The organism is Arthrobacter sp. NPDC097144 (assembly GCF_044762205.1).
Lineage (GTDB): Bacteria > Actinomycetota > Actinomycetes > Actinomycetales > Micrococcaceae > Arthrobacter_B.
Window position 1 is genome coordinate 1 of sequence record NZ_JBIWDW010000003.1, and the last position, 53,123, is coordinate 53,123.

Genomic DNA, 53,123 nt, shown 5'->3' on the forward strand with positions numbered 1-53,123 from the left:
TTTTTCTTTTCTCTTCGCTGCAGTGTTTCTTTATTCTATTTCATCCGGACCGTGTTTGGCAATTCGGGATAATTCCCGAAGACTGCTTCATTTTGTCCGGACGAACCCGCGCAAAAGCCCCGGCTTTCCGTGTCGGTGCACTCGGCACAGGCAGGATCACCAGGATGTTTTTGGTGGGGTTTGGCCGCCATGCTCAGGATGTTTTGCAACTCCCGGCCGCGGCGACTTAGAAGACTCTACACGGGGTTCGGCACCCGCGCAAATCGGCTCCCGGCGGGCCGTAAGTCCGCCGTCAGGCAGCCGATATACCCGCCTCACGGCGCCGGGAAAAGCACCGGCATTCTGTCCGGCCACCAGGGTAAATCCACAGCATCGGCCCCGGTGGCCAATTCAGTATCCGAGGGGATAAGAAGGTAGGGAAGGTGCAGCACAAAGCAGGATCCCCGATCAGGACGACGTACTGCAGAGAAGAGGAGCGCCATGGCCCCGGCCGGCAGGCAGGTTCGCCCGCTCCCCCTGGAGCTCCCTGTCCTTACAGGGCCCCTACAAAGAGGTCGGGTAAAAACAAGTCCCGCACGACCAGATTCCGCGCTCACGGGACCTTCCCCTGTAACCAGCGGGGCGCCGATTCCCCGGGTGACGCTCCGCGCCTTCACAGCTGACGACGTCGCCCTCATCCAGTCCGCCTCCATGGATCCGCTGATTCCCCTGATCACCTCGGTTCCCGCCGCTTCGGAATCTGACGGCAGTACGCAGGCTCCGGCAGGGGAGACCGAGGCTCTGGCCTTCATCGAGCGCCAGCACCACCGTCTGCGCAGCGGAGCGGGCTGGTCCTTTGCCATTGCGGATGCCTCCACCGGTGAAGCCGTGGGACAGATCGGGCTGTGGCCGGGCCAGTCGTCCCGCCGTACCAGCAACCCGAACACCATCGGGTATTGGATTGGTCCTGCCCACCGCAAACAGGGGTACGCCCGTGCGGCACTGGAGCTGCTGACCGAGTGGGCGCTGACAGGGGTACAGCTGCCGCGGATTGAACTGTATATAGAGCCGTGGAATGAAGGCTCCTGGCGCACCGCCGAAGCGGCCGGCTATACAAGGGAGGTTTTGCTGCCGTCCTGGCAAAGGGTGGGAGGGCATTGGCGTGACATGTACCGCTACGCGAGGACTGCTGAAGTCCATCCCCTATAAGGGCTGCAGATAGAGGACGTATAGAGAGACGCAGAGAAGCACCGGGTCGGGCGCCCGAACCGCGGCGGAAGCACCCTGAAACCGGGTGCCGCAAAAGCACTCCAAAAATCGGGTAGACTGGTTCGCGGCCCCTCATGTGGTGTCATCCTGTGAACTCCCCCAGGACCGGAAGGTAGCAAGGGTAAGCGGGCTCTGGCAGGTGCATGAGGGGTCTTTAATTTTTTCAGGACCAACAGGTTTTCCCCGCCCTCAATGCCGGGATGCAAACCGTCAGTGCCAACCGATAGGGTTCTATCTGTGAGTACAGCTCTTTACCGCCGCTACCGTCCCGAGAGCTTTGCGGATGTGATCGGGCAGGAGCACGTCACGGAGCCGCTGATGGCGGCGCTCTCCAAGAACCGCGTCAATCACGCCTATCTCTTCTCCGGCCCCCGCGGCTGCGGCAAGACAACTTCCGCCCGCATCCTCGCGCGCTGCCTGAACTGCGCCGAAGGCCCCACGCCGGTCCCCTGCGGCAAGTGCGACAGCTGCATTGAACTGGCCCGCAACGGCTCCGGCAGCCTGGACGTCATCGAGATTGACGCGGCCAGCCACGGCGGTGTCGACGACGCCCGCGACCTGCGCGAACGCGCCACCTTTGCCCCGGTCCGGGACCGCTACAAGATCTTCATCATTGACGAGGCCCACATGGTCACGTCCGCCGGCTTCAATGCGCTGCTGAAGATCGTGGAAGAGCCGCCGGAGCACATCAAGTTCATCTTCGCCACCACGGAGCCGGACAAGGTGATTGGCACCATCCGCTCCCGCACCCACCACTATCCGTTCCGCCTGGTTCCGCCCGAACCGCTGCTGGCGTACCTGGACAAGCTCTGTGCGCAGGAGAACGTGCCGGTGGCCCCCGGCGTCCTTTCCCTGGTGATCCGCGCCGGAGGTGGGTCCGTCCGTGACTCGCTGTCCGTGCTGGACCAGCTGATGGCCGGCGCCGGGGAGTCCGGCCTGGACTATGAACTGGCCGTCAACCTCCTGGGCTACACGCCCATCTCACTGCTCGACGACGTCGTCGACGCCTTTGCCGCCGGCGATGCCGCCACCGTCTTCCGTGCCGTGGACCGCGTCATCCAGACCGGGCAGGACCCGCGACGGTTTGTCGAGGACCTGCTGGAACGCTTCCGGGACCTGATCATTGTCCACGCCATGCCGGAGAGCGCCGCCGCAGTGCTGCGCGGCATGCCGGAAGACCAGATCAGCCGGATGAGCACGCAGGCCACCCAGCTTGGCGGTGCCGAACTGTCCCGCGCGGCGGATATCACCAACACCGCCCTGACCGAGATGACGGGTGCCACCTCCCCGCGCCTGCATCTGGAACTGCTCTGCGCCCGGATCCTGCTGCCCGCCTCAGACCAGACCGAGCGCGGCACAGCTGCCCGGGTGGACCGGATTGAACGCCGGCTCAGCTACGCCGGTGACAGCACCGAGGCCGTTGGCCGTGCCGCCGCAGCAGCATCGCCGGTGGAATCCATTCCGGCAGCACCGACGACGGCGGATGAGCCAGCGGTTGTAGCGGACGCACCCGCGGCGCCGGCTGATGTGCCCTCGAACGGTTCGGCAGACGGTACGCAGCCGCGGGTATCCCGGCCGGAGGCAGCGGCCGCTGCATCGTCGGAGAGTTCGCCCCTGGATTGGGGCGGCACCTGGGCAACCGCCCCCGAACCACAGGCAGCTGCCAACGGAACCGCTGGAACAGGGCAGTCCGCACCTGCCGCGGACCGGGTTGCAGCACCTGTCGGTTCCTCTGCAGCTGCTCCCGGCCGCGACCGCCAGGCGGCGGCTTCCTCGCCTGCGGCCTCGCCGGCCTGGCAGTCCGCACCGGGGCAGTCCGCATCAGGGAATTCCGCGGCACCGGCCTCCACCTCCGCGCCTGCTACTTCCGGCCAGCCTGCACCTTCCGGCCAGCCTGCTGCTGAGTCAGGCGATGCCGGCGGGCAGATTGAGATGATCCGCCGTGCCTGGCCGGAAATCATGGATGCCCTGACGGGAATCCGCCGTGCCACCTGGCTCAACGTCAGCAAGAACGCCAGCCCCAAGTCCTTCAACGGACGAATCCTGGAACTGGCCTTCAGCAACCAGGGCGCCGCCACCAACTTCAACCGCCCCGACCACCTGGAGAACCTCCGCAAGGCCGTCAACCAGGTCCTTGGCGTGGATTGCCAGGTCAACGTGGTGCATGACAGTTCGGCGGGTGAGTCGGGCCCAAAAGCAGGTAGCCGGTTAACCCCGGCGCCGGCTTCCGCGAAGGTCCAGGCTCCGTCCCAGCAACAACACGCCGTTCGGCAGGAAACGGCTCCGGCATCACCGGTTTCTTCTTCGCCCGCTTCTGCGGCCCCTGAAGCAGCCGCCGGAACAGCCACTGAAGCTCCGGTGCGGCCAAAGGCAGCCGTTGGCCCTGCAGTGTCACAGGCAGGGCCGGCCCACGGTTCCTCGGCCGTTGCATCCGGACCCGCGGCCGCTGCCGCGCTGAATCGGCGGCGCACCCAGAACCCCCAGCAGGGTGCCGATGCCCGGCAGCCGCAGCAATCCCGCCAATCCCAGCAGGGCGGTCCTTCCGCGGCGGATCAGCCGTCGACGTCGCCGCGCCAGGCGCCGTCCTCGCCGTCCCCGGCCCGCTCCGCTGGAAGCAGTGCCAAGAACACGCCTGTTGCCGCGCCCGGCCCACTGCCCGAAGACTGGCAGCAGGAACCGCCCGAAGACCCCTACGCCGGAGGACCCGAAAGCAACGCCTGGGAACAGGCCGAGCCGCCGGTGGACGTGTATTCGGCGGGCAACCTGTCGGACAGCGAATGGGCCGCCACCAACTGGGCAGGTACCGGATCTTCGCCGGCCAGGGCTGCCGGCAGCGGACGCAGCAGCAGCACCGCCCCCGGCAACACCGACAACTCAGGGCGGCAGACTGGTCCTGCGTCCGGGAGCGGGCCGTCCAAGCCGTCCCCGTCCGCACCGGCGTCGGCTGCTCCGGCGTCGGCTGCTCCGGCGTCGGCTGCTCCGGGGGCCGCGGCGTCGTCGTCCGTTGCAGCACCGGCCCGCCCGCAGGCGCAGCCGGCAGCACCGCACGCATCCGCCCCGGGAGCCGGCAACAATGACGGCCGGCCGTTGAGCCGCTATCAAAAACTGCTCAATGAAGCCGCAGCACGCGGCGGTTCACCCAACCCCTCCGCCGGTCGCAGCAACGTAAACTTGGTGGAGGACATCCCCAGTGCGGATGACATCCGGCTGGAAGACTCCGGGCTGGTGGGCAGGAAAGCCATCGAGCGGATTCTGGGTGGCCGGCTGATCGAAGAACGCAGCGTGGACGGCCGCTAGCCCTCCCGTTTTTGCGGGCCCGCCGCCCCAATTCCGCGGCTGGCCCGCAGAGACAACCCGCAGCAGCGGTGCCGCCTGAGCGGCGGCGCACATCCATCCAGCAGAGAAGGTCACGTGTACGAAGGCGCAGTTCAGGAACTGATCGATGAGCTGGGCCGGCTTCCGGGGATTGGCCCCAAGTCTGCCCAGCGCATTGCCTTCCACATTCTGGAAGCTGATCCGGAGGACATGCGGAAGCTGGCATCCTCCATCATCACGGTGAAGGACAAGGTGAAGTTCTGCACGATCTGCGGCAACGTCACCGAGCAGGAAACGTGCGCCATCTGCCGTGACACGCGCCGGGATCCCACCATGATCTGCGTGGTGGAAGAGTCCAAGGACGTCATTGCGGTGGAACGCACGCGGTCCTTCCGCGGCCGGTACCACGTCCTTGGCGGCGCCATTAATCCCATTGCGGGGATCGGGCCGGACCAGCTGCGCATCCGCGAACTGCTCAGCCGGCTCTCGGACGAACAAATCTCGGAAATCATCATCGCCACGGATCCCAACCTTGAGGGCGAAGCCACGGCCACCTACCTCTCCCGGATGCTCAAGACCCTGGGCATCAACGTGACCCGGCTGGCGTCGGGGCTGCCGGTGGGCGGCGATCTGGAATACGCCGACGAGATCACGCTGGGCCGGGCATTTGAAGGCCGGCGGAGCATGTCCTAGCTCCTGGCGAACGTGACATTAAGTGCATGTGTCCCTTCTATTTCGGCGCGTTCGGGGCGCAACGATAGACTTTTGCTGGTTGGCCGCAGCTTCTGCGGCCCCGGCTTCCCGGGACTGCCCGGGATGACATCGACTGCACCGCGCCAAGGACGTCGCCGGGCACCAAACCGGAAGTGATTCAGAGAGCGTGTACGCATGAGCCTGGTTGTTCAGAAATTCGGCGGTTCCTCCGTGTCCGACGCCGAAGGCATCAAGCGCGTCGCCAAACGCGTGATGGACACACACACCGCCGGCAACGAGGTGGTGGTGGTGGTCTCCGCCATGGGTGACAGCACCGATGAGCTGCTGGATTTGGCGGGCCAGATCACCACCGGCGGAAACGCCCGCGAGATGGACATGCTCCTCAGTGCCGGCGAACGCATTTCCATGGCCCTGCTGGCCATGGCGATCAATGAACGCGGCGGCTCTGCCCAGTCCTTCACGGGCAGCCAGGCCGGAATGATCACCGATGCCATTCACGGCAAGGCTCGCATCATCGACGTCTCGCCGCACCGGATCAAGACAGCCATCGAAAAGGGCGACGTCGCGATCGTCGCCGGGTTCCAGGGCATGAGCCGGGACAGCCATGACATCACCACGCTGGGCCGCGGCGGTTCGGACACCACCGCCGTCGCGCTGGCCGCAGCGCTCGGTGCAGACGTCTGCGAGATCTACACCGACGTTGACGGCATCTACACCGCCGATCCCCGCGTGGTGTCCTCCGCGCAGAAGATCGACAGGATCTCCAGCGAGGAAATGCTGGAAATGGCCGCCTCCGGCGCCAAGATCCTGCACCTGCGCTGCGTGGAATATGCCCGCCGCTTCGGTGTGCCCCTGCACGTCCGCTCATCCTTCAGCTCGCACGAGGGAACCTGGGTCCTGCCCAGCCCCGATGACAAGATCAAGATTCAAGAGGGAGAACCCTTGGAACAGCCCATCATCTCCGGCGTCGCCCATGACCGCTCCGAAGCCAAGGTCACCGTGGTGGGCGTTCCCGACATCCCCGGCAAGGCCGCGGAGATCTTCGGGATTGTGGCCGGCGCGAACACCAACATCGACATGATTGTCCAGAACATCTCCACCAAGGGTTCGGGACGCACGGACATCTCCTTCACGCTGCCGATCATCGACGGCAAGGAGGCCATTGACGCGCTAAACGCGGCCAAGGACGAGGTCGGTTTCGACGCGATCCAGTACAACGAGCAGATCGGCAAGCTTTCACTGATCGGCGCCGGCATGCGCTCCAACCCGGGAGTTTCACACCGGTTCTTCGAGGCACTGCACCACGCCGGAGTGAACATCGACATGATTTCCACCTCGGAGATCCGCATCTCCGTGGTCACCAGCGCCAAGCTGCTGGACACGGCCGTGCGTGCGGTTCACGGGGCGTTCGGGCTCGACGGCGAGGACGCTGCAACGGTTTACGGCGGAACCGGGCGCTAGGTTCGGATTTTCGCCTCAGCCCGCAGGCCCGAAGAGATCCGGTTCAGGCCGGTTCACTTGTAAGGTCCCCGGCGGCACCGGGGACCGTTTGGCGTACGAAGGGTACGAGAGCAGATACCCTTCCGGCTGAGGCTCGGGCGGAGGAACAATCCGGACGCCGTAATGCCGGCCCCAGCCGTCGGTCTCCACCCGGATTGATCCGATCTGGTCGTCGATCTCGTCTTCAAACTCGTCATGCAAATGCCGAACCGGTTCAGTCACGCGGTCACGTTCAGCGTCCCCGTAGAAGGTGGATACCAGGCGGCCGAGCTTGCCCAGGGGTCCGGGGCCGTGGGATACAGGCGCGGGCCGGGCAGGGATTTCATCGCTCATGGAAGATTCCTTGTGCGGTTGAGGCCGGACGTCCATTCAGGCTTGGGGCCTGAACTCCGGGTTTATCAACCGTACGCGGAATACGCCGAGCTGCGGGCGGAATACTCAAACTTTCGTGCCGGGTACCCGCAGGGGCTGCTACTCCGGCTTGCGGGTAACGATGTAACTGCTGCCGTCCGCACGCGTGACGGTTTCCCACTGCGCTTTCTCCTGCGCCTGCTGCTCCTTGAGCAGCTGCTGGTTTTCATCAGTCATGGGATGGTCCAGGGCACTGGTCTGGGCAGGACCGAAAATCAGCCGCACCTTGCCGGTGGCCCGCATGAATTTCGAGGTGAAGCTTTCCTTGTCAGCCATCTCCAGAACCTTTCCGCAACGTTGTAGCCTGTTGCCCATAGTACGCTAATCATTAGTGCACTAACGGTTTGGGAAGAGGGCTGGATCATGAAACAGGCAGACGACGACCTCCTGCTGGAGCATCAGCTCTGCTTTGCCCTGTCGGTGGCATCCCGCAGCGTGGTCGGTGCCTACAAGCCGGTGCTGGAAAAGCTGGGCCTCACCCACCCGCAGTACCTCGTCATGCTTGCCCTGTGGGAACAGAGCCCGCGCACTGTTCGCAGCCTGGGCGAGGCGCTGGCCATGGAACCGGCCACCCTCTCCCCCATGCTCAAGCGCCTCGAATCTGCAGGATTCGTTTCCCGCAACCGCTCTCCGCAGGATGACCGCTCCCTGGCGGTGGATCTGACTGATGCCGGACGGGCGCTGCGCCGGGACGCCACTGAAGTTCCGGGCATCATGATGGGCAAGCTGGATCTGAGCCGGGAACAGGTCCGGGAGCTCAATGAGGCCATGCGCCGCCTGATCAGCGCAGCCCAGGCCGTGCCGGAGCAACAGGCAGGATAATGGTGCAGTGACTTCTTCCGCCTTTGCCTCCGTCCTGACCGAGGAACAGTGGCTGCCGCTGAGCCGGCAGCACGTTGAACGCGTCCAGCCGTTCGTTCAGGGTTTCCTCACCCGCAGGTCGGCGGGGCGGAAGCATCCGGTGGAGGATTTCCTCTTTACCTACTATTCCCAGAAGCCCGGGCAGCTGCTGCGCTGGCACCCGGGGGCCGGCGTCGTCCTAACCGGCCCCGCAGCCGGCGAGCGCGCGGACTGGAAGTTCTACCGCAGCCTCAGCGAGGCAGAACTGAAAGCGGCAGGCCTCAGCAGTACGACGACGGCCGTCACCGTTGATCTGCCGGCCTTTGCGGCAGCGCGCGGGGACGCAGCAGCGTTCACCCGCATGCTGCTTTCCCGCACCGCAGCCCGGAAGCCAACCCTGGGCTGCTTCGGCATGCATGAATGGGCCATGGCCTATAAATCGGCGACGAACGGCATCCGGCATGAATACCTCCAGCTGCGCCTGGGAGCGGAAGGAACCGATGACCTGGTGGAGCGCAGCAAGATCCGCTGCACCCACTTTGACGCGTTCCGCTTCTACGCACCGCAGGCCGCGCCCCTGAACGAGCTGGTTCCCACCCGGGAGAACCAGCCCGAGCTGGAGCAGCCCGGGTGCCTGCACGCCAACATGGATCTGTACAAGTGGGCTTACAAGCTCGTCCCCCTGCTGCCCAGCGAACTGGTGATGGATTGCTTTGAACTCTCCTGGCGGATCCGGACCATGGACATGCGGGCCTCCCCCTATGATCTGCAGGATTGGGGCTATTCTCCGATTCCGGTAGAGACCCCGGCGGGCCGCAGTGAGTATGCTTCTGCCCAGCGGCAGTTCAGCGAAGAGTCGCAGCAGCTGCGGGCCCGCATCCTCGGCCTGCTGGAACCCCAACAGGAGCGGCTATGCAGCCAGAACCCACCGGCAGGGTCCACCGCACCGGACCGGACTCTTATCACCTGACCCTTGACCGCACGTTTCCCGATCCTCCCTCATCCGTGTGGTCCAGCTTTACTGACTCCTCCCTCGCCGCCCCGTGGTTTGGCCGCTGGGAAGGCTCCCCGCACCAGGGCGACAGCGTGTCTGTGCAGATGCTGTACGAAGAAGGGCTGCCGTGGAGCCGGTTTCGGATTTCCGAGTGTTCGGCCCCGGAGCTGCTCCGGGTGCTGGTTGAGGATGAGTACGGCAGCTGGGACCTGGAGATCCGGCTTCGGGACGCCCCGGGCGGTGCCGGACTGGAGTTTATCCATCATCTGGATGACCCGCTGGCAGCGGAAAGCGTGGGACCCGGCTGGGAATACTATCTGGACCGGCTCACGGCGGTCCGAACCGGCGGAACCGTTCCGGAATTCGAGGAATATTACCCCGGCCAGGGCCCCTACTTCCTGGCCCAGGCACGGGCAGCAGCCGATGCTGACGAAACCGGGCGCTGAAGCTCGCTAAGCTGGGGCCACCCTACCCGGAGGTCCCGCCATGTTCCGCCCGCTTCGAGGACTGCTGGTCCTGACACTTGCCACCCTTGCCCTTTCTGCGTGCGCAGACTCTGCCGGCGGACCCGCGGGAGGTTCGGCATCACCGTCCCCGTCGCCGTCAGCGTCCACACCGCCGGTGGCCCCCACCGGATCCCCCGCTGCGGGCGGAACTTCGCTGACCGTTGAATTCCTTGCTGACGGAGACACACCGAGCGAAACCTGGATGCTGCAGTGCAACGGCGCAGAGCCCGCGGAAACCTCCGACGCTCCCGATCCTGCTGCCGCCTGCGCGGTGCTGGCCGTCTCCGGCGCCTCACTTTTTGCAGCACCGGATCCGGACCTGATGTGCACCCAAAACGTCTTGGGGATGCAGCGGGCCAAGGTCACCGGCACTGTGAACGGCGAATCGGTGGACCGGACCTTCTCACTGCGGGACGGCTGCGAGATCGGCCGGTGGGAAAGCCTCACCGCACTCCTGGGCCCGGCAGAGGCAACGCTCTAAGGAATCCGCAACCCGGAATCAGGTCATCGGCAGCGCAGGCTTCTCCCGCTTGCGCCGGACATAGACCTGCTTTTTCACCCGCGCCACCACCTCGCCGTCGGCGTCCACCGCGTCCACCGAGAACCACTCCAGCACTTTCCCGCCGTCCGCAGCCAGTTTCCTGAGGCGCTCCACATCGGCCGGCGCCAGGACAAAACGGGCCGTGACATCGCCGCGCCCGGGCTTGATGAAGTCGATTTCAGCTGCCCGGTCCCACACCACATGGTCCCCGCCCAGCTGTCGCAGCAGGAGCACCATCCAAAACGGATCCGTCATGGCGAAGAGCGAGCCGCCAAAATGCACGCCGGCCACATTGCGGTTCCACCAGTGCAGCCGCAGCCTCACCTCAGCGGACATGAAATCCTCGCCCAGATCAGTGATGTGGATGCCGGAAAAGGCAAACGGGGGCCAACAGTTCATGTAGCGGCGCACGATGGCCGGCTTGGCGGTAAGGGCTTTCACGCGTCCACTGTAGCGGCAGTGAAGGCGGTCACAGGATCAGCACTCCTGCAGTGCGGGACGACTTGTTGCACGGCCCCGCTGTACGTAAACTAGCTAAGCAAGCTTAGTATTTGCTCGGCAATGAAGCCTTTTCCGGCTGCATCTACAGTGGAGGCACGAAATGTCAACGCAAGCGAAACCCGAAGGCGCAGCAGATCCTGCACCGGAACCCTACGTCCCGTGGTGCACCCACTGCGGGACGGATGAATACCTGATCATCGAATCCGTGGAACCGGCCGTTGGCAAAGATGCCGCGGAATTCCTCGAAATCAGCTACAGCTGCTCTGAATGCAACCGTTTCTACGGCCATCCGGTCCGGCATTCTGCTGTCCGGGCGCGCAGCGTGAACGCAGACAGCTCGGAGGACGCCGAGTACCTGCACTGCGGCGAGCCCATGCAGCCCCGGGACACGGAAACGGTGTCCATCTTCGAACCCCTCTTTACGGACCCGGATGGCGCTGCTGTTCCCAAAGTCCAGCTGGACACCACGCTGCTGCGGTGCCGCTGCGGCTTCCAGATCAGCGTTCCTGCGTAAGCCTGTCACCCGCCGGTCTACACACGGCGTAACAAACACCGTGTGCAGACCGGCGAAGGTGCGTATCGTGACAGGCAAACTCTAGGAGAAACATGCGCATCCATAAGACCCTCGCGGCGCTCGCACTGGCCACCGGCACCCTGACCCTGGCTGCCTGCGGATCAGGCGGAGCCGACGACACCGCCCAGACGGGACTCGCGGCCATCCAGGACGAGGGCACCATCGTGGTCGGCACGGAAGGCACGTACCGCCCGTTCAGCTTCCACGCTGACGGCGCCGGCGACCTGACCGGCTACGACGTCGAAATCACAGAAGCTGTTGCCGACAAACTCGGCGTGGACGTGAAGTTCGAAGAGACGCAGTGGGACGCCATCTTCGCCGGACTGGATGCCAACCGCTTTGCCATGATTGCCAACCAGGTATCCATCAACCCGGACCGCGAGAAGGCCTACGACTTCTCCGAGCCGTACACCGTGAGCCCCGGCGTCATTGTGGTGCCCGAAGGCGAAACATCCATCAGTTCCTTTGCAGATCTTGCCGGCAAGACGACGGCCCAGTCACTGACGAGCAACTGGTACACGCTTGCCCAGGAGAACGGTGCCAAGGTTGAGGCCGTGGAGGGATGGGCCCAGGCCGTATCCCTGCTCGAGCAGGGACGCGTGGACGCAACCGTCAATGACAAGCTGACCTACCTCGACTACATGCAGCAGACGCCGGATGCCCCGCTTCAGATTGCGGCCGAAACCGACGACCCCGCGCTCTCAGCCTTCGCTTTTGCCAAGGGCAACACCGAGCTGCGCGACGCCGTCAACGAGGCACTGGCCGAACTGCGTGCTGACGGAACGCTCGCCGAGATTTCCGAGAAGTACTTCGGCGAGAACGTTACGGAGTAAGCGCATCCATGGATGAGTCGACGTGGGACCTCGTCCTTCGTTCCTTCCTGCCCCTTGTTGAAGGCGCGGTCAGAGGCACGATTCCACTCGCCCTGGTGTCCTTCGCCCTGGGGCTGGCCATTGCCCTGGGCATAGCCCTCCTCCGCCTGTCGAAGGTGCGGATCCTCTCCGGCATTGCCCGCGCCTATGTGTCGGTTGTCCGCGGAACCCCGCTGCTGGTGCAGCTCTTTGTCATCTTCTACGGCCTGCCCTCCATCGGCGTGCTGGTTCCCCCGTGGCCCAGCGCCGTCATCGCGTTTTCCCTCAATGTGGGCGGCTACGCGGCCGAGGTCATCAGGGCTGCGATCCTTTCCGTTCCGCGCGGCCAGTGGGAAGCCGCGTACACCATCCGCATGTCTCCCGCGCAGACCCTCATCCGCGTCATCCTGCCGCAGGCTGCCCGAGTTTCGGTGCCGCCGCTGTCCAACACGTTCATCAGCCTGGTGAAGGACACCTCTCTCGCCTCCCTCATCCTCGTTACCGAGTTGTTCCGGCAGGCGCAGGAGATTGCAGCATTCAGCCAGGAGTTCATGGCCGTCTACATTGAGGCCGCGTTCATTTACTGGATCATCTGCCTGGTCCTGTCCACGGGACAATCTGCCCTTGAAAGGAGGCTGGACCGCCATGTCGCTAAATGAGGCTCCGGCGAACTCCGGCTCCGATGTCCTGTCCGTCCGCGGCCTGCATAAGCGCTTCGGCGCCGTGGAGGTGCTCAAGGGAATCGACTTGGACATCCGCCGCGGCCAGGTCGTTGCGCTTATCGGGCCCAGCGGATCCGGCAAGACCACTGTCCTGCGCTGCCTCAACGGCCTTGAGGTGCCGGACTCCGGCATCGTGCACTTTGCCGACAGCACCCCGGTGGACTTTGGCGCCAAACCGCCGCGCTGGGCAGTCTCGGGGCTGCGCGAGCACAGCGCCATGGTGTTCCAGCACTACAACCTGTTTCCGCACCGCACGGTGCTGGAGAACGTGGTCGAGGGGCCGGTCCGGGTTCAGCGGAGGTCCAAAAAGGACGCCGCCGCGGACGCTCTTGCCCTGCTCGCACGTGTTGGGCTTGCCGATAAGAGCGATGCCTATCCGTATGAGCTCTCCGGCGGCCAGCAGCAGCGGGTGGGCATTGTCCGCGCCCTCGCCCTCAAGCCGCGGCTGCTGCTCTTCGATGAGCCCACGTCGGCCCTGGATCCGGAACTCGTGGGGGAAGTGCTGGAGGCCATCCGCGAACTGGCGGCAGAGGGCTGGACGATGCTGCTGGTCACGCACGAGCTTCGCTTCGCCCGGGACGTAGCGGACCGCGTCATCTTCATGGACGGGGGCGTCGTCGTCGAGGAGGGCACGCCCGCCGAGGTTCTCGCTGCGCCGCGCCAGGAACGCACGCGGCAGTTTGTACAGCGGCTGCTGGACCACTGAGCGGAGCCGGGGACCGCGTCTTTGCAGCCGGATGACATGTTCATACGCGCGCGGAAAACGCCGCTAGACTGAACAGTGCAAGCTCGCGGAGCGCTGAATCAGCGTGAGACGGCAGGGTCCGCGGCCACCCATTTCTCTTACAGGAGTTGCCCGGATGCCCCGGATCGTTGTTGACGTCATGCCCAAACCTGAAATTCTCGATCCGCAGGGAAAGGCCATCGCCGGCGCCCTTCCGCGGCTGGGCCTCACCGGGTTCACCGGTGTCCGCCAGGGCAAGCGCTTTGAGCTGACCGTGGACGGAGACGTCACGGAAGAGGTCCTGGAACAGGCCCGCACGGCAGCCGCCACACTGCTGTCCAACCCGGTCATCGAGGACGTCACCCGCGTTGAAGTAATCTCGGAGGCCTGATTTTGAGCACTCCCCTGATCGGCGATTTCTCCGTTGCGCCAGACAACGAACAGCTGCGGGCCGTCCGGATCGGCATCATCACCTTTCCCGGCACCCTGGATGACCGCGACGCCGCCCGTGCAGTCACGCTGGCCGGCGGCACCGCCGTCGGCCTCTGGCACAACGAGGCCAACCTGCAGTCCGTGGACGCCGTCATCATTCCCGGCGGTTTCTCCTACGGCGACTACCTGCGCGCGGGCGCCATTGCCCGCTTTGCCCCGCTGATGGACAAGGTCGTGGATGCATCCAGGGGCGGCATGCCCGTGCTGGGCATCTGCAACGGCTTCCAGATCCTCACCGAAGCGCACCTGCTGCCCGGCTCCATGATCAAGAACAACCATCTGAAGTTCTCCTGCGCGGACCAGCTGCTGCGCGTGGAAAACAACACCACGGCCTGGACCGGCGCCTATGCCAAGGACTCCGGCATGGTCATTCCGCTGAAGAACCAGGACGGCCAGTACGTCGCCGACGAGAAGACGCTGGACGAGCTGGAGGGTGAAGGCCGCGTGGTGTTCCGCTACGACGGCGTCAACCCCAACGGCTCGCGCCGCAACATTGCCGGCATCACCAACGCCGCAGGCAACGTCGTCGGGCTCATGCCGCACCCCGAGCACGCTGTGGAAGCAGGCTTCGGCCCGGATTCCTCCGCCTACGGCGAGGTTGGGCTGGGCTACGGCACCGACGGCCTGGGCATCTTCACATCAGTACTCACTTCGCTCGTTGCCGGAGGCAAATAATGACAGTGTCCGCAGACTCCACCGCCGGGACGAAGAAATTCCGCATCGACACGGTTGAGCACGCCGCCGCCACTCCGGAAACCGACCTCCCCTGGGCCGAACTGGGCCTGAAGGAAGACGAGTTTAACCGCGTGGTGGAGATTCTGGGCCGCCGGCCCACCGCCGCTGAACTGGCCATGTACTCGGTCATGTGGTCCGAGCACTGCTCCTACAAGTCCTCCAAGGTGCACCTCTCGCAGTTCGGCGAAAAGGTCACCGAGAAAATGAAGGAACACCTGCTGGTGGGCATCGGCGAAAACGCCGGCGTGGTGGACATCGGCGACGGCTGGGCCGTGACCTTCAAGGTGGAATCCCACAACCACCCCTCCTTCGTGGAGCCCTACCAGGGCGCAGCGACCGGCGTCGGCGGCATTGTCCGCGACATCATCTCCATGGGTGCCCGCCCCGTTGCCGTGATGGATCCGCTGCGCTTCGGCGCCATTGACCACCCGGACACCGCCCGGCTGGTGCACGGCATCGTCTCCGGCATCGGCGGCTACGGCAACTCCCTGGGCCTGCCGAACATTGGCGGGGAACTGGTCTTTGACTCCGTCTACCAGGGCAACCCGCTGGTCAACGCCCTGGCCGTGGGCGTCATGCGCCACGAAGACATCCGCCTGGCCAACGCCTCCGGCACCGGCAACAAGGTGGTCCTCTTCGGTGCGCGCACCGGCGGCGACGGCATTGGCGGCGCCTCGGTGCTGGCCTCGGAATCCTTCGACGCGGACAAGCCGTCCAAGCGCCCCGCCGTCCAGGTGGGCGATCCGTTCGCCGAAAAGGTCCTCATCGAGTGCTGCCTGGAACTGTTCAAGTCCTCCGTGGTGGAGGGCATCCAGGACCTGGGTGCGGCCGGCATCTCCTGCGCGACGTCGGAGCTCGCCTCCAACGGCGACGGCGGCATGCACGTGGAACTGACCAAGGTGCTGCTGCGCGATCCCACCCTGACCCCGGGCGAAATCCTGATGTCAGAGTCCCAGGAACGCATGATGGCCGTGGTGACGCCGGAGAACGTTGAGGCGTTCGAAGCCATTATGGACAAGTGGAACGTGGAGTACTCCTGGCTTGGCGAGGTCACCGGCAGCGGCCGGCTGATCATCGACTGGGACGGCGAGACCATTGTGGACGTGGACCCGAAGACCGTGGCGCACGAAGGCCCCGTCTACCACCGTCCGTTCCACCGCCCCGAATGGCAGGACAAGGTGCAGGCGGATACGTTCGCCGAGACCCGCCCGTTCGGCAGCGAAGCCATCAAGTCCTCCATCCTGGAGCTCATGGCGTCCCCGAACATGTGTGACAAGTCCTGGGTCACCAACCAGTTTGACCGCTATGTGCAGGGCAACACCGCGCTGGCCATGCCCGACGACGCCGGCGTCATCCGCGTGGATGAAACCACCGGCCTGGGCGTGGCGGTCTCCACCGATGCAAACGGCCGCTACGCCTACCTCAACCCGTACGAGGGCGCGAAGCTGGCCCTGGCCGAGTCCTACCGCAACGTCTCCACCTCCGGAGCCATCCCCCTGGCCGTCACCGACTGCCTGAACTTCGGCTCCCCCGAGGACCCCGAGGTCATGTGGCAGTTTGCCGAGGCCGTACGCGGCCTGGCTGACGGCTGCAAGGAACTGGGCATCCCGGTCACCGGCGGCAACGTGTCGCTCTACAACCAGACCGGCGGCGTTGCCATCCATCCCACTCCCGTGGTGGGCGTGCTGGGCGTGTTCGACGACGTTGCCCGGCGCACGCCGTCGGGCTGGCGTGAGGACGGACAGGCGATCTACCTGATGGGTGTCACGAAGGACGAGCTGGACGGCTCCGAATTCGCCAACCTGAAGGGCCACCTGGGCGGACAGCCGCCCGTGGTGGACCTGCAGCGCGAGAAGCTGCTGGGCGAGCTGCTGGTCAACGCCTCGCGCGACGGCATGATCGACGCAGCCCATGACCTCTCCGAGGGCGGACTGGCTGCTGCACTGTCCGAGATGGCGCTGCGCTTTGGCGTGGGTGCACGCATCGGGCTGGACGAGGTCTGCGAGCGCGACGGAGTGGACCTGTTCACGATGCTGTTCTCCGAATCCCAGTCCCGTGCCCTGGTGTCCGTGGCCCGCAGCGAGGAGGTCCGCTTCAAGGACATGTGCTCCGCCCGCGGTTACGCGCACATGCGCATTGGCGTAGTGGACACCGAGATTGAGGCGCTGGATTTCCAGGGCCAGTTCTCCCTGCCGCTCGCCGAGCTGAAGGAAGCCTACGAGGGGACCCTGCCGAAGCACTTCGGCTAAGCCTTCCTTCTTCCCCTTCCCTCCTTCCCTCCCATCGATATACCAGTAGGTGTACGTCTCAGGCCCGAGACGTACACCTACTGTCATCTCGCGGAGGGTTTACGGGGCAGCAGGGCCTGCCCGCCATCCGGCAGCGACCAGTGCCGCCCGAACTTTGTTGACCGCGTCCCGGGCATCCCCGCGCATGTGCTGGCGAGAAATACGGACCTCGTACCAGCCCAGGGCACGGATACGTTCCTCCCGGAGAATGTCCCGCTCAACCTGATCGGTTTGGCTGTGGCCTGCCCCTTCATATTCCACTGCCACTTTGTACAGCGGATAGGTGAGGTCCGGCTGGTGGTGGGCACCGCCGTCGTCGTCGTGAATCGGCTCATTCACCAGCGGCTCCGGCAGGCCCGCTTCAATCAATGCCAGGCGAAGGCGGGTTTCCGGCGGAGAGTCCGCTCCGATCCTGCTCAATTCCAGCGCCGCCCGGGCCTTACGGATTCCCCGCTTGCCGCCGTGCCGGCTGATCACCGCCAGCAGTGACGCCTGGGTGGCATACGGCGTCGTCCTGTCTTCGTACTCGGGCCGGGGCATCCGGATCAGAAAATCAGCAATCACCGTCAGATCGGTGATGCTTAGCCGGTGCGCCAGATCCAGCCACGTCTTTTCCCTGGAGGTGAGCGTAAGCCCCTCCACCACGCAGACCTCCCCCGCAAACAAGCGGCCGGTGTGGCCGCAGACTCCCTTTCGCCGCTGGGGCGCCATCCCGGCCGGTCGCAGGATGTGCAGCAGCCCGCCGTCGTCCGGAGGCGGCAGCGGAAATCCCCATACTTCGGCGGCCGTGCGGTGGGAGGCCACCGAATACAGGGTCACCCGGGTATACGCGCGGTAGCGGCGGTGCGGCGGAAGCCAGTGCTGCTCCGCAAGGTCCATGGCATCGACGCATTTGATGGACCGGCTTAGCTGAACAATCCGGCGGTGCCGCAGACGGCCGCGGCTGACACCGTACGCGTCGGCTTCCTCAACGGTAAACGGCTCGGCTCGCAGGGAATCAGGCAACGGCTCAGGAATTCGCATGCGGCAAGAATGACCCTTTTGTGCTGCCGCCGCCGAGGATATCCACAGCCCCGCCGAGATGGCAGTAGGTGTCCTTCCCAGCGCTGGGAAGGACACCTACTGCCAGTTCGCGGGGGAAGGAGGATCACCTCACCCGATATCAGGAAATGTCAGCTAGGGGTGCACAATTATGCTGTGACTGTTACCCCTGAACGTTCGGCCCCGTCAACCGGAATCATTACCGAACGGCTGCAGCTGGACCCCATTTCCGCCCCCGAGGTGGACGCCCTCATCATCCAGACCCGGCTGCCGGACTGGGCCGCAGACTTTCCGCAGCCCACCGACCACGACGCCGCCCGCCAGTTTTTTGAACAGGGCCTGACCAGGGTCGCTGACCCGTTGACCACACGCTTCATTCGCGAACGCGACACAGCCGAGGTTGTGGGCACCATCGGTTTCCTCATCCTCCCCGAAGAGGGTGACGTAGAGGTCAGCTACAGTGTGGTTCCTTCCCGGCGCGGCCGCGGCTATGCCACGGAAGCGCTGATCGCCCTGGCCCGGCAGGCGCTGGAACAGCCCGCTGTGTCACGGGTTATTGCCCATACTGAGGAAGAAAACACCGCATCCCAGGCGCTCCTGCTCACCGCCGGATTCCTCCCCGTTGAGGTGCCCGGCCTGGGACTGGGCTTCGTCCTGAGACGTGCTCAGCTGCCGGACGCGAGCCGGTAGGCTGCGGCCAGGTACCGCCGGGTGATGAAGGCCTGCACGCCCCGGTTGGCGAAATCCCCGGCCGCGATCACCCGGTTCGCCGGGCGGCTGTACGCGGCAACCCGGAAGATCAGCTTTCCGTCCCGGTCCAACTCCGCATAAAAGCCTTCCTCGCCCTGTTCCGGGTGGCCCTTCAGCGTGCCGTAGCCAAAGCCGGCGCGCTGACCCGGCACGGGAACGCCGTCGTCCCCGACTGCAGGTTCCTCGGCCCACAGGACACGGCACGGGGCGTAATAGCGCAGCGGACCCACGCCTACCCCCGAGGCCATTTCCACCCCCGGGGCTGCACGCGGCGTACTCGCCGCCACCCGCAGCCCGGCTTTGCGGTGCAGATCCCAGTCCAGGATGCCCTTGGCCAGCCGCAGGAAACCGGCGGCGGGATCCGTCACATCGAGCTGTTCGCGGCGCAGCACCAGCCGGTAGCCATCCGGCCAGTGATCGGTGAGCGGCTGCGGATACGGCCGGCGGGTGCAGCCGGCATCCGGATAGCTCAGTTCCCGGCTCATCCGCCTGCCAGGCCTTTCCACGCCAGAGATTCGCGGTCGCGGGCCGGAAGCGAGGCCACCACCAGATCGTAGGAGTCCTCCACCAGATCGCGCACCAGGGAATCATCCATGCCTTCGTCCAGCAGGACCGAATTCCAGTGCTTCTTGTTCATGTGCCACGCGCCGTTGATCTGCGGGTGCGCAGCCCGCAGCTGCTCGGCCAGAGCCGGTTCGCATTTCAGGCTGATGAGTACCGGGGACACGGAGGGGGAATACATCGCGAACATCTTGGCCCTGCCGCCTGCGGCCCGAACCTTGAACACAGCGGTATCAGGTCCAAACGGATAGTCCTCAAAAGCGCCCGGGAACCGCAGGCACACCTGTTTTACCTCTGCCGCATCCATCATCCGAGCCTAGTCCGCCGCCGCAGACCTGCGCCACAGATGACAGGATGGAATCCAGACCGGTATTTCATCCGGCGCACGCCCCGGGCTGTGCGCCCGCATTTGGAGGACAGTTTTGGTTCAGGCAGGTCACGGAGACAGACTCACTTCCGCCGCGGAAAAGGCAGCCGATTCGAAAGGTTTCGAGCGCGCCGCCCGCTTGGGCTACGTGGCCAGCGGGCTCCTGCACCTGCTGATCGGCGTCATTGCGCTGCGGATCGCGACCGGCGGCAGCGGGGATGCGGACTCCTCCGGCGCCCTGGCAGCCCTGGCCGGGCAGCCCGGCGGCTTGGTCCTGCTGTGGATCTGTTTCCTGGGCTGCCTCACGCTGGCGCTGTTCCAGCTTTCCCGCGTCTGGCTCGACGGGCGCGCCAGCGAAGGCCGCGAGGCGTGGAAGGTTCGCGCTTCGGCCGCAGGCCAGGCCGTCACCTACGCTGCCATTGGAGTGTCCTTCGGAACCTTCGCCATGGGCGGCGGCAAGGACAGCGGACAGAGTTCGGCCGGCTGGAGTGCCCGGCTGATGGAACAGCCGGCCGGCGCAGTGCTGCTGGGCTTGGTGGGACTCGGGATCGTCGTCGTCGGCGGCTACTTTGTCTACAACGGTGCAACCCAGGGCTTCCGCAAGAAGCTGAAGGCAGTGCGGGCGGGCACCTGGGCCCGCGCCGTCACTGTCACCGGCACGCTGGGCTATGTCGCCAAGGGCATTTCCCTGGTGATCCTGGGCATTCTCGTAACGGTTGCCGCCTTCACCTCCGATCCCGGGAAATCCACGGGGCTCGACGGCGCCCTCCACGCCCTGCGCGGGCAGCCTTTCGGCGGACTGGCGCTGGGAGCGGTGGGCGTAGGGCTGATGTGTTACGGGCTGTACACCGGCATCCTGCGCGCCCGGTTCGCCAAGTTGTAGGACCCGTGGCAGCCGGGAAACCGACAGGCGCAAACCGCCGGGCCCCGGCTGGCGCAGCTATGAAGCGCCCGCCCCCGGTGCATCCCCGATGCTCCCAAGTCCCTGCGGCACCGTGCCGTTGATCTCCCAGTCCCCCACCCCGCGTGCCTTGAAAACCGCGGGGTTGTGAGTGGCCACCGTTCGGGCATTTCGCCAGTGCCGGTCCAGGGCCTTGTCCCTTGACACCGCTGACGCGCCCGTGACGTCAAACAGGCCCTGTGCCACATCCAGGACCAGCTCCGGAACAATGATCTGTGCCCGGTCCACTGCCAGCTCGCCGCGCAGATAGGCCTGCCCCGGGTCAAGGTTCAGGGCCGGGTCGGAGGCGGCGTCAAGTTCCGCGGCGGCGGCCAGCACGGTTGCCTCCGCCGCTGCGGCTTTGGCCGAGAGCCGCCCCACCAGCTGCTGGATCAGGGGATCATGCCGGAAGAGGGTTCCACTTCCGGTGTTGAAGGTGCGTTTGCGGCCGCGGACCAGGGCAGCAGCGTCCCGGACGGCCGCCCGCCCGATGCCGGCAAGAACGGCAAGGAGCACCAGCTGGAAGAACGCCGCCTCCAGCGTGCTCTCCGCAGCACCGCGTGGAATGACGTCCCGGGCGGGCACCTGAACATCCGTGAAACAGGTGGTGCCGGTGCCGGTGTGCTGCTGGCCGAAGCCGTCCCAGTCGTCCAAGATCCGCACTCCCTTGCTGGTCACCGGCACCACGGCATACTGCCGGCCGGAAACGCCGTCGGTAGTGGCCATGACGGCAATCCAGTCAGCAAAGATGCTGCCCGTCGTGTAGTACTTTTCGCCGTTCAGCACCCATCCCTGCGGGCCCGGGCGCAGTTTGGTGTTGGTGGTGCCCAAGGCATTGCCGGAACGTTCGGTGGCAGCATTTCCGAAGATCTTCCCGGCCGCGACCCGCGGATACCAGTGCTCGCGGAATCCGGCGTCTTCGCGGCCGATGGTTTCCACGAATGCGAAATGGGAACGCAGCAGATGCGCCACATTCGAATCCGCTTCGGCCAGCTCCACCAGCAGCCGGAAGAACTCCGCATGGCTGGCGCCGCTGCCGCCGGCTTCAGCCGGCAGCCGGACGGCACCAAAACCGGACTCCTTGAGCCAGCGCACCTGCTCAAAAGGCAGCGTCCGGGTCAGTTCACGGTCCAGGGATCCTTCGGCTATCCGTGCAAACACGGGCCGGAACCGGGCCGCGAGCAGCTGGTACCGGGACTCCGCGCCAACTTCCGTCCCGGCGGGAATTCCGGCGCTCATGCCTGCCACCACTTCGACAGCTCATCAAGCGGGTCAGCGTCCCATGGAGTGGGCAGCACGCCGCCCATATAGTCCGCAAACCATCCGCGGACTTCTTCCGACTGGTACGCCTCCTGCAGCACTCGGGCTTTTTCGGTGGCCGCGAAAACCGCGGTGCCGGCAACCACACAGCGGAACGGCAGCTGGTCCGCTTCCGCTTCAAAGGCCAGCGCCCCGTCAACCTTCAGGCCAATTTCTGCTGCCAGCCGGACGAACAGAAACCCGGCGTCAACGTCCGGCAGGGTTTTCGACAGTGATTGCTGGTCCACCTCCACGAACTCCAGGTTCCGCGGATTCGCAGTGATGGATTCCTGCGAGACCTTGATGACACCCACACCGTCCTGCAGTTCCAGCAGCCCCGCGTCCCGCAGCAGAACCAGCGCGCGGCCGTTGTTTGCCGGGTCCACCGGCAGGGCGATCCGCGCGCCGTCGGGCAGTTCCTGAAGGGATTTCCAACGTTCGGACCAGATGCCGCCCGGTGACCCGTAGACGTAGAACAACGGTTCCAGCTGCAGGTTCTTGTCCGCGTTGAACTGCTGGAGATAGGCACCGTGCTGGAAATAGTTGGCGTCAAACTCACCGTTGGAGACGGCCAGGTTGGGCTGGATGATGTCGGTAACGTAGGTGGCGTCCAGCGTCCAGCCCTGTTCTTTCAGGAGCCGCTGGGCAATTTTGGTTGGCTCCTGGTACGGGGCGGACTCCGTGACGACAATCCGGATCCGCCGGTCATCGGCGGCAGAGGAGGCTGAAGAGCTGAAGCCGCAGCCGGTGGCAGCCGCCAGCGCGGCGGCGCTGCTGCCGGCCAGGGCCAGGCGGAGGAAATGTCTGCGCTGCACAATCAGTCCTTTCGGGCCGCGGCGGCTGCGGCGGCCGGGATTCGTTGGGGTTCTCCGAGCAAGCCGGACGAGGCGGCAGGTTGAACGGCCCGGCCGGGAGCGCCGAACGCCCCGCGGCAGCGGGCCGCCGGATGACGGTCATTCAGCAGCTGACCGGGGTATTCCGCACTGCGGCCAAAGACCTTTTCCCGGAAGGTGCCCCGGGCGTATTCGGTTTGCGCCAGTCCGCGGCTGCGCAGTTCGGGCAGCACCCCGTCAATGAAATCGGTGTAGGAGCCGGGCAGCACGGCGTTGATGATGTTGATGCCGTCCACGCCGGCGTCCTGCCAGCGTTCCAGTGCATCGGCGATCTGTTCAGGGGTTCCCACCACCTGCTGCGCCTCTGTGCGGTACCGGGCAACGTCCGCCAGGGTGGGGTTGCGACCCGGGGTGGAGGCGATGATGGCGTCCAGCACGCCCCGCCCGCCCTCGGTTTCAATGCTTCCCACCGGGGTATCCAGCGGCAGTCCGCCAAAGTCCACGCCAAGCCCGCCGCCGATGTGGGCGACGACGGCGTCCAGATCCAGGTATTCGTCCAGCTCAGCCCTCTTCCGGCGGGCTTCCGCCTCGGTTCCGCCCACGACGAAGGACAACCCGGTGAAAACCTTGATGTCCCCGGGCAGCCGGCCGGCGGCGGCGGCATGCCGGCGCACCCCGGCCGCCACCTTTCCCGCGTGCTCGGGACCCGGAGCGAAAATAAACGTTGCTTCGGCGTTGGCTGCAGCGAACTGCTGGCCGCGCCCGGAACTGCCCGCCTGGAACAGGAAGGGAGTGCGCTGTGGTGACGGCGCGCTCAGATGCGGGCCCTCAATCGAATACCGCTCTCCCCGGTGATGGATCTTGTGCACCTTCTGCGGATCCGCATAAACGCCCGATGCCTTGTCCCGAAGCAGGGCGCCCTCATCCCAGGAACCCTCCCAGAGCTTGAAGACGGCTTCCACGTACTCATCCGCCCAGTCGTAGCGGCGGTCGTGGGCGGTCAGCCCGTCCGAACCAAAGTTGCGGTGCGCATTCTCCAGCACCGACGTCACGATATTCCAGCCGGCACGGCCGTTGCTGAGGTGGTCCAGCGTGGACATCTGGCGTGCAAACTGGAAGGGATGGGACTGGATTACCGACGACGTCGCAGCCAGGCCAATTTCGCTCGTCGCCCCGGCGAGGGCAGCCAGCAGCAGCACCGGATCGTTGGCCGGCACCTGCAGGCCCCGGCGCACATGGGACGCCCACCCGCCGCCGTGGTCTCCGTACAGGCCTGCGACGTCGGCGAAAAAGAGGGCGTCAAATTTGGCCTCTTCCAGCTGCCGCGCCAGCCCGGTCCAGAGGGAAAGTTCGTTGAAGCGGTGCTGTTCGGCATCGGGGTGGCGCCACTGTCCACCCCGGATGTGGCTGGCGGTGTTCATCAGGAACGCGTTGAGCAGCAGCCGCGGACGGCCCTGCGGATAGCGGGAACTGGGGGTGCTCATGGTGTCCTCTCGCTCAGGCTCAGCTGAGCTGTTCGAAGGCGGGCAACGGATCCTCGTCCCAGGGAAGCTGGAAGAACCCGTCCTGGTATCCGGCAAAGAACTCCCGGACCTCGGGGCTTTGGACTGCGGCGCGCAGTTCCCGGGCGCCCTCGCTTGCGGCAAATTCCCGGGTGCCGGCAAAGACCGAGCGGTAAGGGACCTCGTCCGCCTCCTGTTCCTCGGCCACCACCGTGGCCTCCTTGTCGATGCCGGCGTCGATCGCGGTGGACTGGAACATGAAACCGGCGTCCACGTCCGCCAGGGTCTGGCTCAGCGACAGCTGGTCCACCTCCACGAACACCAGGTTCCGCGGGTTTGCGGTGATGTCCTGCTGCGAGGCGTTGACTACAGTGACGCCGTCGGTCAGTTCCAGGAGGCCGTGGGCGCGGAGCATGAACAGGGCGCGGCCGTTGTTGGCGGGATCCACCGGGATGCTGATGGTCGCGCCGTCGGGCAGGTCGGCCAGCGCCGCGTGCCGGCGGGAGTACAGCACTGCCGGCGAGTTGCGGATATAGAACAGGGGCACCAGATCCAAGCCCTTGTCCCGGTTGAACTGCGCCAGGTAAGCCATGTGCTGGAAGCAGTTGGCATCCGCCTCACCGTTGGCCACCGCAATGTTGGGCTGGTTGATGTCATTGACAAAGGTTGGCTGCAGCTTCCAGCCCTTTTCGGAAAGCAGCCGGCCGGCGATGCCCACCGGTTCCTCGTAAACCTTGACCTGCGAGGAAATGAGACGGATGGTCCGTTCGTCGGTGCCGGCACTGGCGGAACGGGACCCGCAGCCGCCCAGGATTGGCGCGGCAGCCCCGGCAGCCGCGAGGTAGGCAAGCAAGGTCCTGCGGCTGAGTGCGGGCGGAGCTGAACTGTTTTTGGGTGAGATGGAGTGCAAAGTGTCCTCGTCGAAAGTTGGAGTGCGGGCGCTGGAAGGGATCAGCGGCGGGTCAGACGCGCTTGTCGGCGCGGCGGGAGATCCAGGAACCGCTCAGCTGCACGGCCTGCACCAGCAGGACCATGAGCACAATGGCGGTGACCATCAGCCCGGTTTCGTAGCGGTAGTAGCCGTAGCGGATCGCAAAGTCGCCGATCCCGCCGCCGCCAACCAGCCCGGCCATGGCCGAGTAGGAGATGAAGCTGACGGTCATGATGGTGACCGAACTGATCAGGCCCGGGCGGGCCTCCACGAGCAGCACGTCGCGGACGATCTGCAGCCGGCCGGCTCCCATTGAACGCGCCGCTTCCACCACGCCGCCTCCCAGCGAGGTGATGTTCTGTTCAACGAAGCGGGCAAAGTAGGGCACCGCATTGATGGTCAGCGGCACGATGACGGCCGCCGTGCCGATGGTGGTTCCCACCAGGAGCCGAGTGAACGGGATGATGGCGATCAGCAGGATAAGGAATGGGAAGGAGCGCACCAGGTTCACCAGCGTGTCCAGGATCCGGTGCAGCTTGGGCCGGGGTGACAGTCCTTGGGGTCCGACGGCGTACAGCAGCACCCCCAGCGGGGTACCCAGCAGCACCGCCAGCGGAATGGCAATGATCAACATGGTGCCGGTCTCACCCAGCGCGGCCAGCAGTTCGGGCCAAACCTCAAGGACGCGGTCAAACATGGAGGGCCCCCTTGCGGTGGGCTTCGGGCCGCTCAAGCCGGATCTCGTCCGACACCAGATAACGTCCAATCGACGTGGCGGGGCTGAACCCGGGACGCTTCAGCTCACTCAGGTCGAACTGCTCCACCACCCGGCCCGCTTCCATGACGGCAACGTTCTCAGCGATGGCCTTAATAACGTTCATTTCATGGGTGACCACCACAATGGTGATGCCAAAGCGGGCGTTGACATCCGCCAGGTACTGCAGCACCGAGGCCGTGGTCCGGGGGTCGACGGCGGAGGTGGGTTCGTCGCAGAGCAGCACCTTGGGCTTGGTGGCAAGGGCGCGGGCGATGGCGACGCGCTGCTTCTGCCCGCCGGAAAGCTTGGCCGGATACGTTCCGGCCTTCTCCTGCAGGTCAACAATTTCCAGTGCTTCCAGCGCCCTTTTGCGACGCTGGGCCGAGTTGCCGATACCCGCGAACTTCAGCGACAGTTCCACGTTCTGGGCTGCAGTGAGATTGCTGAGCAGGTTGAAGTGCTGGAAGATCATGCCGATGCCGTGGCGGCGTTTGCGCAGCTCCAGGGGCGTAAGGCCCACAAGGTCTACTCCGTCCACCAACACCCGGCCGGATGCTGGCCGCTCCAGCAGGTTGATGTTGCGCAGGAGGGTTGATTTGCCGGCACCGGAGAACCCGATGATGCCCTGGATGCTTCCGCGGCCAATGTTCAGTGAGACGTTGTCGACGGCAGTCAGTTGCTGCCCGCCGGTGTCAAAAACGGTTGAGACGTTCTCAATCCGGATCATGTGTTCCTCCTGGGTCCAAGCCCGAGAAGAGGTGCCGCCGCAGGCCGGACCGCCGGCGGGTGCGCCGGAGCGCACTGCAGGGGACCGGGCGAAAGCGGGTGCTTCTCCATCGGTCCTGGCGGTAGCACCCTTGCTCCGCAGGATCGCGGAAGGGTTGCTGCGGCGTCACGGAGCCAGGTCTCTCAGCCGCTCTGGATGGTTACAGGTTCCATGGTCGCCGGGGCAGTGCAGATGCGCAATCAAATGTCCTGATGCGGCGAAGCATTGCGAATCATGACCTGTCCCGCGTCATCCGGGAGTTCCACAGCGAATGCGGGCATCCCGCAGGATGGCAGGTAAAAGACCAGAGGGAAGAAAGAGCGCGCGGGCGCCAGCGGGCTAAAGGCCGAAGTGCGGTGCTTCAATGACCGGGCAGGTGTTCATGACGACATCCAGCCCGGCGTCGGCCGCCCGCTGCGCCGCGGCCTCGTCAATGACGCCCAGCTGCAGCCACACGGCTTTGGCCCCCACCTCGATGGCCTGGTCAACAATTGCGCCCACGCGGGATGAGTTCACGAAACAGTCCACGACGTCGATGCGGCCCGGAACCTCGTGGAGGCTTCGGTAGCCCTTGTTGCCGTGCACGTCGTCGCCCTTGAGACTCACCGGAATGATTTCCATGCCCAAATGGTCCTGGATATAGCGGGACACACCGACGGCGGTGCGCAGGGGGTTGTTGGACAGGCCCACCACGGCCCAGCGGCCCTTGTTCTTCAGCAGGGATTCGATAACTGCGGGGTCATTGACGTGCGGCATCTGCTGTCCTTCGGTGGAGTCCTGGAATCGGGGCTCCAGCTTACCCGGCCGGCCTGATCAGCCCAGGAAAGATTCGATGGCCTCGGCCAGGGCAGCGTCCGGCACCCGGGAGACGTCACCCTCCACCAGCTGGAACTCTCCCTCGTCCAGGGCAGCCGCTGCCCGGCGGGCGAGGTCTTGGGTCTCATCCCCGCTGGTGCTTCCGGCAAGGACCAGCACGGGGACCTGGACGCCGCCGAGTCCTTCCAGCTCCGTCTGCAGCACCAGCAGCTCGTCCTCGCCTTCATCCAGGGCCAGGGCCGGTTCCAGCGCCACAACGCGGGTGATGACGGCGGATTCCTCGGCGGCCCGCAGCGCGAGGAACGCCCCCGACGCAAAGCCGTAGAGGTCTGCTGTGCCGCCGGCCACCTGCACCACGGCCAGCAGGTCATCGACGTCGGACTCGGCGGTGTACTCCTCGCCGAGTCCGCTCTCGCCCAGCCCGCGGCGGTCATACGTGTACACCGTGTGGTTCCCGGACAACAGATTCGCCAGTGCACGGGTGCCGGAACTGTTCCGGTCCGAGGTCAGCGGATCCACGATCACCAGCGGCGGGCCGTCGCCCTGCCGGGACCAGGCGATCTGGGTGCCGTCGGCGGAAAGGGCCATTCCGGAGGCACTGGGGGAAAGTTCCATGACAGACTCCTGCTCGCGGGAGGGGCACTGCGGACCCTTCAAACGTAAGGAGACGCTCCGGCCCCGGTCAATGCCCCCGCCCGGAACCCGGCCCCGGAAGCGGCCCCCGGGTGTCCGACCCCGGGGGTGTCCCCCGGCTGCCCGGCCCGCAGCTTACCGGCTGGCGGCTTACCGGTCGGCGGCTTACCGGCTGGCGGCTTACCGTTCCGCGGCCGCCGGCTGCCGGCGGAAGGAGGCGCCGCGGTGTTCGGCAGGCAGCTTGTCTCCGGCTCCGAACAACTTGTGGCGCAGCGTACCCGGCGTGTATCCGGTCCGGTATGCGCCGCGTTTCTGCAGTTCGGGCACCACGAATTCCACGATGTCCTCGAAGGTTCCCGGCGTGATGGCATAGGCCAGATTGAAGCCGTCGACGTCGGTCTCCTCCTGCCAGCGGATCAGTTCTTCCGCGATTTCGGCTCCGGAGCCAACCATCCGCGGACCAAGGCCGCCGATCCCGGCGGATTCGGCGATGTCGCGCACCGTCCAGGGTTCGCCGTCGTCCTTGGCCTTCTGGAAGTTCGCCGCCGCGGACTGGATGGCGTTGGACTGCACGTTGCCCAGCGGTTCGTCCAGGTTGTAGGTGGACAGGTCCACCCCCATCCAGCCGGACATCAGGGCCAGGGCACCCTCGTCACTGGCATACCGCTGGTATTCCTCATGCTTCGCGGCGGCCTCCGCGGAAGTGGCCGCAGTGATCACGGTGAGGAGCGTATAGATGCGGATGGAGTGCCGGTCCCGGCCGGCTGCTTCAGCGGCGTCCCGGATACGGCTGACGGTTGCCTTCAGCTTTTCCACTGTCGGAGCGCCCACAAAAACGGCCTCAGCGTTGCCGGCGGCAAAGGCGATCCCGCGGGGCGAGGCGCCGGCCTGGTAGATCACCGGGGTGCGCTGCGGGGACGGTTCGCTGATGTGGATGCCGGGCACCTTGAAGTACTTGCCCTCGTGGTTGATGTCGTGGACCTTCGCCGGGTCAGTGAAGATGCCACGTTCCCTGTCGCGGACGACGGCGTCGTCCTCCCAGGAGCCTTCCAGCAGTTTGTAGATCACCTCGAGGTATTCGTCCGCGTGGTTGTAGCGCTCGTCATGTTCCAGCTGGTCTTCGGCGCCCAGGTTCCGGGCGGCGGAGGGAAGATAGCCGGTCACCACATTCCAACCGACCCGCCCGTTGGTGATGTGGTCCAGGGTGGAGAGGCGGCGGGCGAAGGGGTAGGGATGCTCATAGGCGGTGCCAGCGGTGACTCCGAAGCCAAGGTGCTCGGTCACCAGGGCCATGGCGGAAACCAGCAGGAGCGGGTCGTTCACCGGAACCTGGGTGCCCTGCCGGAGGGTGGCCTCGTTGGAGTTCCCGTACACGTCATAGGTGCCCAGCACATCGGCGATGAAGATGCCGTCGAACAGCCCGCGCTCGCAGGTTTGGGCGAGGTTGGCCCAGTACCGGATGTCCGTGTAGTTCGCGGACTGGTCCTGCGGATGACGCCACAGGCCGGGGGACTGGTGGCCCACGCAGTTCATGTCAAAGGCGTTGAACCGGATCTGGCGGCGGCTGTTCGAGCCCGGCGCGGACTGATCTGACGGGGAGGACTGGTGAGGCACGGGAAACCCTTCGACGGGACGCACCGCTGGGGAGCGCCGTACTTGCCGTTCGCGGACGCGACACGGCCGGATCCTCATCTGGGGCACCCCGCTACGGAAAGAGGGTTGCCGCCCAACCAGCCAGAGCTTCACGTTGGGACTCATGATCCTGCGTCACCAGTATCTGCATGACGGGACCTGCAAGGGAAGTAGATGACACTCTGTTAACCCGCGACCGGCACGCCTTGCCGTTGTCCACAGCCGAGAAACCACTCTTACCGCCGCCGTCGGTCAACGCTAGAGTCAGCGCATGAAGAAGCACTCCGGCTGGCTGGTGCCATTGGTTGCAATGGCAGCCGTCTGTTTTTTTGTCCCCCTGATACTGAATTCAATTGCTCTCTCCGGGCTGGGCGTTATCCCGAAGGGTCTGATCCTGCTCGGCCTCATCGGAGCAGCGATATTCTTGACCATTTATTTGCTGATTAAAGTGACTGAAAATGGATACCGGGCCTTCCGCGCCCACCGCCGCTCCGGCGGACACCTTAATAAATCCGAACGGGTAGAGGCGGACCTCCGGCGAAGCTATGAGATCTCCTGGGCTGCGGCACGGGTGCTGACCACGGAGCTTGGAAGGGGCCGGAAGCCTGCAGCGCTGGAAGTATGGGGAATTGTGTTGGACCCGGGAGAATCTATCCGGCTTTTGATAAACGCAGATTATGCGCGTTTTTATGGTCTCAACGGAAATTATGTCCATACCTCAGGTTTCTTTTGGGGAAGCCCAGCCTTTGTCCTGGCGGGTTCCGGGATAACCGCCCTCACCAACCGTTCCCGGCGACGGGCTGCTGAGGCTGCCTCACGGCAGCAATGGCGTGAGAACCAGCGAACACAAATGTTCCTGACAGACCACCGGATTATCTGCCAGGCGAACGGAAGATGGCTCAGTTTCCCGTATGCCCACGTATCGGCCTGCTACCCCGAGCCCGAGAACAACAGCATGGTCCTGGAATTCCATTCCGGTGAGCCGCTGCTGATCGGCGGGCCGGAAGCTCCCCTCGCCATCACATATCTGGTGTGGGCCCTCTACGGAGAACACGGGCTGGCGGCACACCCCGCCCTGCAAAGCCTGCGCTCCTGAACGCAGCGACGAAATATTACGGCCGGGACTTGCCGGTTTGGGCAATGGCGCGTTTAGTTGCTCTTGACCATCCCGAGCGGCTGAGAGACCTGGATCAGTGAAGCCGCAGCAACCCTGGTTGCCGTATTTCCTCCTTGAGAAACGGCAATAACGAGGACAGCACCGCAGGAGGCCCGTCAGGGCCCAAGGTGTTTTCCGTAGGGTGCTACTGCCAGGACCGATGGAGATTAACATGACCGCTCTGGCTTCACAGTCCCCTGCCGCCGCGCCGCCTTCAGGTGTGCCTGCCGGCTCCGCCCTTCCCGTCAGCTTTTCGGGACTGGGCAGAACTTTTGGTTCAGGCAGCGAAGCCCGCCAGGTGCTCCGCGACATCACCTTTGATGTTCACCCCGGCGAAGTCCTCGCCATCCTGGGCTCCAGCGGCTGCGGAAAGTCCACGCTCTTGCGGGCCGCGGCCGGTTTGGACGCACCCAGCAGCGGCGAGGTCCGGATCAACGGAACGCCGGTGCGCGGCATTGACGACCGCTGCGCCGTCGCGTTCCAGGAACCACGGCTGCTCCCCTGGCAGACTCTGCAGGCCAACATTGCCATGGGCCTGCCCAAGGGCATCAGCGCCGTGCAGGGCAAAGCCAAGGTGGCTGAACTGCTGGACCTGGTGGAACTGGCAGAATTCGCCAAGCACCGGCCGCGGGCAGTGTCCGGAGGCATGGCGCAGCGCGCCTCCCTCGCCCGCGCCCTGGCCAGGACGCCCGGGGTGCTCCTGCTCGATGAGCCGTTCGGCGCCCTCGATGCCCTGACCCGGCTCAAGATGCAGGACCTGCTGCTCTCGGTGCACAAGGCCACCCCCGCCACGGTGTTGCTGGTCACCCACGATGTGGATGAAGCCCTCCAGCTGGCGGACCGCATCATCGTCCTGGGCCGGCAGCCAGAGGAATCCGGTGCCACCATCACCCAGACCATCACCGTTCCGGGCAACCGGCCGCGGGACCGGGCCTCGGCGGAGCTGGCCCGAATGCGCGTCGAGCTGCTGGCCAGCCTCGGCGTCGACCGCCACTAACCCTGCCCCGGGCTTTCCTGCCACCGGCACCCTCCGCCCGGCATCCCCGCCGGACCCTCCCCTTGCTTTCCCCTATCTTTCCGTGCCTTCCTGCGCACCGGATCTTCACTTCCAGCCAGAAAGAAATGCCATGACCCACCGTTTCTCCGCACCGCCCGCTTCCCGCACTTCCGTCCGCGGCCCCGTCAAGGCGCTGGCCGCCGCGGCGGCCGCCGCTTCCCTGCTGCTGACCGGCTGCGTGGCCGGCGAAGATTCCGGCGCCGCAGCCAACGCGAACGGAGCCGCCGGCGGCACCCTGACGCTGGACTTCGCCACCTATAACCCGCTGAGCCTGATCATCAAGGACCAGGGCTGGCTGGAAACCGCGCTGGCCGAAGACGGCGTCACCGTGGAATGGGTGCAGTCCGCCGGGTCCAACAAGGCGAACGAAAACCTGCGTTCGGGGGCGGTCGACGTCGGTTCCACCGCCGGATCCGCCGCCCTGCTCAACAGGGCCAACGGCTCCCCCATCAAGGTCATAGATGTGTTTTCCCAGCCCGAGTGGTCCGCGCTGGTAGTGGGTGCCGATTCGGACATCGCCTCGGTCTCGGACCTCAAGGGCAAGTCAGTGGCCGCCACCAAGGGCACCGACCCCTACTTCTTCCTGGTCCAGGCCCTGGACGAGGCCGGGTTGAGCCTGAAAGACGTGACGGTGGAGCAGCTGCAGCACGCAGACGGCCGGACCGCCCTGGAAAACGGCTCCGTGGATGCCTGGGCCGGACTGGACCCGATCATGGCCGGTGCCGAGCAGAACGGCGCCCGCCTGATCTACCGCAACCTGGACTTCAACACCTACGGCCTTCTGGCCGCCAACGAATCCTTCCTGGAAGAAGACCCGGAACAGGCACAGGCCGTGGTCGATGCGTATGAGAAGGCCCGGGCCTGGGCCGCGGAGAATCCTGAGGAAACCGCCCGGATCCTCGCCGACGTTGCCGGGCTGGACCCGGCCGTGGCGCAGACCGTGGTACTGGAACGCAGCAATCTGGATGTGGACCCGGCACCCGGCGATGCACAGCGCAGCGTCCTGGCGAAAATCGGTTCCACCCTGGTGGAAACCGGTGACGTGGCAAGCCAGGACGCCGTGGACAAGGCACTGGACGGCCTGCTGGAGAACTCGTTTGTGCGCAATGCCGCCCCGGCTGCAACCAAGGACTCCTGATGACTCACATCGGCAACCCCTATCTCACCGGGGAGAGCGCGGCAGGGACGGCAGCCCGCGGCGCAACAGTCCACGTTCCCGGCCCCGGCCCGGCCGACGAGACAGCCCCCGGCGGCGTCCTGGTCCGCCGGTGGATCCGGCTGGCGCTGGGACTGGTGGTTCCGGCCCTGCTCCTGGCCGTATGGCAGATCAGCACGGCCGCCGGGGTGTTCAGCCCGGTCCAGCTGCCCTCCCCCGCCGCGGTATACACGGCCGCGGCAGACCTGGTCAGCCGCGGCCAGCTGGGCATCCACGTGGCCATCTCCACGCAGCGGGTGCTCATCGGGTTCGCGATCGGCGGGCTGCTGGGCCTGGCACTGGGCGCCCTGCTGGGCCTGTCCCGGCTGGCGGACACCCTGCTCGGCCCGGCGATCGGAGCCCTGCGTGCCGTTCCGTCCCTGGCGTGGGTGCCGCTGCTGATCCTCTGGCTGAAGATCGGTGAGGATTCCAAGATCACGCTGATCGCCATCGGCGCCTTCTTCCCGGTGTTCACCACCGTCTCCCTGGCCCTGCGCCACGTGGACCGGAACCTGGTGGAAGCGGCCCGGGCCTTCGGATTCAACGGAATGAAGCTGCTGACCACGGTCCAGCTGCCCGCCGTCGTGCCGGCTGTTTTCTCCGGGCTGCGCCTGGCACTGGCCCAGTCCTGGCTGTTCCTGGTGGCCGCGGAACTCATCGCCTCCTCCATGGGGCTGGGCTTCCTGCTGACCGACTCACAGAACAACGGGCGCACGGACCGGTTGCTGCTCTCCATCATCCTGCTGGCCCTGATCGGAAAAACCACCGACGCCCTGCTGGGCCTGGCCGAGAAAAAGGCGGTCACAAAATGGGCCTGAGCCCGGTAAGAGAACACACTGCCGCCGCGGATCCCCAGAGCGAGGAGGACCGCATCGCCTTCTGGGAAACCGCTGCCCGCCGGCTGCAGTGGGAACAACCCTGGCACACCGCCCACGCCTTCACGCCCCCGCAGCGCCTGAGCGGACCAGAGATTCCGGAGGACGAAGCCGAGTACAGCATTCCGGTCATCGAATGGTTCGCCGGCGGAACCCTGAACGTGGCCGTGAATTGCGTGGACCGGCATGTGGCCGCCGGCCGCGGATCCAAGGTGGCCCTGCATTTCGAGGGCGAGCCCGGAGACCGGCGCACGGTCACCTACGCGGACCTGCAGGAGGAAGTGTCCCGGGCCGCCAACGCCCTGCTGGCCCTGGGCATCGGCGCCGGTGACCGCGTGGTCATCTATCTGCCGGTCCTCGTGGAAACCATTGTCATCACGCTGGCCTGCGCGCGGATCGGCGCCGTCCATTCCCTGGTGTTCGGCGGATTCTCTGCGGAGGCGCTGAAGTTCCGGGTGGAGGACACCGGCGCCAAGCTGCTGGTCACCACCGACGGCCAGTTCCGCCGCGGCGCCTCCGTTCCGGTCAAGGACAACGCAGATATTGCAGTGTCCGGGGAAAACGCCATTGAACACGTCCTGGTGGTCCGACGCACCGGATCCGACATTTCCTGGACACAGGGCCGTGACCTCTGGTGGCACGAAACCGTGGACACCGCCTCCGCCGTCCATGAGCCGCAGGCCTTCGACGCCGAGACGCCGCTGTTCATCATGTACACCTCCGGAACCACCGGACAGCCCAAAGGCCTGGTGCACACCATGGGCGGCTACCTGACCCAGGCCTCCTGGAGCTACGAATTCCTCTTCGCCGCGCCGGACGAAACGGCGCGGGAGACGGATGTCCACTGGTGCACCGCGGACCTCGCCTGGGTCACCGCGCACACCTATGAGATCTACGGACCGCTGTCCAACGGCGTCACGCAGGTCCTTTTCGAGGGCACCCCGGACACTCCGCATCCGGGCCGGCACCTGGAAATCATCGACCGTTACCAGGTGACCAGCTACTACACTGCGCCCACCCTGGTCCGGTCCCTCATGGGCTGGTTCCCGGACGGCGTTCCGGGGCAGTACAGCCTCTCCTCCATCCGCCTGCTCGGCACGGTGGGGGAGGCCGTGAATCCCGAAGCGTGGCGCTGGCTGCGCGCCCAGCTGGGCCGCGGGGAGGTGCCCGTCATCGACACCTGGTGGCAGTCCGAAACCGGCGCCACCATCCTCTCGCCGCGCCCCACGGACACCGGTTTCAAGCCCGGCTGCGCTTCCCGTGCCCTGCCCGGCGTCAGCACCCGGATTGTGGACGACGCCGGCAACCCGGTGCCCCCGAATACCCAGGGCTTCATTGTGGTGGACAGGACCGGGCCGGCGATGGCCCGCACGGTCTGGGGCAACCCGCAGCGCTACCTGTCTTCCTACTGGCGGCAGTATGCGCGGCAGGGCTGGTTCCTGGCCGGCGACGGAGCCAAATACGACGACGACGGCGACATCTGGATCCTCGGGCGCACCGATGACGTGCTGAACGTATCGGGGCACCGGCTGTCCACGATCGAGATTGAATCAGCCCTGGTGGCTCATCCCTGGGTGACCGAAGCCGGCGTCTGCCCCGTCGCCGACCCGAAGACCGGACAGGCGATCGCGGCCTTCGTCGTGCTCACGGACGCAGCACCGGGAAACCAGGATGTGGTCGCCGCGGAACTCCGGTCCCACGTCGCCCGGCAGATCGGGCCGATCGCCAAGCCGGCCGCCGTCGTCGTCGTTCCGGATGTCCCCAAGACCCGCTCCGGCAAAATCATGCGGCGGCTGCTGACCCAGCTGTTTGAGGGAACCCGGCTGGGTGACACCACCAGCCTCCAGAACGAACCGTGCATCGCCGACGTTGCCCGCGCCTGCGAAGCGCGGCGCAGAGGAATTCAGTGAACGCGGGTCAGGGTCACCCGGTCCATGACCACCACTCCGCCCATCAGGCGGTGGATGCGCATGAATTCAGTGGGCGAGACCTCCAGTGTGGTCGTGTCCGCCTTCGCGGGCAGCAGATCCTCATGCATCCCGTCCAGGATTTCCAGGAACAGCCGGTTCGCCTCCACGTGCGGCAGCGGGTCGGTGGCAGAGATCTTATGGGTGGAAGCAGCCAACTTGTAGCCGGTTTCAATAACAACCACGTACTCGTCCATAAGGATCATTGTTCGTCCGCCGTCCCCAACTTGCAACGATCCCCCCGCCGCTTTGCTGCGGCCCACCAGGAAGGAGCACTCATTTCATGAGTGATCGCCAGTTTGGCTTCCGGACCCGTGCCCTGCACGCCGGCGGCACCCCCGACGCCACGCACGGTGCGCGTGCGGTACCGATTTACCAGAGCACGTCCTTTGTCTTCAAGGACACCGACGACGCCGCCAACCTGTTCTCGCTGCAGAAGTACGGGAACATCTATTCGCGGATCGGCAACCCCACGGTGGCAGCCTTCGAGGAGCGCATCGCTTCCCTGGAAGGCGGCATCGGTGCGGTGGCGACGGCGTCGGGTATGTCCGCTGAATTCGTCACCTTTGCGGCCCTGTGCGCGGCGGGAGACCACATCGTTGCCGCGGCGCAGCTTTACGGCGGCACCGTGACCCAGCTGGATGTGACGCTGCGCCGGTTCGGGATCGACACCACCTTCATAGCAGGCACGGATCCGGCGGACTATGCCGCGGCCATTCAGGAGAACACCAAGGCGGTCTACGCCGAAGTGGTGGCCAACCCCAGCGGCGAGGTGGCCGACATAGCCGGGCTGGCAAAGGTGGCGCACGACGCCGGTGTGCCGCTGATCCTGGACGCCACCCTGAGCACGCCGTACCTGGTGCGGCCCTTTGAGCACGGCGCGGATATTGTCATCCATTCCGCCACCAAGTTCCTCGGCGGCCACGGCACCACCCTGGGCGGCGTCGTCGTGGAGTCCGGAAAGTTCAACTGGGGCAACGGAAAGTTCCCCGCCATGACCGAGCCGGTGGCCAGCTACGGCAACATTTCCTGGTGGGGGAACTTCGGCGAGTACGGGTTCCTGACGAAGCTGCGCTCGGAGCAGCTTCGGGACATCGGCCCCTCGCTCAGCGCGCAGTCGGCATTCCAGCTGCTGCAGGGCGTGGAAACCCTGCCGCAGCGCCTTGACGAACATCTGCGCAACGCCTCAGCCGTGGCGCAGTGGCTGGAAGCGGATCCGCGCGTGTCCTGGGTGAGCTATGCAGGGCTGCCCTCCCACCCGCACTATGACCGTGCCCGGAAGTACCTGCCCAAAGGGCCGGGGTCCGTGTTCAGCTTTGGTGTGCGCGGGGGCCGGGAGGCCGGCAAGACGTTCATTGAGGCCCTGCAGCTGGCATCCCATCTGGCCAATGTGGGCGACTCGCGCACCCTGGTGATCCATCCGGGGTCCACCACGCACGGCCAGTTGTCCCCCGAGCAGCTCACCGCCGCCGGCGTGGCCGAGGACCTGGTGCGGATCTCGGTTGGACTGGAGGACCTGGAGGACATCCTCTGGGACCTGGACCAAGCGCTGGCCGCCGCGGCGGCACCCGATTCTGCCCACGAACTGAAGGAGCCCGTCCATGTCCGCTGAAACTGCCGCAGCACCGCGCACCTGGGAAGGTCCCGGCGCCCCGGAACGGCTGGCCCTGCTGAGCCGGGCCAAGACCATCGCCATCGTGGGTGCTTCGGACAAACCGTCGCGGGCGTCCTACTTCGTGGCGACCTATCTGCTGTCGTCCTCGCCGTACACGGTCTATTTCGTGAACCCGGCGGCAAAGGAAATCCTGGGACGCCCCGTTTACGCGTCTCTGGCTGATCTGCCCGAGGCTCCGGACATCGTGGACGTCTTCCGCCGCCATGACGACCTGCCGTCCGTGCTGCAGGAGAGCATCGAAGCGGGCGCCAAAACGCTGTGGCTGCAGCTGGGTTCCTGGCATGAGGAGGTTGCCCGCAACGCTGAAGCTGCCGGCCTGGACGTGGTGATGGACCGGTGCGTGAAGATTGAGCATGCCCGGTTCCACGGCGGACTGAACCTGGCGGGGTTCAATACCGGGGTTATTTCGTCCAAGCGTCAGCGGACCGCGTAGGGCGGCCGGCTGCAGGGTGGGGTGCCGGTCCGGACATTAGGAAACGGCCGCAGACATTAAGAAACGACCGCAGCGGGGCTCGTTGGGGGGATAAGCCTCGGTGCGGTCGTTCCAAGCATGTAATCGTACCCGATTTGCGAAAACTTTCATCTCGTGGCCGTCTTAGTTACGGGGCCGAGCGTCAAACTCTGCCGGCCTTTATCCGGCGGAATTGATCCGCTCGTTGGCAGCAAACCGCCGGTTCTGCAGCACCGGGAGGAACTCGCGCACGTCGTCGATCCGTTTGCGGGTGACCTCCGCCGTGACCACGCCTTCGGCCTCGTCCTCCAGGAACGCCTGCGGCACTCCCATGGGATCCAAAATGGCAGAATGCCCCACCGTGTGGCGGCTGGAGGTTCCCGCCGCGGCCACCCAGACAGTGTTCTCAATGGCGCGTGCCTTCAGCAAGGTTTCCCAGTGCTCAATCTTGTGTTCGCCCTTGAACCAGGCGGCCGGCACGGCGAGCAGGTCCGCGCCCTGGTCCGTCAGTGCCCTGGCCAGCTCCGGGAAGCGGATGTCATAGCAGGTCATCAGCCCCACTTTGATGCCGCCCACCTCGGCCACCAATACGCCGCCGTCGCCCGGCTTGATGCGCGTGGATTCGGAATAGCTGAAGGCGTCGTACAGGTGCAGCTTGCGGTACGTGCCGGCAATCCGGCCGGTGGCGTCGATCAGCACCAGCGTGTTGTAGGGCCGGTCCTCGCCGCTGGATTCGTATCCGCCGGCGACGACAGCGATGCCCAGTTCGGCGGCCAGCATCGACAGCTGCTGCACAAAGGTGGTCCAGGAGGCGTCCACGGCGGCAGCCAGCGGGCCCTCGATCTTCCCCACGCTGAACATGGATTCCTCGGGAAAGACGATCAGCTCGGAACCCTCCGCCCGGGCCTTGGCCGCCAGGGTGCGCATCACGTCTAGGTTCTCCGCAACATCGCCCGTGGGACTGAACTGGCCTACGCTCACCAACATTTCCAACCGCCTTCTTCCGCAACCGAAGTTTCTCTCAGCCTAGACCAGGACCCCGGCGCGCAGAACGGGTTTTGCTGCGGGCGCCGCCTAGACTGGGGCCGCATGGACGAACTCACGCTGCCGACTGACCTGACTCTGGCCCGCGGAACCCTGAATCCGCTGGCCGTGGGCTACTCCCGCACTCCGCTGCACCGCACCGCACTGCCGAACGGACCTGCGGACCGGCTGCGGACCAAGCGGTGGGAGTATTGGGGCGTTTTGTCCCCCGAGCTGGCCGTGGGCATGACGATCGTGAATCTCGGATACGCGGCCAGCCTGCAGATCTATGTCCTGGTCCGGGCCACCGGGGAGGAAATCAGCAGTGAACCGCTGAAGATCCTGCGCGGCGCCGGGGACATCCAGCTTCCGGATACCCTGCCGCCGCTCACGGCCCTGGGAACAGTGGGGGACGTGACCCTGCGCTTCCATGACGACGGCGCCGGCACCCACCTGCGGGCACGCTCCCCGCGGGTGTCGGTGGATCTGTACGCCCCGGCTGAGGGGGATGTGCTGGGTGTGGTGGTTCCGTGGTCGGAGCGCCTCTTCCAGTACACGCTCAAGGACGTGGCCCGCCGGGTCACCGGGTCCGTCACCGTGGACGGTCAGACCTACACCGTGGGTGAAGACGCGTTTGCCGTGCTGGACCGGGGCCGCGGCCGCTGGCCGTACCGGACCGCCTGGACCTGGGGCGCGGGGTCGGGAACCGTCAACGGCACCCGGCTTGGCCTGCAGATTGGCGGGCAATGGACAGCAGGAACTCCGGCCACTGAAAACGCCCTGATCGTGGACGGCCGGCTGCATCATTACGACGGCGAACTGGAGTTCACGTATAACCTCACGGATCCGGACTCCAAGTGGACGGTTCACGGGCCGTGGATCGATGCGGTGCTGACGCCGTTCCACCGCCGAACCTCGGCCACCAAGCTTGGCATTATCTCGTCCGAGATTTGGCAGGCATTTGGCTCCTGGACCGGAACGGCCCGGACTCCGGACGGAACCGCGTACGTCCTTGACGGGTTGACGGGTTGGATCGAGGAGGCCCGGCACCGTTGGTGAACCCGCAGTCGCAGCGGCGTTTTCAGGCCGCTACCGGCTGCCGAAGGACATAACCGGCTCCTGCAGATCACCTCCGCGCCGGTAAATACCCCTGCGCAGGACTTGAATCTGAGGGTGAGGGAGGCGCCGCGGGTCCTGGGGCGGTTACTCTGGCCAGATGCTAAAGGGATTCAAGGACTTCATCATGAAGGGCAACGTGCTGGACCTGGCGGTTGCCGTCATCATCGGCGCAGCGTTTACGACCGTCGTGAACGCCCTGGTCAACTCGGTGCTTATGCCGTTCATCTCCGGGCTCGTCGGTTCGCCGAACTTCGACAGTTTCGCGGCGGTTAACTTCAACGGGAACCAGATTCAGTTTGGGGTCCTGCTGACCGCCGTCGTGAACTTCCTGCTCATTGCGGCGGCCGTGTACTTCGTGATCGTGATGCCGATGAACAAGATGATCGAACGGCGCAACCGCAGGCTGGGGATCACCCCGGAGCAGAGCGCGGATCCTCAGGTGATGCTCCTGACCGAGATCCGCGATGCGCTCACTTCGCAGCCGCCGAACGGAACAGCAAGCTCCCAGGGCGGGCCGAAACACTAATCGGGTTCCGGCCTCAGGGCAATCACTCCCCCGGAACAGGAGACTCATGGCCACCGTCATCTCGTCCATCGCGCTCGACGCACTGGATCCGCCGCTGCTGGCGCGGTTCTGGACCCAGGCGCTGGGCTACCGGGTCCTGGAGAGCAACGACGCCGATGTGATCTCCCTGGCCCCGGCTGACGGCTCAGGTCCGGACATCGACATCATTCCCGTACCCGAGCACAAGTCTCTCAAGAACCGGCTGCACCTGGACCTGCGGGCGGCCGGTGGCAGCACCCAGGAGCAGGAAGTGGAACGGCTGGAAGCACCGTTGACAGACGGCCTGTAGGGGCACAAAGCCGGTACAACAGGGGAAGGCCCCGCAGCCTCAGCTTGGAATCCAGGGCTGCGGGGCCTTCCTTATGTTGAAGTCCTACTCGCTGATCAGATCCCGGACCACAATGGTCTGATCCCTGTCCGGGCCCACGCCGATGGCGGAGAACCGGGTGCCGGACATCTTCTCCAAAGCCAGCACGTAGTCGCGGGCGTTCTTGGGCAGATCGTCCAGGGTCTTGGCGCCGGTGATGTCCTCGGTCCAGCCGTCAAAGTACTCGAAGATCGGCTTGGCATGGTGGAAGTCGGTCTGCGTCATCGGCATTTCGTCGAACCGCACGCCGTCGACGTCGTAGGCCACGCACACGGGAATCTGCTCGATCCCGGTGAGCACATCCAGCTTGGTCACAAAGTAGTCCGTGAAGCCGTTCACGCGGGAAGCGTGGCGCGCCAGCACGGCGTCGTACCAGCCGCAGCGGCGGGGGCGGCCGGTGTTGACACCGAATTCGCCGCCGGTCTTCTGCAGGTACAGCCCCATGTCATCGAAGAGCTCGGTGGGGAACGGACCGGCACCCACACGGGTGGTGTATGCCTTGATGATGCCCACGGCGCGGTTGATCCGGGTGGGCCCAATGCCCGATCCCACTGACGCACCGCCGGCGGTCGGGTTGGAGGACGTCACAAACGGATACGTGCCGTGGTCCACGTCCAGGAACGTCGCCTGGCCGCCTTCCATCAGGATGACCTTGCCCTCGTCCAGTGCGCGGTTCAGCTCGAATGTGGAGTCGATAACCATGGGACGCAGCCGGTCTGCGTAGGACAGGAAGTACTCAACCATTTCGTCGACGTCGACGTCGCGGCGGTTGTACACCTTGACCAGCAGCTGGTTCTTCTGCCGCAGGGAGCCTTCAACCTTCTGGCGCAGGATCGACTCGTCGAAGATGTCCTGGACCCGGATGCCCAGACGGGCCACCTTGTCCATGTAGGCCGGGCCGATGCCGCGGCCGGTGGTGCCAATGGCACGCTTGCCCAGGAAACGTTCGGTGACCTTGTCCATCACCTGGTGGAACGGGGCCACCAGGTGGGCGTTGGCGGAGATGCGCAGCTTGGACGTGTCCGCGCCGCGTGCTTCCAGGCCGTCGATCTCTGCGAAGAGCGCCTCCAGGTTCACCACACAGCCGTTGCCGATCACGGGAATGGCGTTGGGGCTCAGGATGCCGGCCGGGAGGAGCTTAAGTTCGTACTTTTCACCGCCGACGACGACGGTGTGGCCGGCGTTGTTCCCGCCGTTGGGCTTGACGACGTAATCGACGCGTCCCCCGAGCAGGTCTGTGGCCTTACCTTTACCTTCGTCGCCCCACTGGGCGCCGACGATGACAATTGCGGGCATGGGATCCTCCCCCATTAGTTACGAAAGGGGAAAAAACGCCGACGGCGCGATCCGCTTCCGTGCATGAGAATGCCCCTAAACTCGCAGGCCGGGCCTGAATTGGTTGTGAACCGGGTCTAGCCGGAGTCGCGGGGCTCTTACCTACCAAGTTTAGCCGATTGTGGGTCCCCTGCCCTTTTGGCGGCGCCACACCGGGTATTACTTGGAGCAATCCCGGCGTAACGTAGCCCGATGGACCGTTTTCGCGGCTTTATTGCCGGCATTGGCACCACCTCCGGTACTCGCTTGGTGGTGGGCCACTGGCTGGAATCCCCGTTCGGGGCATTTACGGATGTCATGGCGGAGAACGCGGCCGGGTCCCGGCTGCTGCTGGCACCCAGTCCGGAAATCGCCGAGTATGTGGGCGGCACCTATCATTTTGATGCCGTGGACGTGGGCGACGTGGAGGCCCGTCTCACCGCGAACCACCTGCTGGTCAGCGCCGGGCCGCTGCGGCTGAACGTCGATTTGGGAGCCCGGACCGTGCTGGGACGGATGCTGGAGCGCATTCCGCCTGTTGTAGCCGTACATCCGCGCTGGCTGGGCGCCATTAACCCGCTGGCAGGACTGCTGGTCCCGGGCGTGCGGACGGCCGGTTCAGCCGGCGGCGAGCGCCGTGAGTATTACGGCGTCCGGTCCATCCGCTCCCTTACCGGAGCGCAGGCCAGTTGGGACGGGCGGGATTTGGGCAGCTTGTCCGCCATAGACCCGCCCGTCCGCTTCGGATTCAGCTCCGTTCCACCCAAACCGCAAATTGTGGCCGTGACTACGAGCATCATTCCCTGAGCCGCTTTTGGCCCGGTTTTTCCTGGCGTTCGCTGACCCAAAAAGGCGGGCTACCCGGGTGACAAAACTACCTCCTCCATACTCTCTTTCCTGGCAGCCATCACTCGGATGACTACTTCACACGGAAAGCAGAGCCACAATGAAAAAACGCACTGCAGGACTCGCACTCGCAGCAGCAACCGGCCTCTCGGCCCTATCCGCGACCCCGGCTTTCGCAATGACGACGCCCTATCCCAACTGTGACGCTGCTGCTGCGAACGGCGTCTACAACATTCCCTCCAGCGACCCAGGCTATGCTCCCGGCCTGGATAGGGACAAGGACGGAATAGCATGCGAAAACCCCGAGTCGACGCCAACTCTCCCACCCACGACCACGCCCAGTAGTCCACCCACCACTCCGCCCTTGCCGACCGATCAAATGAGCGGCATGCCCAGGGGCGGGGTTGATGCCGGTGTAACTCCGGATCAGGGATCAGGCCTCGGTTCGGTTGCCCTGGCCGGCGGGCTGGTTCTGGCAGCGGCCGGGGCCGGGGCCGGGGCATACGTTGTTCGCCGCCGGAGCGGGAACCATGCCTAATTCCAGGCGCACGGGCTGCGCTGCGGGGTCCCACCGCCCATGATCCCGCTGACAGCACCCATGACGGGCGGCCGCAGGAGCCTTCGCGCAACTGCGGCCGCCGGTCTGCTCATCGCATCCGCGGGGCTTTCCGCCTGCGGTTCAGGATCGGGAGCCGGCGCCGCACCGCCAACAGCATCATCCTGGCAATCGCCCGTGCCCTCTCCCCGGCAGACAACGGACACCAGCAGCACAGCGGATAACAGCAACGCAGCGGAGGCAACCGGCACATCAGCGCCTCCTCAAACCTTGAACGCCGAGACCGCAGCCCTTCCCCGCACCTTGGAACTTCCATCCATCGGTGCGGGATCCGACCTGATGCAGGTTGGCCTGCGCGCTGACGGCGTCCTGGAAGTTCCTCCAGGGAATCCGGGGGCACCGGCTGCCTGGTACACCGGTTCGCCGCGTCCGGGAGCCGCCGGACCGGCCGTGCTCCTTGGCCACGTGAATGCGGAGGACGGCGGGCCGGGTGTCTTCGCCGGCCTGCGCGAACTGAAGCCCGGCGACGAAGTCCGTATCCAGCGCGAGGACGGTTCCGCCGTCGTATTCATTGTGGTGTTCGGCGAGCCCTATCCCAAGGATGCCTTTCCCACCGAGAAGGTCTATGGCAACACTGAAGGACCTGAACTCCGCTTGATCACCTGTGACGGTTATGACGCGAAAACAGGCACCTTCGAGGACAACTACGTTGTCTACGCCAGCCTGGCCCGGTAGCCCGTCACCCGACCGTCACAAAGGCCGCTGCGGTTAACTGCCGGGGTGAGCCATCCGCAGGGGCTTTGGCCGCGAACCCCGGCTTAACCCGGGTCAAGGAGAGAGCCAGGGGAAACGTCCGGCTGAAGCCGGCATGCGAAAGGCTGGCCATGGAACAGGAACATTCACACCGCACCGTGGAATCCGTCTGGGACTACCCCCGTCCGCCGCGCGTGGAACCCACGTCGGAGCATGTGCAGGTTTTCCTCGGCGGGCAGCTGGTAGCGGACACCACTGCAGCTGTCCGGGTCCTCGAAACCAGCCATCCCCCGGTGTACTACATCCCCCTGGAGGACTTTGCGCCGGACTCGCTCATTCCGGCCAGCGGATCCACCTGGTGTGAATTCAAGGGGCAAGCCGCCTACTTTGACGTCATCGGCGGAGACGTTCGGGCGGACCGCGCAGCCTGGACCTATCCTGATCCCGTCCCCGGCTACGGGCCCCTGGCCAGTCGGGCGGCGGTGTATCCGGGCAGGATGGACCGCTGCACCGTGGACGGCGAGGAGGTCCAGGCGCAGGAGGGCGACTTCTACGGCGGCTGGATTACGGGACGCGTCACCGGACCCTTCAAGGGCGCGCCGGGGACCGGCGGCTGGTGACACGGCAAAGGCCGGGTGTCCCGCAGAAGCGGGGCACCCGGCCTTTGGACGGCCGTCAGGCCAGGGTCAGGACTCGCGTCCTTCAATGGCAACCTTCGCCTGCGGGTCCGATTCATTCAGGAACTTGGTAATACGGTCCACTTCCTCGGACTCGCCGATGGCCGCTGCTGCACGGCCGAGGGCGTACAGCGCACGCAGGAAGCCCTGGTTGGGAACGTGCTCCCAGGGGATGGGTCCCGCACCGCGCCATCCGGAGCGGCGCAGCGCATCCAGACCGCGGTGGTAGCCCACCCGCGCGTAGGCGTAGGACTCGATGGTGCGCCCTTCGTCGAAGGCCTCGTCGGCCAGGATGGCCCAGACCTGTGAAGAAGTGGGGTGTTTCGCTGCCAGGTCCAAGGCCTCATCGCCGGCTTCAAGGCGTGCGACGACGTCGGACTCCTCGGGCAGGTAGGTGGGCTCTGGTCCGAGCAGGTTCTTGCGGAATTCATCTGACATTAGAGGGACTTGCCTGCCGATCCTAGGTTCTGTGCTGCTTCCACCACACGGGCGGACATGCCGGCTTCCGCCGAGGCACCCCACACGCGCGGGTCGTACTGCTTCTTGTTGCCAACTTCGCCGTCGACCTTCAGGACGCCGTCGTAGTTGCGGAACATGTGGTCCACCACGGGACGGGTGTACGCGTACTGGGTGTCGGTGTCGATGTTCATCTTCACCACGCCGTAGGACACGGCGTCCGCGATTTCCTGCGCCGAGGAGCCGGAACCGCCGTGGAAAACCAGGTCAAACGGGCGTTCGCGGCCGATGGATTCGCCCACGGCATCCTGGATGTCCTTGAGGATTTCCGGACGCAGCTTCACGCCGCCGGGCTTGTACACGCCGTGGACGTTGCCGAAGGTCAGGGCGGTCAGGTAGCGGCCCTTGTCACCGGCGCCCAAGGCCTCGATGGTCTTCATGCCGTCGGCCACCGTGGTGTAGAGCTTTTCGTTGATGGCGTTCTCCACGCCGTCTTCCTCACCGCCGACAGTGCCGATTTCCACCTCGAGGATCATCTTGGCGGCGTGGGTGCGGGCCAGCAGCTCCTGGGCGATGCGCAGGTTGTCCTCGAGGGTTTCAGCCGAGCCGTCCCACATGTGGGAGTTGAAGATGGGATCTTCGCCGCGCTTGACCGCTGCTTCGGAGGCCGCGAGGAGGGGAAGGACAAAGTCGTCCAGTTTGTCCTTGGGGCAGTGGTCCGTGTGCAGGGCGATGTTCACGTTGTAGCTCTTGGCAACTTCGCGGGCGTAGGCCGCGAACGCCAGCGAGCCGGTGACCATGTTCTTGATCTTGGCGCCGGACCAGTAGGCGGCCCCGCCGGTGGAAACCTGGACGATGCCGTCCGAGCCTGCCTCCGCAAACCCTGCAAGCGCGGCGTTAAGCGTTTGGGACGAGGTGACGTTCACGGCCGGGTAGGCGAATCCCCCGGCCTTCGCGCGGTCGATCATCTCGGCATAAATCTCAGGGGTTGCAATAGGCATGCTGACTCCAAAGTCGATAGCGGCAGGGCCGGGGCCCTCATTGGCTTCCTACATCCTAGCCACAAGTATCCGTCCGGCAGCAGGTCATGTCACCGGGGAACGGACCACGGCGCCACAAGGAACAAAAGGGCGTCCCTTTTTCGTCAATTTACCTTTTGGCCGAAGACATGGCGCCGGATCCAGCCGTGCATTGCAATAGCCGCTGCCGAGCCGGCATTGATGGAACGGGTGGAGCCAAATTGGGCGATGGAAAGGGTGGCCTCCGCGGCTGCGTGGACCTCCGCGCTGAGGCCCGGTCCCTCCTGCCCAAACACCAGGACACAGTTTTCCGGCAATTCGTAGGTCTCCAGCGGCACGGAGTCCGGAAAGTTGTCGATGCCGATGATGTGCAGGTCCTCGCTCCGCGCCCATTCCACGAAGTCCTCCACCGTGGGGTGGTGGCGCACGTGCTGGTAGCGGTCGGTGACCATGGCTCCGCGGCGGTTCCAGCGCCGTCGTCCGATGATGTGCACTTCCTTGGCCATGAAGGCATTGGCGGTGCGCACCACTGTGCCAATGTTGAAGTCATGCTGCCAGTTCTCGATGGCAACGTGGAACGGATGCCGCTTGGTGTCCAGGTCCGCCACGATTGCCTCGTGGTTCCAGTAGCGGTACTCGTCCACCACGTTGCGGGCGTCGCCGTTGGCCAGCAGCTCCGGGTCCCAATGGTCGCCCTCAGGGAGCGGACCTTCCCACGGGCCTACGCCCACCTGGTGCGCAGGCGCAGTTTCAACTGTTTCCACGGGCGGCTCCGGCAATTGCTCAACGCTCTCTATCACCCTTCAAGCGTAAGGTGAAAGACTGGACCGCACGATCGCGGCAACGAGCGATGAGACCGGGAACACCCGTCGGTGTGAACTGAAAAGGAACAATGTGGGCGAAAACGAGAACATTGAATGCTGGCTGACGGACATGGACGGCGTCCTGGTCCATGAGAACAATCCCATTCCGGGTGCAGCCGAACTCATTGACCGTTGGGTGGCCACCTCCAAGCGGTTCCTGGTGCTGACCAACAACTCGATTTACACTCCGCGGGACCTCGCGGCCCGGCTGCATGCCTCCGGCCTGGAAATCCCCGAGGAAAACCTGTGGACGTCGGCGCTGGCCACGGCCGAGTTCCTGAAGGACCAGGTCAAGAACGCCGGTGTACCGGGACGCTGCTTCGTGGTGGGCGAAGCCGGGCTCACCACTGCCCTGCATGAAGCCGGAATGATCCTCACGGACACCAACCCGGACTATGTGGTGCTGGGCGAAACCCGCACCTATTCCTTCGGCACCATCACCAAGGCCATCCGCCTGATCATGGGAGGCGCGCGCTTTATCGCCACCAATCCCGACGTCACCGGCCCGTCCCCGGAAGGCCCGCTGCCGGCCACCGGAGCCATCGCGGCCCTGATCACCGCCGCCACCAACATGAAGCCCTATATTGTGGGCAAGCCCAACCCCATGATGTTCCGCTCCGCGATGCGCAAGATCGATGCGCATTCAGAAAGCACCGCAATGATCGGTGACCGGATGGACACGGACATCATTGCGGGCATCGAGGCCGGGCTGACCACCGTCCTGGTCCTTAGCGGCATCACCCAGCGCGAAGACATCAATTCCTATCCGTTCCGGCCCACCCAGATCGTCAACTCGGTCTCGGACCTGATCAGCACGGTGTAGTCCGGCAGGCGGCCGGCGTTCGCCAGCTTAGGAACCGGATCCTAGAACACGGACTTCAGGCCGCCGCCCCGCTCCGCGGGCGAGTACAGCCGCAGCACTTCACCCACCACGCGCTGGTAAACACCCGGATTCCACTGCGGGCTGGCATGCGCCGGTCCGGCACCCTCGGTCACCAGGGAGTCGGACACCAGGTTCTTCGGAAACGCGGCAGCCCATCCCTCACGGGTGCTTTGGTAGTTCACCGTGCGGTCGTCCGGATTCCCGATGAAGGCCAGGGACGTGCCGCCCAGGGAATCCGCGTAGCGCCGCGCGTCGTAGTGGTAAATGTAGGACGCCTGCGACTGGATCAGCGTGGTGGACGGTGCCAGCGGGGAGAGCTGTTCCAGGGTCTGGTCCGCCACGGTGCGCCAGGTGCGTTCATGTTTGTGCAGCACCCGCTCACCCAGCTCGTATCCGCCGCGCACCACGCTGGGGATCCGGTAGCCGGCGTCGTACAGGGCCACCGCCCCTTCAAACATGTCATGGTCCAGGACATCCGCGCCCGCGGCCGGGCTGGAGTCCAGGATGATCAGTTCGACGGCGATGCCGCGCTCCCGCAGCCGGGCCGCCACCTGTACGGCCAGCATGCCGCCAAAACTGTGCCCGTAGAAGTAGATGCGCCGCATCTGATGAATACGGATGTACCGGAACACGGCGGCAACAATGTCTTCCACGTCCAGGCCCCGGTTGGAATATCCGATGCCGGCCAGCTGCCCCCGCAGGGTGAGTGCCGGGCGCAGGGAATTCAGGATCCAGACCGCCTCTTCCCAGCTGGTCTTATAGCCGGGAAAGAGGAACCAGGTGGCGGCGGGAAAGCGCCGTTCGGCTGTCTCGTCGCGGACACGCAGGATCTCCAGGTCCTCCCGGTACCGCTGGATCAGCCGGGTCACGAACAGGTCCGAGGCCAGCGTCAGCCCCAGGACGCTCCCGGCCAGGAACCGGCGGCGGGAGAATCGCTTGAGATTGGCCGCGGTCCGCAGGAACTCCGCCGGATCTTCGTTTCCGTGCGGGCTCACGGGCGGACCCACAAGCGGACCGGTTCCCGCAGCCGGCCCCTGCCGGGCCTAGTCCAGGCCCAGCTCATCCTTGCCGAAGGCATACAGGTAGGGCACGCCGGCTTCGGCTTCAATGCGCTCCTTCGATCCGGTGTCCCGGTCCACGATCACGGCAACGGCCACCACGTTTCCGCCGGCCCGGCGGACACCTTCCACGGCTGCCAGCGCTGATCCGCCGGTGGTGGATGTGTCTTCCAGGACCACCACGTTGCGGCCGGCAACGTCGGGGCCCTCAACCTGGCGGCCCATGCCGTAGGACTTCTGGGCCTTGCGCACCACAAAGGCGTCAATCGGCCGGCCGGCGCGGGCACCGGCATTCATGACGGCCGTTGCCACCGGGTCCGCACCCATGGTCAGACCGCCGGCGCTCTCGAAGGAAATGCCCGCTCCGTCGATCAGGTCCAGCATCACGTCACCCACCAGCTGGGAGGCTTCGTGGTGCAGGGTGATGCGGCGCAGGTCAATGTAGTAGTCGGCCTCCGCACCGGAGGAAAGAATGACCTTGCCGCGGACCACGGCCAATTCGCTGATCAAATCCAGGAGGCGGGCACGGGCGGCGGGAAGAACAGGCGCAGTCATGGCTTTCATCCTAGCCGAGTGCCCGGCCGGGACAGAGCTATGACGGGAGATATAGGGTGGATCACATGCGCCAACTACAAGCTGAAATCATCGCCGAAATGGGCGTGCAGCCCACCATCGATGCCGCTGCGGAAATCCGCCGCCGAGTGGATTTCCTGAAGTCCTACCTGGCAGCCTCCCGCACCGGCGGTTTTGTCCTGGGAATCAGCGGGGGAATCGACTCCACGCTGGCGGGCCGCCTGGCCCAGCTGGCCGTCGATGAACTCCGCGCCGAGGGGACCGAGGCGCAGTTCATTGCCCTGCGCCTGCCGTACCAGGTCCAGCATGATGAGGCGGATGCCCAGGCGGCACTGGAGTTCATCCGCCCCAGCCTCTCCTGGGTCTACAACGTTGCTCCGGCCGTTGACGGCTATGAGGAGGAGTACGTGAAGATGAGCGGCGAGCGGATCAGTGATTTCAACAAGGGCAACATCAAGGCCCGGGCCCGGATGACCGCCCAGTACGCTGTGGCAGGCCAGCACAACCTGCTGGTGGTTGGAACGGACCACGGGGCGGAATCCGTCACCGGCTTCTTCACGAAGTACGGCGACGGCGGAGCGGATGTCCTGCCGCTGTTCGGCTTGAACAAGCGCCAGAACCGGCAGCTGCTGACCGAGCTCGGAGCTCCGGAGCTCCTGGTGCACAAGGCTCCCACGGCGGACCTGCTGGATGACGCCCCGGGCCAGACCGATGAGACGGAGCTGGGAATCAGCTACGACACCATCGACGATTACCTTGAAGGCCGGGAGGTTCCCGAGGAGGCCGCGGAGAAGATTGAACGCCGGTTCCTGATGACCCGGCACAAGCGCACCGTTCCCGTCAGCATTCTGGACTCCTGGTGGAAGCCTGAAAGCATGCCCTGATCGGGGCGCACATTCGGTAACGTAGCAAGGGTGAAGATTGCTACCTGGAACGTGAACTCCATCCGTGCCCGTGCCGACCGCGTTGAGGCGTGGCTGCGGCGCTCCGACGCCGATGTCCTGGCCATACAGGAAACCAAGGCCAAGGACGAGAATTTTCCGTGGGAAATCTTTGAGAACAACGGCTATGAAGTGGCGCATTTTGGCCTGAGCCAGTGGAACGGCGTGGCCATCGCCTCCCGGGTGGGGCTCGACGACGTCGAGCGCACCTTCCCGGGCCAGCCTGCGTTCGGGAAGACCGAGGCAACCACCGCCACGGAGGCCCGCGCAATCGGCGCCACCTGCAACGGCGTCCGCGTCTGGAGCCTGTACGTGCCCAACGGGCGGGCAGTGGGGGATCCGCACATGCCGTACAAGCTGCAGTGGCTGGATGTCCTGAAGGACCAGGCCGCAGGCTGGATCAAGGAAAACCCGGAGCTGCCGCTGGCACTGATGGGCGACTGGAACATCGCTCCCCGGGATGAGGACGTGTGGGACATTGACTGGTTCCGCGCCCAGAACGCCACCCACATCACCGAGCCGGAGCGGGCGGCATTCCAGGCGTTCCTCGACGCCGGATTCACCGACGTCGTCCGCCCCTATACACCCGGCCCCGGTGTCTATACTTACTGGGACTACACGCAGCTGCGTTTCCCGAAGAAGGAAGGCATGCGCATCGACTTCATCCTCGGCTCTCCCGCTTTTGCCTCCCGCGTTACCGGCGCTTCCATTGATCGTGAGGAGCGCAAAGGCAAGGGCGCGTCAGACCACGCTCCCGTGATGGTGGAGCTGGACTGACCATGAGCGCGCACCCCCAGCGCTCCCTGTACCGCACGTTCCCCTACGTGTCCCACCTGCGTGTCTACGAGCCGCTGGACGTGTTCGACGACGACCAGCAGCTGGTCATCCTGGAACAGCGTGCACGGGGCCGCCATGAAACGGAAGTCCTGGAGCGCGCCGACGCCGTCCGGCGGCTGGTCCGTGCGGTGTCGGACCCGTTCCCGCACGGTTCCACGGACCTGGTGCGGGTGCTGCACTACCCCGGCCATGAAGGCTCCACCCGCCCGCTGTACTGCCCCAACCAGCTCGCCGTCCGGACCTCGCTCGCTGCGGAGTCGCTGGGCGAAAGCATCCGCGGCCCGCTCGTGGACGTGCTGGTGCCCGAGGTGGCCCGGGAGGCGCATGCCGCACGCATAGACCCCGATTCCTTTGCCGACTCGCTGGCGCGGCTGCACACCCGGTCCGCTACCTGGGGTGTGCCGTTCGGCTGGTTTGTGCTTCTGCATGAGGAGGACCACAGCGAGGTGGTGGAGGATGACGGAAAGGTCCAGACCGTGCGGCTCTCCGCCCCCGTTGCCCAGTGCCTGGACCGTGCCCGCCGTGCCACCGCCGCGCTGGCGCTGGCCGCACCCGAGCTGGACCTGCTGGACGAGCTCGACGAGCTGACCAACTGGCTGGAAGTCTTTTCGGAGGATGCCGTGCTGGAGCTCGATTACGGCCCCGTGGCGGACCTCGTTTTCCCTGACGACTCCCCCTCGGACGTCCGGCTGGGCATTGAATCCCTCGCCGAAGGGGACATGACCGGCGCCGCCGCGTCCTACCGGAGACTGGCGAACCGCTGGATTCCGATCCGTCAGCTGGCCCGCGCGAGCTGACGGACCCGGACCGCGTTTTACCGGACGCGGTCCTCCCGGCTGAACCGCAGCTTGCGTCCGGCGTCGATACTGATCAGCACCACCGTTTGGCGTCCAAGTGCGGCGTCCAGCGCCTCGACCAGGCGTGTGGCATCGGCCGCAATCAGGTGGGGTGCAGCGCCGTGCCGGGGGTTAATGCGGATCCGCAGCGCTGAGCTGCCCCGGATGTCGTAGGTGCTTACGACTGCTGCGGCCACATCCGGATCCTCCTGCAGCGCAGCCCGCAGCGCCTGTTCCGCCACAGCGCTGCTGAGGGCAACGCGGCCGGGTGCGCCGT

General features: G+C 65.4%; 60 protein-coding genes, 1 other RNA gene and 2 riboswitches (1 of these 63 running past the window's edge). Of the genes, 37 read left to right on the forward strand and 24 right to left on the reverse strand.

Annotation, left to right across the window (positions count from 1 at the left end):
• From ACIQXM_RS06920 to ACIQXM_RS06945, 6 genes are all read left to right on the forward strand, one after another.
• The coding region (locus ACIQXM_RS06920) for a hypothetical protein (protein ID WP_400929572.1) at positions 1 to 230 on the forward strand (230 nt) is incomplete at its 5' end.
• 406 nt (positions 231 to 636) lie between these two features.
• Entirely contained in the window at positions 637 to 1,188 is a 552-nt protein-coding gene (locus ACIQXM_RS06925; RefSeq protein WP_400929575.1) for a GNAT family N-acetyltransferase, read from the forward strand.
• 123 nt (positions 1,189 to 1,311) lie between these two features.
• Positions 1,312 to 1,407: signal recognition particle sRNA small type (ffs, locus tag ACIQXM_RS06930), an RNA gene on the forward strand.
• 78 nt (positions 1,408 to 1,485) lie between these two features.
• Positions 1,486 to 4,545 carry a DNA polymerase III subunit gamma and tau gene (locus ACIQXM_RS06935; protein WP_400929578.1) on the forward strand — a complete coding sequence of 1,020 codons (3,060 nt, stop codon included), beginning with the start codon at positions 1,486 to 1,488 and terminating at the stop codon, positions 4,543 to 4,545.
• A 114-nt stretch (positions 4,546 to 4,659) separates the two neighbouring features.
• Positions 4,660 to 5,256 (forward strand): recombination mediator RecR, encoded by a 597-nt coding sequence (gene recR, locus ACIQXM_RS06940; protein WP_400929581.1) that lies wholly within the window; start codon positions 4,660 to 4,662, stop codon positions 5,254 to 5,256.
• A 195-nt stretch (positions 5,257 to 5,451) separates the two neighbouring features.
• Positions 5,452 to 6,738 (forward strand): aspartate kinase, encoded by a 1,287-nt coding sequence (locus ACIQXM_RS06945; RefSeq protein WP_400929584.1) that lies wholly within the window; start codon positions 5,452 to 5,454, stop codon positions 6,736 to 6,738.
• 15 nt (positions 6,739 to 6,753) lie between these two features.
• Here the strand turns inward: ACIQXM_RS06945 and ACIQXM_RS06950 are convergent, their stop codons facing one another.
• The gene (locus tag ACIQXM_RS06950; RefSeq protein ID WP_400929586.1) at positions 6,754 to 7,110 is read right to left on the reverse strand and encodes a hypothetical protein; all 357 of its coding nucleotides are present in this window, start codon (positions 7,108 to 7,110) and stop codon (positions 6,754 to 6,756) included.
• A 138-nt stretch (positions 7,111 to 7,248) separates the two neighbouring features.
• A complete protein-coding gene (locus tag ACIQXM_RS06955; protein WP_400929589.1) occupies positions 7,249 to 7,464 on the reverse strand; it encodes a hypothetical protein in 216 nt (71 codons plus the stop codon).
• A gap of 87 nt (positions 7,465 to 7,551) precedes the next feature.
• On the opposite strand from ACIQXM_RS06955, the gene ACIQXM_RS06960 reads away from it, so the two are divergent.
• From ACIQXM_RS06960 to ACIQXM_RS06975, 4 genes are read left to right on the forward strand one after another with little or no spacing between them, the layout of a single operon-like run.
• A complete protein-coding gene (locus tag ACIQXM_RS06960; RefSeq protein WP_400929592.1) occupies positions 7,552 to 8,010 on the forward strand; it encodes a MarR family winged helix-turn-helix transcriptional regulator in 459 nt (152 codons plus the stop codon).
• Between the two features lie 7 nt (positions 8,011 to 8,017).
• Positions 8,018 to 8,998, forward strand: coding sequence for a 3-methyladenine DNA glycosylase (locus tag ACIQXM_RS06965; RefSeq protein WP_400929595.1), 981 nt, complete (start codon positions 8,018 to 8,020; stop codon positions 8,996 to 8,998).
• Positions 8,941 to 9,468 (forward strand): SRPBCC domain-containing protein, encoded by a 528-nt coding sequence (locus ACIQXM_RS06970; protein ID WP_400929598.1) that lies wholly within the window; start codon positions 8,941 to 8,943, stop codon positions 9,466 to 9,468. The genes ACIQXM_RS06965 and ACIQXM_RS06970 overlap by 58 nt, the downstream gene beginning before the upstream one ends.
• Before the next feature lie 40 nt (positions 9,469 to 9,508).
• Complete coding sequence (locus ACIQXM_RS06975; RefSeq protein ID WP_400929601.1) at positions 9,509 to 10,009, forward strand: serine protease inhibitor; 501 nt, start codon at positions 9,509 to 9,511, stop codon at positions 10,007 to 10,009.
• Positions 10,010 to 10,027: 18 nt separating this feature from the next.
• Here the strand turns inward: ACIQXM_RS06975 and ACIQXM_RS06980 are convergent, their stop codons facing one another.
• Positions 10,028 to 10,510: a DUF4442 domain-containing protein gene (locus ACIQXM_RS06980; protein WP_400929603.1), complete on the reverse strand. Its 483-nt coding sequence runs from the start codon at positions 10,508 to 10,510 to the stop codon at positions 10,028 to 10,030.
• A 160-nt stretch (positions 10,511 to 10,670) separates the two neighbouring features.
• On the opposite strand from ACIQXM_RS06980, the gene ACIQXM_RS06985 reads away from it, so the two are divergent.
• The 7 genes from ACIQXM_RS06985 (at position 10,671) to purL (ending at position 16,917) form a co-directional block, all read left to right on the forward strand.
• Positions 10,671 to 11,084, forward strand: a complete 414-nt coding sequence (locus ACIQXM_RS06985; protein WP_400929606.1) for a hypothetical protein — start codon at positions 10,671 to 10,673, stop codon at positions 11,082 to 11,084.
• Between the two features lie 92 nt (positions 11,085 to 11,176).
• Complete coding sequence (locus ACIQXM_RS06990) at positions 11,177 to 11,977, forward strand: amino acid ABC transporter substrate-binding protein (RefSeq protein ID WP_400929609.1); 801 nt, start codon at positions 11,177 to 11,179, stop codon at positions 11,975 to 11,977.
• An 8-nt stretch (positions 11,978 to 11,985) separates the two neighbouring features.
• The gene (locus ACIQXM_RS06995) at positions 11,986 to 12,654 is read left to right on the forward strand and encodes an amino acid ABC transporter permease (RefSeq protein ID WP_400929612.1); all 669 of its coding nucleotides are present in this window, start codon (positions 11,986 to 11,988) and stop codon (positions 12,652 to 12,654) included.
• The gene (locus tag ACIQXM_RS07000) at positions 12,641 to 13,423 is read left to right on the forward strand and encodes an amino acid ABC transporter ATP-binding protein (protein WP_400929615.1); all 783 of its coding nucleotides are present in this window, start codon (positions 12,641 to 12,643) and stop codon (positions 13,421 to 13,423) included. Before ACIQXM_RS06995 ends, ACIQXM_RS07000 begins: the two co-directional genes overlap by 14 nt.
• Before the next feature lie 154 nt (positions 13,424 to 13,577).
• Positions 13,578 to 13,832 carry a phosphoribosylformylglycinamidine synthase subunit PurS gene (gene purS / locus ACIQXM_RS07005; protein ID WP_400929618.1) on the forward strand — a complete coding sequence of 85 codons (255 nt, stop codon included), beginning with the start codon at positions 13,578 to 13,580 and terminating at the stop codon, positions 13,830 to 13,832.
• Positions 13,832 to 14,608 carry a phosphoribosylformylglycinamidine synthase subunit PurQ gene (gene purQ / locus ACIQXM_RS07010; RefSeq protein WP_400930903.1) on the forward strand — a complete coding sequence of 259 codons (777 nt, stop codon included), beginning with the start codon at positions 13,832 to 13,834 and terminating at the stop codon, positions 14,606 to 14,608. The genes purS and purQ overlap by 1 nt, the downstream gene beginning before the upstream one ends.
• Positions 14,608 to 16,917 carry a phosphoribosylformylglycinamidine synthase subunit PurL gene (gene purL, locus ACIQXM_RS07015; RefSeq protein ID WP_400929621.1) on the forward strand — a complete coding sequence of 770 codons (2,310 nt, stop codon included), beginning with the start codon at positions 14,608 to 14,610 and terminating at the stop codon, positions 16,915 to 16,917. The genes purQ and purL overlap by 1 nt, the downstream gene beginning before the upstream one ends.
• Positions 16,918 to 17,016: 99 nt before the next feature.
• Here the strand turns inward: purL and ACIQXM_RS07020 are convergent, their stop codons facing one another.
• The gene (locus ACIQXM_RS07020) at positions 17,017 to 17,979 is read right to left on the reverse strand and encodes a hypothetical protein (protein WP_400929624.1); all 963 of its coding nucleotides are present in this window, start codon (positions 17,977 to 17,979) and stop codon (positions 17,017 to 17,019) included.
• 174 nt (positions 17,980 to 18,153) lie between these two features.
• Here ACIQXM_RS07020 and ACIQXM_RS07025 point away from each other — a divergent pair, with 174 nt between their 5' ends.
• Positions 18,154 to 18,687, forward strand: a complete 534-nt coding sequence (locus ACIQXM_RS07025; RefSeq protein ID WP_400929627.1) for a GNAT family N-acetyltransferase — start codon at positions 18,154 to 18,156, stop codon at positions 18,685 to 18,687.
• Here the strand turns inward: ACIQXM_RS07025 and ACIQXM_RS07030 are convergent.
• Entirely contained in the window at positions 18,663 to 19,232 is a 570-nt protein-coding gene (locus ACIQXM_RS07030; RefSeq protein ID WP_400929630.1) for a DUF1990 family protein, read from the reverse strand. The genes ACIQXM_RS07025 and ACIQXM_RS07030 overlap by 25 nt on opposite strands.
• Positions 19,229 to 19,615 carry an MmcQ/YjbR family DNA-binding protein gene (locus ACIQXM_RS07035; RefSeq protein WP_400929633.1) on the reverse strand — a complete coding sequence of 129 codons (387 nt, stop codon included), beginning with the start codon at positions 19,613 to 19,615 and terminating at the stop codon, positions 19,229 to 19,231. Before ACIQXM_RS07035 ends, ACIQXM_RS07030 begins: the two co-directional genes overlap by 4 nt.
• A 115-nt stretch (positions 19,616 to 19,730) precedes the next feature.
• On the opposite strand from ACIQXM_RS07035, the gene ACIQXM_RS07040 reads away from it, so the two are divergent.
• On the forward strand, positions 19,731 to 20,558 hold the full coding sequence (locus ACIQXM_RS07040; protein ID WP_400929636.1) for a DUF1206 domain-containing protein: 828 nt from the start codon (positions 19,731 to 19,733) through the stop codon (positions 20,556 to 20,558).
• A 57-nt stretch (positions 20,559 to 20,615) separates the two neighbouring features.
• On the opposite strand, the gene ACIQXM_RS07045 is transcribed toward ACIQXM_RS07040, so the two are convergent.
• The 9 genes from ACIQXM_RS07045 to ACIQXM_RS07085 all read right to left on the reverse strand — a co-directional run bounded on the left by ACIQXM_RS07045 (position 20,616) and on the right by ACIQXM_RS07085 (position 29,844).
• Positions 20,616 to 21,854, reverse strand: coding sequence for an acyl-CoA dehydrogenase family protein (locus ACIQXM_RS07045; RefSeq protein ID WP_400929639.1), 1,239 nt, complete (start codon positions 21,852 to 21,854; stop codon positions 20,616 to 20,618).
• The gene (locus tag ACIQXM_RS07050; RefSeq protein ID WP_400929642.1) at positions 21,851 to 22,729 is read right to left on the reverse strand and encodes a MetQ/NlpA family ABC transporter substrate-binding protein; all 879 of its coding nucleotides are present in this window, start codon (positions 22,727 to 22,729) and stop codon (positions 21,851 to 21,853) included. Before ACIQXM_RS07050 ends, ACIQXM_RS07045 begins: the two co-directional genes overlap by 4 nt.
• Positions 22,730 to 22,731: 2 nt before the next feature.
• Complete coding sequence (locus ACIQXM_RS07055; RefSeq protein WP_400929646.1) at positions 22,732 to 24,231, reverse strand: LLM class flavin-dependent oxidoreductase; 1,500 nt, start codon at positions 24,229 to 24,231, stop codon at positions 22,732 to 22,734.
• A 19-nt stretch (positions 24,232 to 24,250) separates the two neighbouring features.
• On the reverse strand, positions 24,251 to 25,102 hold the full coding sequence (locus ACIQXM_RS07060; RefSeq protein ID WP_400929649.1) for a MetQ/NlpA family ABC transporter substrate-binding protein: 852 nt from the start codon (positions 25,100 to 25,102) through the stop codon (positions 24,251 to 24,253).
• A gap of 109 nt (positions 25,103 to 25,211) precedes the next feature.
• Entirely contained in the window at positions 25,212 to 25,877 is a 666-nt protein-coding gene (locus ACIQXM_RS07065) for a methionine ABC transporter permease (RefSeq protein ID WP_400929652.1), read from the reverse strand.
• Positions 25,870 to 26,664 (reverse strand): methionine ABC transporter ATP-binding protein, encoded by a 795-nt coding sequence (locus tag ACIQXM_RS07070; RefSeq protein ID WP_400929655.1) that lies wholly within the window; start codon positions 26,662 to 26,664, stop codon positions 25,870 to 25,872. The genes ACIQXM_RS07065 and ACIQXM_RS07070 overlap by 8 nt, the downstream gene beginning before the upstream one ends.
• 103 nt (positions 26,665 to 26,767) lie before the next feature.
• Positions 26,768 to 26,866, reverse strand: a riboswitch (SAM riboswitch).
• Between the two features lie 176 nt (positions 26,867 to 27,042).
• A complete protein-coding gene (locus tag ACIQXM_RS07075) occupies positions 27,043 to 27,459 on the reverse strand; it encodes a CoA-binding protein (protein ID WP_400929658.1) in 417 nt (138 codons plus the stop codon).
• A 57-nt stretch (positions 27,460 to 27,516) separates the two neighbouring features.
• Positions 27,517 to 28,134 (reverse strand): alpha/beta fold hydrolase, encoded by a 618-nt coding sequence (locus ACIQXM_RS07080; protein WP_400929661.1) that lies wholly within the window; start codon positions 28,132 to 28,134, stop codon positions 27,517 to 27,519.
• A 198-nt stretch (positions 28,135 to 28,332) separates the two neighbouring features.
• Positions 28,333 to 29,844, reverse strand: a complete 1,512-nt coding sequence (locus tag ACIQXM_RS07085) for an LLM class flavin-dependent oxidoreductase (RefSeq protein WP_400929664.1) — start codon at positions 29,842 to 29,844, stop codon at positions 28,333 to 28,335.
• A riboswitch (SAM riboswitch) is annotated at positions 29,800 to 29,914 on the reverse strand. It overlaps the preceding gene by 45 nt.
• Positions 29,915 to 30,055: 141 nt before the next feature.
• On the opposite strand from ACIQXM_RS07085, the gene ACIQXM_RS07090 reads away from it, so the two are divergent.
• From ACIQXM_RS07090 to acs, 5 genes are all read left to right on the forward strand, one after another.
• A complete protein-coding gene (locus tag ACIQXM_RS07090; RefSeq protein ID WP_400929667.1) occupies positions 30,056 to 30,880 on the forward strand; it encodes a hypothetical protein in 825 nt (274 codons plus the stop codon).
• Between the two features lie 232 nt (positions 30,881 to 31,112).
• Complete coding sequence (locus ACIQXM_RS07095; RefSeq protein WP_400929669.1) at positions 31,113 to 31,937, forward strand: ABC transporter ATP-binding protein; 825 nt, start codon at positions 31,113 to 31,115, stop codon at positions 31,935 to 31,937.
• Positions 31,938 to 32,067: 130 nt separating this feature from the next.
• Complete coding sequence (locus ACIQXM_RS07100; protein WP_400929672.1) at positions 32,068 to 33,135, forward strand: aliphatic sulfonate ABC transporter substrate-binding protein; 1,068 nt, start codon at positions 32,068 to 32,070, stop codon at positions 33,133 to 33,135.
• Complete coding sequence (locus tag ACIQXM_RS07105; protein WP_400929675.1) at positions 33,135 to 34,010, forward strand: ABC transporter permease; 876 nt, start codon at positions 33,135 to 33,137, stop codon at positions 34,008 to 34,010. The genes ACIQXM_RS07100 and ACIQXM_RS07105 overlap by 1 nt, the downstream gene beginning before the upstream one ends.
• A complete protein-coding gene (gene acs / locus ACIQXM_RS07110; protein WP_400929678.1) occupies positions 34,001 to 35,977 on the forward strand; it encodes an acetate--CoA ligase in 1,977 nt (658 codons plus the stop codon). Before ACIQXM_RS07105 ends, acs begins: the two co-directional genes overlap by 10 nt.
• Here acs and ACIQXM_RS07115 read toward each other — a convergent pair.
• A complete protein-coding gene (locus ACIQXM_RS07115) occupies positions 35,971 to 36,240 on the reverse strand; it encodes a hypothetical protein (protein WP_400929680.1) in 270 nt (89 codons plus the stop codon). The two genes, acs and ACIQXM_RS07115, sit on opposite strands and share 7 nt — an antisense overlap.
• A 77-nt stretch (positions 36,241 to 36,317) precedes the next feature.
• Here ACIQXM_RS07115 and ACIQXM_RS07120 point away from each other — a divergent pair, with 77 nt between their 5' ends.
• Both ACIQXM_RS07120 and ACIQXM_RS07125 read left to right on the forward strand, forming a co-directional pair.
• Positions 36,318 to 37,646 carry an O-acetylhomoserine aminocarboxypropyltransferase/cysteine synthase family protein gene (locus tag ACIQXM_RS07120; protein ID WP_400929683.1) on the forward strand — a complete coding sequence of 443 codons (1,329 nt, stop codon included), beginning with the start codon at positions 36,318 to 36,320 and terminating at the stop codon, positions 37,644 to 37,646.
• Positions 37,636 to 38,142 carry a CoA-binding protein gene (locus tag ACIQXM_RS07125; RefSeq protein ID WP_400929686.1) on the forward strand — a complete coding sequence of 169 codons (507 nt, stop codon included), beginning with the start codon at positions 37,636 to 37,638 and terminating at the stop codon, positions 38,140 to 38,142. Before ACIQXM_RS07120 ends, ACIQXM_RS07125 begins: the two co-directional genes overlap by 11 nt.
• A gap of 198 nt (positions 38,143 to 38,340) precedes the next feature.
• Here the strand turns inward: ACIQXM_RS07125 and ACIQXM_RS07130 are convergent, their stop codons facing one another.
• The gene (locus ACIQXM_RS07130) at positions 38,341 to 39,147 is read right to left on the reverse strand and encodes a carbon-nitrogen hydrolase family protein (RefSeq protein ID WP_400929689.1); all 807 of its coding nucleotides are present in this window, start codon (positions 39,145 to 39,147) and stop codon (positions 38,341 to 38,343) included.
• A gap of 102 nt (positions 39,148 to 39,249) precedes the next feature.
• On the opposite strand from ACIQXM_RS07130, the gene ACIQXM_RS07135 reads away from it, so the two are divergent.
• The 3 genes from ACIQXM_RS07135 to ACIQXM_RS07145 all read left to right on the forward strand — a co-directional run bounded on the left by ACIQXM_RS07135 (position 39,250) and on the right by ACIQXM_RS07145 (position 41,156).
• Positions 39,250 to 40,242: a DUF2804 domain-containing protein gene (locus ACIQXM_RS07135; RefSeq protein ID WP_400929692.1), complete on the forward strand. Its 993-nt coding sequence runs from the start codon at positions 39,250 to 39,252 to the stop codon at positions 40,240 to 40,242.
• Between the two features lie 157 nt (positions 40,243 to 40,399).
• Positions 40,400 to 40,828, forward strand: a complete 429-nt coding sequence (gene mscL, locus ACIQXM_RS07140; RefSeq protein WP_400929695.1) for a large conductance mechanosensitive channel protein MscL — start codon at positions 40,400 to 40,402, stop codon at positions 40,826 to 40,828.
• Between the two features lie 46 nt (positions 40,829 to 40,874).
• Entirely contained in the window at positions 40,875 to 41,156 is a 282-nt protein-coding gene (locus ACIQXM_RS07145; RefSeq protein WP_400929698.1) for a VOC family protein, read from the forward strand.
• Positions 41,157 to 41,240: 84 nt separating this feature from the next.
• Here ACIQXM_RS07145 and ACIQXM_RS07150 read toward each other — a convergent pair whose 3' ends face one another.
• On the reverse strand, positions 41,241 to 42,530 hold the full coding sequence (locus tag ACIQXM_RS07150; RefSeq protein ID WP_400929701.1) for an adenylosuccinate synthase: 1,290 nt from the start codon (positions 42,528 to 42,530) through the stop codon (positions 41,241 to 41,243).
• A gap of 231 nt (positions 42,531 to 42,761) precedes the next feature.
• Here ACIQXM_RS07150 and ACIQXM_RS07155 point away from each other — a divergent pair, with 231 nt between their 5' ends.
• From ACIQXM_RS07155 to ACIQXM_RS07170, 4 genes are all read left to right on the forward strand, one after another.
• Entirely contained in the window at positions 42,762 to 43,355 is a 594-nt protein-coding gene (locus ACIQXM_RS07155; protein WP_400929704.1) for a hypothetical protein, read from the forward strand.
• A gap of 217 nt (positions 43,356 to 43,572) precedes the next feature.
• Positions 43,573 to 43,932 carry an excalibur calcium-binding domain-containing protein gene (locus tag ACIQXM_RS07160; protein ID WP_400930905.1) on the forward strand — a complete coding sequence of 120 codons (360 nt, stop codon included), beginning with the start codon at positions 43,573 to 43,575 and terminating at the stop codon, positions 43,930 to 43,932.
• 195 nt (positions 43,933 to 44,127) lie between these two features.
• The gene (locus ACIQXM_RS07165; protein ID WP_400929707.1) at positions 44,128 to 44,685 is read left to right on the forward strand and encodes a sortase domain-bontaining protein; all 558 of its coding nucleotides are present in this window, start codon (positions 44,128 to 44,130) and stop codon (positions 44,683 to 44,685) included.
• Positions 44,686 to 44,834: 149 nt separating this feature from the next.
• The gene (locus ACIQXM_RS07170; RefSeq protein WP_400929710.1) at positions 44,835 to 45,323 is read left to right on the forward strand and encodes a DUF427 domain-containing protein; all 489 of its coding nucleotides are present in this window, start codon (positions 44,835 to 44,837) and stop codon (positions 45,321 to 45,323) included.
• A gap of 66 nt (positions 45,324 to 45,389) precedes the next feature.
• Here the strand turns inward: ACIQXM_RS07170 and ACIQXM_RS07175 are convergent, their stop codons facing one another.
• From ACIQXM_RS07175 to ACIQXM_RS07185, 3 genes are all read right to left on the reverse strand, one after another.
• Positions 45,390 to 45,818, reverse strand: coding sequence for a DUF3151 domain-containing protein (locus ACIQXM_RS07175; RefSeq protein ID WP_400929713.1), 429 nt, complete (start codon positions 45,816 to 45,818; stop codon positions 45,390 to 45,392).
• Positions 45,818 to 46,837 (reverse strand): class II fructose-bisphosphate aldolase, encoded by a 1,020-nt coding sequence (fbaA, locus tag ACIQXM_RS07180; protein ID WP_104053615.1) that lies wholly within the window; start codon positions 46,835 to 46,837, stop codon positions 45,818 to 45,820. Before fbaA ends, ACIQXM_RS07175 begins: the two co-directional genes overlap by 1 nt.
• Before the next feature lie 143 nt (positions 46,838 to 46,980).
• Positions 46,981 to 47,619, reverse strand: a complete 639-nt coding sequence (locus ACIQXM_RS07185; RefSeq protein WP_400929716.1) for a TrmH family RNA methyltransferase — start codon at positions 47,617 to 47,619, stop codon at positions 46,981 to 46,983.
• Positions 47,620 to 47,788: 169 nt separating this feature from the next.
• On the opposite strand from ACIQXM_RS07185, the gene ACIQXM_RS07190 reads away from it, so the two are divergent.
• Complete coding sequence (locus ACIQXM_RS07190) at positions 47,789 to 48,541, forward strand: HAD-IIA family hydrolase (protein ID WP_400930907.1); 753 nt, start codon at positions 47,789 to 47,791, stop codon at positions 48,539 to 48,541.
• A gap of 41 nt (positions 48,542 to 48,582) precedes the next feature.
• Here the strand turns inward: ACIQXM_RS07190 and ACIQXM_RS07195 are convergent, their stop codons facing one another.
• Both ACIQXM_RS07195 and pyrE read right to left on the reverse strand, forming a co-directional pair.
• On the reverse strand, positions 48,583 to 49,596 hold the full coding sequence (locus ACIQXM_RS07195) for an alpha/beta fold hydrolase (RefSeq protein ID WP_400929719.1): 1,014 nt from the start codon (positions 49,594 to 49,596) through the stop codon (positions 48,583 to 48,585).
• Positions 49,597 to 49,644: 48 nt separating this feature from the next.
• Entirely contained in the window at positions 49,645 to 50,214 is a 570-nt protein-coding gene (gene pyrE / locus ACIQXM_RS07200; protein WP_400929722.1) for an orotate phosphoribosyltransferase, read from the reverse strand.
• A 65-nt stretch (positions 50,215 to 50,279) separates the two neighbouring features.
• Between pyrE and nadE the strand changes: the two genes are divergently transcribed.
• The 3 genes from nadE to ACIQXM_RS07215 are packed head-to-tail and all read left to right on the forward strand — an operon-like array spanning position 50,280 to position 52,807.
• Positions 50,280 to 51,116 carry an ammonia-dependent NAD(+) synthetase gene (nadE, locus tag ACIQXM_RS07205; protein ID WP_400929725.1) on the forward strand — a complete coding sequence of 279 codons (837 nt, stop codon included), beginning with the start codon at positions 50,280 to 50,282 and terminating at the stop codon, positions 51,114 to 51,116.
• A gap of 30 nt (positions 51,117 to 51,146) precedes the next feature.
• Positions 51,147 to 51,950 carry an exodeoxyribonuclease III gene (locus ACIQXM_RS07210; RefSeq protein ID WP_400929728.1) on the forward strand — a complete coding sequence of 268 codons (804 nt, stop codon included), beginning with the start codon at positions 51,147 to 51,149 and terminating at the stop codon, positions 51,948 to 51,950.
• A gap of 2 nt (positions 51,951 to 51,952) precedes the next feature.
• Positions 51,953 to 52,807 carry a hypothetical protein gene (locus ACIQXM_RS07215; protein ID WP_400929730.1) on the forward strand — a complete coding sequence of 285 codons (855 nt, stop codon included), beginning with the start codon at positions 51,953 to 51,955 and terminating at the stop codon, positions 52,805 to 52,807.
• Positions 52,808 to 52,824: 17 nt separating this feature from the next.
• Here the strand turns inward: ACIQXM_RS07215 and ACIQXM_RS07220 are convergent, their stop codons facing one another.
• On the reverse strand, positions 52,825 to 53,123 hold the final stretch of the coding sequence (locus tag ACIQXM_RS07220; RefSeq protein ID WP_400929733.1) for a hypothetical protein. The gene runs 313 nt beyond the window's last position; the window shows 299 of its 612 coding nt (coding positions 314–612); its start codon lies off the right edge, out of view; the stop codon is at positions 52,825 to 52,827.

Bases quoted from the DNA above. Each gene is read 5' to 3' on its own strand.
- ACIQXM_RS06945 (WP_400929584.1), top strand. From the start codon at position 5,452: ATGAGCCTGGTTGTTCAGAAATTCGGCGGTTCCTCCGTGTCCGACGCC.
- ACIQXM_RS07045 (WP_400929639.1), bottom strand. From the start codon at position 21,854: ATGAGCGCCGGAATTCCCGCCGGGACGGAAGTTGGCGCGGAGTCCCGG.
- ACIQXM_RS06995 (WP_400929612.1), top strand. From the start codon at position 11,986: ATGGATGAGTCGACGTGGGACCTCGTCCTTCGTTCCTTCCTGCCCCTT.
- ACIQXM_RS07075 (WP_400929658.1), bottom strand. From the start codon at position 27,459: ATGCCGCACGTCAATGACCCCGCAGTTATCGAATCCCTGCTGAAGAAC.
- ACIQXM_RS06950 (WP_400929586.1), bottom strand. From the start codon at position 7,110: ATGAGCGATGAAATCCCTGCCCGGCCCGCGCCTGTATCCCACGGCCCC.
- purS (WP_400929618.1), top strand. From the start codon at position 13,578: ATGCCCCGGATCGTTGTTGACGTCATGCCCAAACCTGAAATTCTCGAT.
- ACIQXM_RS07055 (WP_400929646.1), bottom strand. From the start codon at position 24,231: ATGAGCACCCCCAGTTCCCGCTATCCGCAGGGCCGTCCGCGGCTGCTG.
- ACIQXM_RS07125 (WP_400929686.1), top strand. From the start codon at position 37,636: ATGTCCGCTGAAACTGCCGCAGCACCGCGCACCTGGGAAGGTCCCGGC.
- ACIQXM_RS07105 (WP_400929675.1), top strand. From the start codon at position 33,135: ATGACTCACATCGGCAACCCCTATCTCACCGGGGAGAGCGCGGCAGGG.
- ACIQXM_RS07120 (WP_400929683.1), top strand. From the start codon at position 36,318: ATGAGTGATCGCCAGTTTGGCTTCCGGACCCGTGCCCTGCACGCCGGC.
- ACIQXM_RS07020 (WP_400929624.1), bottom strand. From the start codon at position 17,979: ATGCGAATTCCTGAGCCGTTGCCTGATTCCCTGCGAGCCGAGCCGTTT.
- ACIQXM_RS07170 (WP_400929710.1), top strand. From the start codon at position 44,835: ATGGAACAGGAACATTCACACCGCACCGTGGAATCCGTCTGGGACTAC.
- ACIQXM_RS06990 (WP_400929609.1), top strand. From the start codon at position 11,177: ATGCGCATCCATAAGACCCTCGCGGCGCTCGCACTGGCCACCGGCACC.
- ACIQXM_RS07145 (WP_400929698.1), top strand. From the start codon at position 40,875: ATGGCCACCGTCATCTCGTCCATCGCGCTCGACGCACTGGATCCGCCG.
- ACIQXM_RS07065 (WP_400929652.1), bottom strand. From the start codon at position 25,877: ATGTTTGACCGCGTCCTTGAGGTTTGGCCCGAACTGCTGGCCGCGCTG.
- nadE (WP_400929725.1), top strand. From the start codon at position 50,280: ATGCGCCAACTACAAGCTGAAATCATCGCCGAAATGGGCGTGCAGCCC.
- ACIQXM_RS07150 (WP_400929701.1), bottom strand. From the start codon at position 42,530: ATGCCCGCAATTGTCATCGTCGGCGCCCAGTGGGGCGACGAAGGTAAA.
- ACIQXM_RS07030 (WP_400929630.1), bottom strand. From the start codon at position 19,232: ATGAGCCGGGAACTGAGCTATCCGGATGCCGGCTGCACCCGCCGGCCG.
- ACIQXM_RS07070 (WP_400929655.1), bottom strand. From the start codon at position 26,664: ATGATCCGGATTGAGAACGTCTCAACCGTTTTTGACACCGGCGGGCAG.
- ACIQXM_RS06960 (WP_400929592.1), top strand. From the start codon at position 7,552: ATGAAACAGGCAGACGACGACCTCCTGCTGGAGCATCAGCTCTGCTTT.
- ACIQXM_RS07100 (WP_400929672.1), top strand. From the start codon at position 32,068: ATGACCCACCGTTTCTCCGCACCGCCCGCTTCCCGCACTTCCGTCCGC.
- ACIQXM_RS07095 (WP_400929669.1), top strand. From the start codon at position 31,113: ATGACCGCTCTGGCTTCACAGTCCCCTGCCGCCGCGCCGCCTTCAGGT.
- ACIQXM_RS07190 (WP_400930907.1), top strand. From the start codon at position 47,789: ATGGACGGCGTCCTGGTCCATGAGAACAATCCCATTCCGGGTGCAGCC.
- ACIQXM_RS06975 (WP_400929601.1), top strand. From the start codon at position 9,509: ATGTTCCGCCCGCTTCGAGGACTGCTGGTCCTGACACTTGCCACCCTT.
- purL (WP_400929621.1), top strand. From the start codon at position 14,608: ATGACAGTGTCCGCAGACTCCACCGCCGGGACGAAGAAATTCCGCATC.
- ACIQXM_RS07135 (WP_400929692.1), top strand. From the start codon at position 39,250: ATGGACGAACTCACGCTGCCGACTGACCTGACTCTGGCCCGCGGAACC.
- ACIQXM_RS07175 (WP_400929713.1), bottom strand. From the start codon at position 45,818: ATGTCAGATGAATTCCGCAAGAACCTGCTCGGACCAGAGCCCACCTAC.
- ACIQXM_RS06955 (WP_400929589.1), bottom strand. From the start codon at position 7,464: ATGGCTGACAAGGAAAGCTTCACCTCGAAATTCATGCGGGCCACCGGC.
- ACIQXM_RS07155 (WP_400929704.1), top strand. From the start codon at position 42,762: ATGGACCGTTTTCGCGGCTTTATTGCCGGCATTGGCACCACCTCCGGT.
- mscL (WP_400929695.1), top strand. From the start codon at position 40,400: ATGCTAAAGGGATTCAAGGACTTCATCATGAAGGGCAACGTGCTGGAC.
- ACIQXM_RS07090 (WP_400929667.1), top strand. From the start codon at position 30,056: ATGAAGAAGCACTCCGGCTGGCTGGTGCCATTGGTTGCAATGGCAGCC.
- pyrE (WP_400929722.1), bottom strand. From the start codon at position 50,214: ATGACTGCGCCTGTTCTTCCCGCCGCCCGTGCCCGCCTCCTGGATTTG.
- ACIQXM_RS07085 (WP_400929664.1), bottom strand. From the start codon at position 29,844: ATGAGGATCCGGCCGTGTCGCGTCCGCGAACGGCAAGTACGGCGCTCC.
- fbaA (WP_104053615.1), bottom strand. From the start codon at position 46,837: ATGCCTATTGCAACCCCTGAGATTTATGCCGAGATGATCGACCGCGCG.
- ACIQXM_RS06970 (WP_400929598.1), top strand. From the start codon at position 8,941: ATGCAGCCAGAACCCACCGGCAGGGTCCACCGCACCGGACCGGACTCT.
- ACIQXM_RS07115 (WP_400929680.1), bottom strand. From the start codon at position 36,240: ATGATCCTTATGGACGAGTACGTGGTTGTTATTGAAACCGGCTACAAG.
- ACIQXM_RS07035 (WP_400929633.1), bottom strand. From the start codon at position 19,615: ATGGATGCGGCAGAGGTAAAACAGGTGTGCCTGCGGTTCCCGGGCGCT.
- ACIQXM_RS07000 (WP_400929615.1), top strand. From the start codon at position 12,641: ATGTCGCTAAATGAGGCTCCGGCGAACTCCGGCTCCGATGTCCTGTCC.
- ACIQXM_RS07130 (WP_400929689.1), bottom strand. From the start codon at position 39,147: ATGTTGGTGAGCGTAGGCCAGTTCAGTCCCACGGGCGATGTTGCGGAG.
- ACIQXM_RS07160 (WP_400930905.1), top strand. From the start codon at position 43,573: ATGACGACGCCCTATCCCAACTGTGACGCTGCTGCTGCGAACGGCGTC.
- ACIQXM_RS06985 (WP_400929606.1), top strand. From the start codon at position 10,671: ATGTCAACGCAAGCGAAACCCGAAGGCGCAGCAGATCCTGCACCGGAA.
- acs (WP_400929678.1), top strand. From the start codon at position 34,001: ATGGGCCTGAGCCCGGTAAGAGAACACACTGCCGCCGCGGATCCCCAG.
- ACIQXM_RS07080 (WP_400929661.1), bottom strand. From the start codon at position 28,134: ATGGAACTTTCCCCCAGTGCCTCCGGAATGGCCCTTTCCGCCGACGGC.
- ACIQXM_RS07215 (WP_400929730.1), top strand. From the start codon at position 51,953: ATGAGCGCGCACCCCCAGCGCTCCCTGTACCGCACGTTCCCCTACGTG.